Here is a 57,134-nt window from a genome sequence, read left to right as displayed (position 1 = left end):
CGTCCAGTCGGCCGAGTCCGGCGAGCGGGACGAGAATCCCGTCGAGATCGCGAAGTCGAACATCCTGCTGATCGGGCCCACCGGCACAGGGAAGACCTACCTCGCCCAGACGCTGGCGAAGATGCTCAACGTGCCGTTCGCGATCGCGGATGCGACGGCGTTGACCGAGGCCGGCTACGTGGGTGAGGACGTGGAGAACATTCTCCTCAAGCTCATCCAGGCCGCCGACTTCGACGTCAAGAAGGCCGAGAAGGGCATCATCTACATCGACGAGATCGACAAGATCGCCCGCAAGAGCGAGAACCCGTCGATCACCCGCGACGTCTCCGGCGAAGGTGTCCAGCAGGCACTGCTGAAGATCATCGAAGGTACGCAGGCCTCGGTGCCGCCACAGGGCGGCCGCAAGCATCCGCACCAGGAGTTCCTGCAGATCGACACGACGAACGTGCTGTTCATCGTGGCCGGTGCCTTCGCGGGGCTGGACGAGATCATCTCCGCTCGCGTCGGCCGGCGCGGCATCGGCTTCGGAGCGCCGCTGCGTTCCGCCGACGACGACGTCGACCTCTTCTCCGAGGTCCGCCCCGAGGACCTGCACAAGTTCGGCCTCATCCCTGAGTTCGTCGGACGCCTGCCCGTGGTGGGCACCGTGCCGCAGCTCGACCGCGAAGCCCTGGTGCGAATCCTCACCGAGCCGAAGAACGCGTTCGTCAAGCAGTACAAGCGCATGTTCGAGATCGACGGCGTCGAGCTCGAGTTCACCGACGACGCGCTGGAGGCCATCGCCGACCAGGCGCTGCTGCGGGGGACCGGCGCGCGTGGTCTCCGCGCCATCATGGAGGAGGTGCTCCGCGACGTGATGTTCGAGGTGCCCTCTCGTGACGACGTCGCCCGCGTGGTCGTCAACCGTGAGGTCGTGCTGGAGAACGTGAATCCGACGCTCGTGCCGCGCGAGAAGACCAAACGCCGCACCCCGCGCGAGAAGTCGGCCTGACCTCCTCACTCGACCGGCGGCGGCGCGGCCGTCGGCGCTCACGCCGGCGTCAGGATCGGCATCGCTGGCGAGCCGGCTTCAGGTACGTCACCCTGGACGGACCCGGAAGTCGACACACGCTCAGCGAGGTGACCGATGCACCTGGACCGCATCACGTCGGACCTGCCCACCGATGTCCCGCTCGTGACGGTGGTCATGGACGCCACCCGGGAGTCGGAGACGGGCGTGCAAGCTGTGCTCACCCGGTGGAAGGACCTGCGTCGCGGCGTCGAGGACCAGCTCGACGGCGAGACCTTGGCCGCGCTGGACGACCGGGTCCGTGACATCAGCAATGCCGCCGGGCGGCACGGTCGCGTCCTGGTGGCCGCCGGCGGACAGGTTCATCTCGACTGCGTGCTCGCCGAGCCCCCGGCCCAGGATGACGCCGTCGTCGGCCTGAACGCCTTCGCCCTGGCCCGCGCCGCCGACGAGCACGTGCGCTATCTGCTCGCGGCGGTCGACCGCTCCGGAACCGACGTCACGTACCACATCTCGGCCACCTCCCAGGCCGGCACCCCCGCCGGGTACGACGGCGGCGAGAGTTACGAAGGCGGGCACGACGAACTGTCGAAGGCGAACACCGGGGGCTGGTCGCACCGCCGCTATGAATCACGGGCCGAGGACTCCTGGGAGCGCAACGCCGAGGCCGTCGCCGGGGAGCTGGACCGGCTGGTGGCCGAGCTGCGGCCCGAGCTGCTCCTGCTGACCGGCGATGTGCGAGCCCGCGCTCTGGTGGAGGACGAGCTCGGGCACGCCGCCAAGGAACTGGTCCTAACCGTGGACGGCGGGTCGCGCTCCGCCGGAGCGAAGTCGGAGACGTTCCAGCAGCATGTCACCGACGTCCTCGAGCAGTACCGACTGCGGCGCCGGGAGCAGGTTCTCGACACCTTCCGGCAGGTGCACGGCCAAGACGGTGCCGCTGTCACCGGGCGGGATGCCGTCCTCGACGTGCTGCGCCGGGGGCAGGTGGGCGATCTGCTGCTGACCGAGTCGGCGGCGGGCCCGCCGTCCACGTTGGCCCGGTCCACCGTGTGGGTCGGGAACGACCCACTCCAGCTCGGTGACCGTTCCGACGTCGTCGAGATGGGCGCGACGGCACCCCACGAGGTGCGTGCGGACCTGGCTGTCGGGCAGGCCGCTCTCGGCCAGGGGGCAGGCATCACCGTGGTCGACGACGCTGCCATGGACGTGCCCGACGGCGTGGCGGCGCTGCTGCGCTGGGACGACCGCGCGACCCCGGCGGCGCACGCCTTCACCCTCAGCGGTGACGCGGGCCGGGACCCGCGGTAGCCCGGGCGTACCCGCGAAAGGCCAGGCCGGCGGCTCAGCCGGTGGTGGCGCCGGCGGACGCCGCCCAGGCGGCCAGGCGTTCGCGGATCGTCTCGTGACAGCTCCCGCAACCCGTGCCCGCCCGGGTCTTCCGGCCCACCTCGGTGACAGTGGAGCAACCCGCCTCGATCGACTCCTCGATCGCGCCCAGGGTGGCGCCGGTGCACCGGCACACCGTGGACTCCGGCCCGGGCGGAGTGCCTGAGTCGGACGCGTCGGCGCCGTCCAGCCGGAACAGCGTGGTCCGGTCGGCGGGCAGTTCCCCGCCCTGCTCGAAGAGCAGCGTCAGCTCGGCCGCCGTCCGTGGCATTCCCACGCAGACGGCGCCGACGAGCACCCCGCCGCGGGTCACCATCTTGGCGTACCGGCCGTGCTGCGGATCGGCCCACACGGCGACGTCGGCCGAGTCGGGTCCGTCGTCGTCCCACGGCTCCGGGGTGACCCGGCCGGCTGCGACCAGGTCGATCGAGCGTGCTTTGAGGAGGATGAGATCCGGCGGTTCGGCCGCCATCGCCTCGGCGCCGCCGGTCAGCCGGCGGGCGAGCCAGGAGGCCTGGCGCCACCCAGGCCCCACCAGTCCGGCCGGTCCGCGGCCTTCCCGGCCGGCGCAGTGCTCGCAGTCCGGGCGCGAGCACCACACCTCGGCACAGTCGCCGATGGCGAAGATCGTCCCGTCCGCGTCGGCGCGCAGCTCGTGGTCGACGAGGACCCCCTTGCCGACGCCGAGCGCGCAGGTCCGCGCCAGCTCGGTGCGCGCGCGGACGCCCACGGAGAGCAGCAGCATCTCTCCTGGGATCTCGCGCCCGTCGTCCAGGACCAGCGCGCGGAACGCCCCGTCCTCGTCGACGTCGACCCCCGTGGCCGTCGCCGAGCGGACCACCTCGATGCCCAGGCGCCGCAGTTCTCGCAGCAGCACTCGCCCGCCACCGAGATCGATGTTGCGCTCGAGCGGCACGTCACCGGTGAAGGCGAGGCTCACCTGCGCGCCTTCCTCGGCCGCGGCGAGGGCCGTCTCGAGCCCCAGCGCCCCGGCCCCCAGGACGACGATCCGCCGCCGGGCCCGCACCGCGGCACCGACCCGGGCAGCGTCGGCAAGGTCCCGCAACGCGGTCACGCCGTGTGGCAGCAGCCGCTTGCCGGGGTCGAAGCCGGCGAGCGGCGGGATGGCTGCCTGGGCGCCGGTGGCGAGCACGAGCCGGTCGTAGCGCGCCGTGCGGCCGTCGGCGAGGACCACCTGCCGCGTCCTGCGGTCGATCGCCGCCGCCGGCGTCTCCAGCAGGACCTGGACGCCGTCGGCCGCGAGGTCGTCGAGGTCGGCCATCGTCAGGCTCTCCTCGTCGGTGCGACCGACCGCCAGATCGCCGACGAGGACGCGGTTGTACGCCGGGACGGCCTCCTCACCGAGGACGAGGAGTTCGACATCGCCGGCGCGGACCGCCGGCCGCAGCTCCTCCACGAGCCGGGCCGCGACCGGACCGAAGCCGACGACGACGACGCGTTCCGCCCTGGACGATGACGCACTCATGCGTTGGTCACCTCCTCCTCCGCGTGCCGATCCGTGGCCCTGCCCGTGGGCGCCGAGGCGGCGTGGACCTCACCACCGCCGGTCCGGCGATCCGGCTCGAGGACAGGGCGGATCCGCACGCGGGTGGTCTTGAACTCCGGCATCCCGGAGACAGGGTCGGTGAGCTGCCGGGTGGCGAGGTTCGCGCGCTCGCTCCCGCCGAAGTGGAACGGCAGGAACACCGTGTCCGGCCGGACGTCGGCGCTGACCTGCACGCGGGCGCGTGCGGTGCCCGCGGCGGCCTCGACCTCGGCCCACTGCCCGTCGGCCAGCCCGAGCCGGTCCGCCGTCGCCGGATGGATCTCGAGGCGAGATTCCGGGCGGGTGCGCGCCAGTTCCGTCACCCGCCGTGTCTGCGCGCCGGACTGGTAATGCTCGAGCAGCCGACCGGTGACCAGTGTGAGGTCGGCATCGGGCGCGGTGTCGGGAAGCGGCGCCGCGGGACGCACCGGGACGAACCGAGCGCGTCCGTCCGGGTGGCCGAAAGACTCGAGGAAGAGCCGGGGTGTGCCGCTCGAGCCGGGCGGGCACGGCCAGTGCACACCGCCGGTCTCCTCGAGCAGGCGGTAATCGATCCCCGCGTACTCCGCCGGTCCGCCGGCCGAGGCGCGGGCGAGCTCATCGAAGACCGTTTCGGCATCGTCGTCGAAGGAGGCGGGGGAGTCCAGTCGGGCCGCCAGCTCGGCGAGGATCCACAGCTCGTCCCGCACGCCCTCGGGCGGCGGGCCGGCCCGCCGGCGGCGCACCACCCGCCCTTCCAGGGTGGTCATGGTGCCCTCCTCCTCGGCCCACTGCGGGACCGGGAGGACGAGGTCGGCCTCCGCGGCCGTCTCGGACATCACGAAGTCGGCAACCACGAGGAAATCGAGCCGTCGCAGTCCCTCGACGACCGCGGTGACGTCGGGAGCCGAGACGGCCGGGTTGGAGCCGTGCACCAGCAGGCACCGGACTCCGCCGGGCCGGCCGAGCGAGGCCAGCAGCTCGACGGCCGGCAGCCCCGGTCCCGGCAGGCTCGTCTCCGCCACACCCCAGACGCCGGCGACGTGTGCCCGGGCCGCCGGATCGGTGATGGCCCGGTAACCGGGAAGCTGGTCAGACTTCTGTCCGTGCTCGCGTCCGCCCTGCCCGTTGCCCTGGCCAGTGAGGGTCCCGTACCCGCCGTGCCGGCTGCCGGGCAGTCCCAGCAGCAGCGCCAGGTTGATGGCGGCTGCCGCGGTGTCCGTGCCGTCCGTGTGCTGTTCCACGCCACGGCCGGTGAGGATGTAGGCGCGGCCCTGTGCCAACCGATGCGCGGTCGTGCGCAGCAGGGCCGCCGGCACACCTGTCAGCGCCTGGACGCGGTGCGGCCACCAGGCGGCGAGGCTGCGGACGAGGGCCCGGTAGCCCTCGGTGCGGGTCCCGACGAACTCCTCGTCCACGAGCCCTTCGTGGACCACCACGTGGGCGAGACCGAGCAGGAGGACCATGTCCGTCCCCGGCGCGGGCTGCAGGTGGAGCCCCTGGCCGTCCCTGGTGAGATTCGCCGTGGCGGAACGCCGGGGATCGACCACGATCAGCCCGCCCCGTGCCCGGGCGCCGGAGAGGTGCTGGACGAACGGCGGCATCGTGTCCGCGACGTTGCTGCCCAGCAGCAGTACGGTGTCCGCCTCGTCCAGGTCGCTCACCGGGAAGGGCAGGCCGCGGTCGATCCCGAGACTGCGACGTCCGGCCGCGGCCGCGGAGGACATGCAGAACCGTCCGTTGTAGTCGATCCGGGAGGTCCCGATGCCGACGCGGGCGAACTTGCCGAGCTGGTACGCCTTCTCGTTCGTCAGTCCGCCGGAGCCGAAGACCCCGACGGCGTCGGCGCCGTGGTCCCGGCGTGTGCCGGCGATCGCCGCGGCGGTGCGGTCGAGCGCCTCGTCCCAGGTGATCTCGGTGAACGATCCGTCGCTGCGGCGCCGCAACGGGGTGTGCAGCCGCTCGGCGGAGTTCAGCAGCTCGGCCGCGGTCCATCCCTTCCGGCAGAGGCCGCCCCGGTTGGTCGGGAAGTCACGGCCGGTGACCTCGAGCCGGTCCTGTGCGTCAGGCGTCAGCGTCATCGCGCACTGCAGGGCGCAGTACGGGCAGTGCGTGGCTGTGGCCACGGGACGTGCCGCCGTCGTCATGCGCCTCACACCCCGGCCTTCGCGAACCGCGAGCCGGGCCGCAGATAGACCGTGACGACGACGGCGGTCATCACGACGTACGTGGCGACGAAGCCGAAGAATGCGCCGTCGTAGCTGCCGGTGGTGCTGGCCGACAGGTTCAGCACCTGCGGCACGAGGAAGCCGCCGTAGGCCCCGACGGCGGAGATCAGGCCGAGGGCGGCCGAGGCCTCCCGGGTCCTGCCCCGGACGGCGAAGATCGTCGGGATCATCTTGTAGGTCGCGCCGTTGCCGAAGCCGCTGGCCACGAAGAGGACGAGGAAGAGAGCAAGGAAGAGCCAGAAGTTCGCCACCGGCAGGGTGAGGACCACGGCCAGCGCGAGGGCCGCCATGACGAGGAACGCGGTCGTCGTCATGGCGGCGCCGCCGAACCGGTCGGCCATCTTGCCGCCCCACGGGCGGGACAGGGATCCGACCAGCGGTCCGAGGAAGGACAGCGACAGGGCCGCGCCGGCGACGGCGAAGGTGGAGAAGGCGGGGAAGACATCGGCGATGAGCTTGGGGAACACGGCGGAGAAGCCGATGAACGAGCCGAACGTGCCGACGTAGAGGAAGGACATCACCCACAGGTGCGGCTCGCGCAGCGCCGCCAGGGAGCCCGCGACGTCGCCATGGGCGTCGGCGATGTTGTGCATGAACCGCCGCGCGCCCCACGCGGCGAGGAGGATGAGCGGGACCCACACCAGCCCGGCGAGCGGCAGGTTGAGCGTGGCGACGGCGCCGATGGAGATCGCGATCGGCACCACGAGCTGGGCGACGGCGGCACCGACGTTCCCGCCGGCGGCGTTGAGGCCGAGCGCCCAGCCCTTCTCCCGCGCCGGGTAGAACAAGGTGATGTTCGCCATCGACGAGGCGAAGTTTCCGCCGCCGAAGCCGGCGACCGCGGCGAGCAGGAGCAGCGCGCCGAACGGGGTACCGGGGTCGGAGACCGCCACGGCCAGCCCGACCGCGGGGATGAGCAGCAGCAGCGCGGAGATCGTGGTCCAGTTCCGGCCACCGAACAGCGGAACCATGAACGTGTAGGGGATCCGCAGTGTCGCGCCCACCAGCGAGGGCACAGAGATGAGCCAGAACACCTGAGAGGAGGTCAGGTCGAACCCCGCGGCGGGCAGTTGGACGGCCACGATGGACCACAGCTGCCAGACCACGAACCCGAGGAACTCGCAGAAGATCGACCAGCGCAGGTTCACCCGCGCGATCGCACGTCCCTCGGACTCCCACTGTGCCGTGTCCTCCGGGTCCCAGCCCTCCAGCCAGCGGCCGGGGCGTCGGCGCAGGCCGAGCCCGGAGCCGCTAGGGGCGGCGGACCGTGCGGTCTGTTGTGCCGTCATGACCGCGACGTTACGGAAAGGCTGTTACACGGCTGGCTCCGAGCCGTTAAGTCTTCGTCACCGCTGTCTCACGGGTGTTGCAGCGGCCGGTGAGATCGTGACGCCGCCGGCTCACGCCTCACGCCTGGAGGCGGTAGCCCCGCTTGACCACTGTCGCCACCAGGCGCGAGTCGGGCAGGGACTGCCGGAGCCGGCTCATCGCCATGTCGAGGGCGTGCTCGCCGCCGGACTCCGGTAGGCAGGTGATCAGCTCGCTGCGCGTGAGGATGCCGCCCCTGGCCTCGGCGAGGGCGCGGAAGAGCGCCAGTGGTGCCGGGGCGAGCGTGCCGGCGCGGTCACCGAGGACCACCGAGCGCCCGCGCAGGTGGACGGTGCCGAGTGCGGTGGGGATTTCGCTGGTGCGGTGCTCCGCGAGGTGCTCGCACACCAGTCGGATCAGCGCTCCCATCCGATACCGGTCGGGCTGGATCGGCTCGATCCCCGCAGCAAGCACCGGAGCGGCCGTGACCGGTCCGACCGCGGCGGCGACCACGTCCTCCTGGAACGCCTCGACGAGCTCGTCGAACCGGCCCAGCTCCTGTGCCCGGCTGAGCAGTGCGTCCACCGCCGGTGCCGACGTGAACGTCACGACGTCGATCTGCCGCGACCGCACCGCATCGATGAGGCGCGGCAACCGATCGGTGCCCTCCGGACGTACCCACCGGTACGGCTCGACGGTCAGCACCGTGGCCCCGGCGGACCGCAGCCGCTCGAGCTGCTCGGTGTCGGTGTAACCGTGCAGCTGGACGGCGATCGTCAGCCCGTCCACGCCGTCGGCCAGGAGCATGTCGACCAGCGAGGAGGTCCGCTCGTCGGCGGCGATGCCGGTGTCGTTCAGTCCCGCCGCACGGACCGCACCGCGCGCCTTGGGGCCGCGTACCAGGATCCGCGAGTGCTCCAGGGCGGAGAGGAGGTCCTCGCCCACACCGGCGGCGTCGGCGGCCTCGGCCCATCGCCGCATGCCGTACGCCGTCGTGACCAACGTGACGTCCGGATGCGCGGCGAGCACCGCGCGGGTGTCCGCGATGAGCTGGAGGTCTTCGGAGACGGGCGCGATCTGCAGCGCCGGAGCGTGCAGCACCTCCGCGCCACGACGCTCGAACGCCGCGATCAGGTCCTCGGCACGGCGGTCCGAGGTCACCCCGATCCGGAATCCGGTGAGCTGGTCCGGGCCGAACTCGACCGCCTGCGTCACGGCACCGCCCCGGTCACCGCATCGACGGCGAGCGCGATCTCATCCGGGCAGTCCCGACCGAGGCGGACCACCTCACCGACGACGAGCACAGCAGGGGACGTGGCCCCGGCGAGGGCGCCCCGCGCGGCCGTCTCCAGGGTCGCGTAGGTCGTCGCCTGGTCGATGCGGTAGCCGCGCTCGACGACGGCAAGCGGCGTCCGGGCCGCCATGCCGGCCCGCCGCAGGCCTGCCACCAGCTGGTTGAGCGTTCCGACCCCCATGAGGACCACCAGTGTCCCGCCCCCGGTGACCAGCCCGGCCAGGTGGTGGTGCTCCGCGTCGGAAAGTGGGGCGTGGCCGGAGACGAACGTGACCATGTGGCTGCGCTCCCGGTGCGTGACCGGGATGTCGGCGGCGGCCGGCACGGCGACGGCGCTGGTGACCCCCGGGATCACGGAGACCGGGACACCTGCCTCGAGCGCGGCACCGAGCTCCTCGCGACCTCGGCCGAAGACGAACGGGTCACCTCCCTTGAGCCGGACCACCGTCTTGCCCGCACGGGCGTGGTCCACCAGCAGCTCCTGGATGCGTGACTGTGGGACGGCGTGGTGGCCGGGCCGTTTACCGACGTCGACGAGCTCGGCGCCGCCGGTCAGCTCGGCGAGGTCCTCCCACGGGGAGAGCCGGTCGTAGAGCACGACGTCGGCCTCCCGCAACGCGGCGCGGCCACCGACGGTCAGCAGCTCGGTGGTGCCCGGCCCGCCGCCGACGAGGATGATCTGGCCGCCAGGTGCCGCGGCCGACTCACGGACCACCAGCGGGACGGTCCAACCGGCGCGGCGGCCACGTGCGTGCAGCGCCTCGAGCGCGGTCTGCCACGCCGGGTCGTCGCCGACCACGGCGAGGAGATCGACTCCGGCGATCGCGCCGTCGGGCAGCTTGGCCAGGGCGGACGGTGTGGTGACAGAACGGACCGCGGCGCCCGCGGCGGCGGTCCGGCGCAGCACGCGGCGGGCCGCGTGGGCCTCGCCGAGGACGAGGACCGTGCGGCCGGTCAGGTCGGCGTCGAGCAGCACGCTCAGGCCTCCTGGTCGCGGACGGGGATCTGCAGGCCGGCCACCAGGACCGGTTCGGTGGGCGCCGCCTCGTCGAGGATGACGCCGTCCTCGAGCCTACCCGCGCGCTCCGCCGCGGTGGCGGGCCGGCGCTGGCCCCTCTCACGGACGTAGACGGTCGACTCGTCCGGCTCGGCCGGGGCGTTGACGAAGGAGCGGAACCGGCGTAGCCGCTCCGGGTCCTTCAACGTCGCCGCCCACTCGTCCTCGTAGTGCTCGACGTGACGGGCCATCGCCTGCTCGAGGTCCGCGCCGATGCCCAGTGAGTCCGCCACCACCACGTCGTGGACGTGTTCGATGCCGCCGTCGAGCTCGGCCATCCAGTGCGCGGTCCGTTGCAGCCGGTCGGCGGTGCGGATGTAGTACATGAGGTACCGGTCGATATATCGGATGAGGTGCTCGTCGTCGAGGTTCTGCGCCAGCAGCCGGCCGTGCGCCGGGTTGGCGCCGCCGTTGCCGCCGACATAGAGGTTCCACCCCTCGGCGGTGGCGATGACGCCGACGTCCTTCGCGCGGGCCTCGGCGCACTCGCGGGCGCACCCGGAGACGCCCATCTTGAGCTTGTGCGGTGAGCGCAGGCCGCGGTAGCGCAGCTCGAGTTGGATCGCCATGGAGACGGAGTCGAGCACGCCGTAGCGGCACCACGTCGACCCGACGCACGACTTCACGTTCCGCAACGCCTTGCCGTAGGCGTGACCAGACTCGAAGCCGGCCTCGACCAACTCCATCCAGATGTCCGGGAGCTGTTCGAGGCGGGCGCCGAACATGTCGATCCGCAGCGCGCCGGTGATCTTGGTGTACAGGCCGTACTTCTCGGCGACGCGGGCGATGACCGCGAGCTTCTGCGGGGTGATCTCACCGCCCGGCACCCGCGGGACGACGGAGTACGTGCCGTCCTTCTGCATGTTGGCCAGCGCGCGGTCGTTCGTGTCCTGCAACGTCCCTCGGCCGGCGTCGAGGACGTACTCGGTGCGTAGTGAGGCGAGGATGGAGGCGACGGCCGGTTTGCACACGTCGCATCCGCGGCCGGTGCCGAACCGGGCGAGGATCTCCTCGAAGGAGGCCAGGGAGGTTGCTTGCACGGCCTCGAACAGTTCGGCACGCGAGTACTCGAAGTGCTCGCACATCGCGGTGGAGACGGTGACGCCGGCCTTGGTGAGTTCCGCGTCGAGCGTCTTCTTCAGCATCGGCACGCACGAGCCGCACTGCGTGCCGGCCCGCGTGCACGCCTTGAGACCGGCGAGGTCGTGGCACGGCGGCGCGCTCTCGGTGCCGGCGACGGCGGCCCGGACCTCGCCCACGGGCACGTTGTTGCATGAACACAGCACCGCGTCATCCGGCAGTTCGGTGTCCGGGGCCTCGCCGCCGCCGGCCGAGAGGTAGGCGGCCGGCTCGGCCCCCAGCTCGCGGCCCAGCAGCGGACGCAGCGCAGAGTACGGCGTGGCGTCACCGACGAAGATGCCCCCCAGCAACGTCGTGGCGTCGTCCGTGGTGACGATCTTCTGGTACAGGCCGCGCGCTGGATCGGCATAGACGATCTCGAGGGCCTGCTCGGTCCGAGCGAACGCGTCCCCGAAGCTCGCGACGTCGACTCCGGCGAGCTTGAGCTTCGTGGCCATGTCCGGGCCCGGGTAGGTGGCCGAGCCCTGCGCGAGGCGGTCGGCGCAGACCTCGGCCATCGTGTTGGCCGGAGCCACCAGGCCGGCGCACATGCCCTCGAAACACGCCACCTCACCGATCGCCCACACGTGCTCCGCCGAGGTCCGCGTGGTCTCGTCGATGACCGCGCCGCCGCGCGGGCCGATGTCCAGTCCGGCCTCACGAGCGAGCTCATCGCGCGGGCGTACACCGATGGCGACGACGACGAGGTCCGCGTCGATCGGGTCCTCGTCCTGCAGCGCCACACCGGTCACCGCGCCGCTCTCGTCACGCAGGACCTGGGTGGGCATGACGCCGCACCGCACGCCCAGGCCGGTTCCGGCGATGAGGCGACCGAGCGCCTGCCCACCTCCCTCGTCCACCTGGGCGTTCATCAGCCATCCGGCCACGTTGACGACGGTGGCCTCGGCACCGAGCTCGGCGAGCCCACCGGCGGCTTCGAGGCCGAGGAGACCGCCGCCGACGACGACGGCGCGCGGCGGCCTGCCGAGCTTCTCGCCCAGCCGGGTGACCTCGGCGGTGAGAGCGGCGATGTCGTCCAGCGTTCGATAGACGTGGGTGGCCTCGGCGCCCGGCACGGACAGGCGCGCGGCGTTCGACCCGGTCGCGAGGACCAGATCGTCGTAGGACAGCTCCTCGGTCCCGGTCGGTGAGCTCACGGTGACCGACCGTGCGGCGACATCGAGATTCGTGGCCCGTGTCGAGGTCCGCAGGTCGACGCCGGGCCGGTCCCACAGCTCCCGCCCCAGGGTGAGATCGACCGCCTCGCCGGCCGTCGTCAACGCCTTCGAGAGCGCGACCCGGTCGTACGGCAGCCACGACTCCTCGGTGACCACGGTCAGCCGGATCGATTCCCCCTCGCGGGCCGTCATGGCCTCGACGAAGCGGTGGGCGGCCGGCCCACCGCCGATGACGACGATGTGACGTTCGCTGATCATGCGCCCTCCCGGTCTCGGCTTGCCCGTCGAGACTAGGGAGGGGCCATTTCACCGCCGTCTCCCCGGCGTAACGCCGCCGTGACATCTGTTTCACCGCCGGGCGCAAGGGCTGTGAGGACAATTTCACGACCGTGCAACACGGTCCGCGCGGGCCCGAAACACTCCGCTCCTACCGTCGTCAGCATGACTGGTGCACTGCTCGAGACGGCATCTACCTCCGCTCGGCGCGGACGCTGGCACCGCGTCTGTCGGATCATGGACCTCGAACCGGGGTGGGGCGAGGCGGCCATCGTCGGCGACCGGCAGGTTGCCCTGATCCGGTTGCCGGGTGCCGATACAGCCGCAGATCCGGACGGTCTGGTCACGGCCGTCTCCCACCGCGATCCCGCCACGGGCGCCCACGTGATGGCCCGCGGGATCGTCGGCTCGCGTGAGGTCGACGGCGAGGAGCGCCCAACGTTGGCGTCGCCCCTGCACAAGGAGGTCTACGACCTGCTCACCGGCCGGTGCTACACCAACGAGGGCCTCGCGTTGGAGACGTACCCTGTCCGCGTGCGGGACGGGGTCATCGAGGTACAGGTGTGAGCATGGCCGAGAAGCGGACCGACGGGCAGGCCGCGCCCGGCGGTGCGCCCGCGCTGCTGGCCTGCTCGCACGGCACGTCCTCGGCGGCCGGCCGAGCGGCCGTGGCGGCGCTCGTCGACGCCGTTCGTTCGCGGGTGCCGCACGTCCACGTCGAGGACTCGTTCGTCGACGTGCAGCAACCCGACGTGCCGGCCTCTCTCGCAGGGCTGGGGGAGCGGCCGGTAAGGATCGTGCCGCTGCTCCTCTCGGCCGGATACCACGTCCACGTCGATCTCGCCGAGGCGGCCGAGCGGCGCCGTGGTGCGGAGCTGGCCGGCGCGCTCGGGCCGGACCGGCGACTCGTGGAGGTGCTGGCGCGGCGCCTGGACGAGGCGGGCCTGGCGGGCACGGACCGCGTGGTGCTGGCTGCAGCCGGCTCGTCGGACGCCCGGGCGGTCGAGGACTGCGAGCGGACCGCCGCCATGCTCGCCGAGATGCTGAGGCGGCCGGTGAGCACCGGCTACATCTCGGCCGCGAGGCCGCCGCTGGCCGAGGCGGTCGCCGCCGCCCGGGAGGGCGCCGGCGAGGGGGGACGCGTCGTCGTCGCCACCTATCTCCTGGCCCCCGGCTACTTCGCCGACCTCGCCGCCGGGTCCGGGGCCGACGTCGTCACCGCGCCGTTGCTCACTGCGGCAGGGGAGCCGCCGGCCGAGCTCGTCGAGATCGTCCTGGACCGCTACGGCGCCTGACCCGCGCTCCGCACGCCTCGCGCGCCGCACGCCACGTGCCACGCGAGCCCTGCGCGGGCCCGGCCCGGCGGACGGTCGTCTCGGACGCCACCCGGTGCTGCCTGCCATCATGGTGCGCATGACGAGCCTCAGTGCCCACCGCAGCGACGAGCCCGCGGGGGTCCCGGACCAGCTGCGTGCCGCGCGGCGCACGATCGACAACATCGACGCCGCGCTCGTCCACATGCTCGCCGAGCGGTTCCGGTGCACCCAGCAGGTAGGGCACATCAAGGCCGATCTCGGCCTCCCGGCCTCCGATCCGGAGCGTGAGCGTCGTCAGGTCGCACGGCTTCGGGCGCTCGCGGAGGAGGCAGGTCTGGACCCGGTCTTCGCGGAGAAGTTCCTGGGCTTCATCGTCCAGGAGGTCATCCGCCACCACGAGGACATCGCCGCCACGCGTCGCGACTGACCGGCCGGTCCCGGGCACCGGCGGTCGGCACGCGGCGGGCCGACCGCACGAGGCGGCGGAGGTCATCGCCACCGCCAGGGCCGCACGGTCACGTCGAGCAGTCCGGACGTCACGCTGCCGTCCTCGTGCTGCGCGTCGGAGACGACCTGCTCGGCTGCGAGGGGGTCGGCCACCCGCACCACCGTCATCCCGGTTCCCGGCCGGTCGGGGAGCGGCCCACCGGCGACGAGCATTCCCCGTTCCCGCAGGCACCGGAGGGAATTCGAGGTGCTTGGGAAAGTGGGTGAGGTGAAGACCCCGCCCGCCGGCGCCGCCGGACCGGCCGTGTGCTCGAGGACGAACCGGAGCTCACCGTCGGGGCCGGCCTCGCCGCCGTCGCCGGCAGAGAGCAACGGCCACTCGCGAGCAACGAGAGCCTGGCGGAAATCTGCCCTCCTCGGCATGCATCAAAACGCCTTCCCCCGCCTCTAGATCGGCGAGACCGCTCCGCGCGCACCGGACGGTCTCGCCGCCCGGTCAGCCGCCGAGCGGTCGTCGAGAGCTCGGGGGTTGCGATGACGGACGTCGCCCACGCGTCGCCGGCGCCGGCACAGAAGCCGCTGCTGCGGCCGCCGCGGCGCCTGCGTTCGCCGCAACAGCGGCCCGAGCCCAGTGTGGTCGCCGGCGCGGCCTCCCCCCGCGAGACGGCGAGCCTGCTGCGGCGGCGACGGTGGGAACGCCGGTACGCCCGTCGCTTGGAGTTGACGGACTCAGCCGTCATCACCGGCGCGGTCACCGCGACGCTCGCTCTCGCCGCGCAGATCGGCGAGCTCGAGGCCGGATTGCTGATCGCCGGCGTCCTGGTGGTGCTGTGCTGGCTCGGCCTGCTGAAGTTCACCGGTACGCGTTCCCCCCAGCTCACGGGGTCCGGGGCACTGGAGTACACGCGGCTGGTTCGTGCCACGTTGCTGACCTTCGGGCTGCTCGGGTGCGGATTCGTCGTCGCAGGGCAGGCGGGACTGCGGCCCTACGTGCTCCTCGCGCTCCCGCTCGGCCTGATCGGTCTGGTGGCCGGACGGTGGTGCTGGCGGCAGTGGCTGCTGCGTCAGCGCCGCACCTCGCGGGCGGTGGCGCACGCCGTCGTCGTCGGGTCCCGGTCCGACATCGACACCATCGCCGAGTTTCTCGGCAACGACGGGTCGAGCGGTTACCTGCTCGTCGGCTCAGTGGTGCTCGACAGCGCCACGCCGGCGGACCCCGCGGCGGTGGCCGCCGAGGCCGCCCGGCTCGGGGCGGACACCATCGTCGTCGGCAGCCGCCCGTACTCCGACCCCCGCTTCGTCAAGCGCCTGGCCTGGCAGCTCGAAGGAACGGCCGCCGAGCTGGTCCTCTCGCACGGCCTCACCGACGTCGCGGAGCCGCGGATCTCACTGCAGGATGTCGAGGGCCTGCCGCTCGTCCGGGTGCGCATCCCCACCTACGACGGCGGCCAGCACATCATCAAGCGGGCGTTCGACATCGCCGTGGCGACGCTCGCCCTCGTCCCGATCGCCGCTGTCACACCGCTGCTCGCCCTCGCGATCCGCCTCGACTCACCGGGACCCGTGCTGTTCTGGCAGGACCGTGTGGGCCGGGACGGGCGCACGTTCCGCATGGTCAAGTTCCGCACCATGACGGCGCGCGCCGAGCAGGACCGCGCCATGCTGCTCGACCGCAACGACGGTGCCGGGCCGCTGTTCAAGCTCAAGGACGATCCGCGGATCACCCGAGTCGGGCGGATCCTGCGGCGCTACTCGCTCGACGAGCTTCCCCAGTTCTGGAACGTGCTGCGCGGTGACATGAGCGTCGTCGGCCCACGGCCGCCGTTGCCCAGCGAAGTCACCGCCTACGACGGCTCGGTGGTGCGCCGGCTGTACGTGCGCCCTGGCATCACGGGCCCCTGGCAGGTCAGTGGCCGCAGTGACCTCGCCTGGGAACAGAGCGTCCGGCTCGATCTCCACTACGTCGAGAACTGGTCCCTCCTCAACGACCTCATCCTCATGTGGCGCACCGTCAACGTCGTGGTGCGCCCCGAAGGGGCTTACTGATGACTGACACCGTCCACCCTGAGATCCTCTCCGTGCCCGCCCCGCCCGCTCCGGCAGCGGTCTCGGCGACGAGACTTTCGGATCCTGTCCCCCTCACAACAGTGACGCCGGCGACGGCGCCACCCGCGGCACCGGTCAAGCCGGCACCCGCGGCGTTGCCACCGACCCCGGAGTTTCCACCGCACGACCTGACCGATGGCGTGCTGTGGGTCCTCACCGGCGGGGTACGGACCCACCTCGTCGACCAGGAGCGGGCCCTGGCGCTCATCGCCGACGCCGCGGCCCACCGTGGCGCCCGACCGCTCGGCGTCGTCTCGATCAACCTCGACCACATCCACCATTTCGGCACGCGCTCCGGGGACGTCGGTCGGCAGATCACCGCGACTGATCCGGTCGAGTGGCTCAATCTCATCGATGGGGCGCCGATCGCCCACCACGCCCGGCGCCTGACCGGCACCGAGTTCCCGAAGCTCTCCGGCTCCGACCTCATCGCCCCCGTTCTCGACATGGCCACAGCCACCGGCGTCTCGGTCGGAGTGCTCGGCGGGATGCCCGAGGTCGGCGCCGCGTTGCGCAGCCGGGTCGCCGCCGACTGGCCGAGCCTGCGGCTGAGCGGTCATTGGACGCCCGAACGGCGCGTGCTCGACTCCGCGTCCGGCAGCGCCGAGCTTGCCGCCGAGATCCGGGCTGCCGGTACCGACATTCTCGTGGTCTGCCTGGGCAAACCGCGCCAGGAACGGTGGATCGCCGAGTTCGGCGCCGGAACCGGGGCGGGCGCGTTGCTGGCATTCGGCGCCGTCGTCGACTTCCTCGCCGGTCGCGTCTCCCGGGCCCCGCAGTGGATCTCCGACGCCGGGCTGGAGTGGGCCTGGCGGCTCATGCTCGAACCGCGGCGCCTGGCCCGCCGGTACCTGATCCAGGGCCCTCCGGCCTACCTGGCCCTGCGCCGTCCTGTCATGGCTCGCGGACATGGCTGAGCGGAGCCGCGGGTCCGACGTCGGCCGGTTCGTCCGTGACGGACCGGCCGACGTCGCGGCCGTCGTCGTGACCTACAACAGCGCGGCGGACATCGGCCCGCTGCTGGAGACGTTGCGGCACGAGGCCCGCGAGGTGCGGCTGCGCGTGATCGTCGCCGACAACTCGCCCGGATCGGCGACCCTCGACGTGGTCCGTACCCACGAGGACGTTCTCGCGGTACCGTCCGACGGCAATCTCGGCTACGCCGCCGGGGTCAACACCGGCCTCGAACACGCCGGTCAGGCGGAGGCCTACCTGGTGCTGAACCCGGACCTGCGGGTCCTGCCCGGGGCCGTGCGCGCCATGCTCGACGAGCTCCGCCGAGTACCGGACGCCGGCATCGTCGTGCCCCGCATCCTCGACGGCGAGGGCCGGCCGGCCGAGTCGCTGTACCACGAGCCCACCGTGCTGCGTGCGTTCGGCGACGCTGTCCTCGGCCCGCTGCCGCGGCCGGCGTGGCTGACCGAATGGGTGCGCGCGGCGAGTGCGTACGAATGCGCCCACGCGGTGGCCTGGGCGACCGGCGCCGCCCTCCTCGTCTCCGCCGACGCCGCCGCCGAGGTCGGGGAGTGGGACGAGCGCTTCTTCCTCTACTCGGAGGAGACCGACTACTGCCGCCGTATGCGCGAGGCCGGCTACCGGGTGCAGTTCACCCCCGATGCCGTCGTGCGGCACCGGCTCGGCGGCTCGGGCTCCTCTGCGCAGCTCGACGCCCTGCTCGCCGTCAACCGGGTGCGCTACATGCGCAAGCACGCCCCGCGCCGGGCCGGGCTGTACCGCGCCGCGATGACACTGGGGGCCGCGCTGCGCGCGCCGCGGTCGGCCTCACACCGCACGTGCCTGACGTACCTGCGCGACGAACGCCGCTGGGACGAACTGCCTGGCGCGACCTGGTACGGCACGGGTGCCCGTGGGCCGATCGCGTCGGTGGTCATCCCGGCCTACAACGAGGCCTCCGTCATCGAGCGGACGCTGGCCTCGCTCGCCCCGGCCACGGCCGCTGGGAGCCTCGACGTGCACGTGGTGTGCAACGGTTGCCGCGACGACACCGCGACGCGCGCCCGCGCCTTTCCCGGTGTCCGGGTCTCCGAGCTTGAGGAAGGCTCGAAGCCGGCGGCGCTGAATCTCGGGCTCCGCGAGGCGATCACCGATCCGGTGGTCTTCCTCGACGCCGACATCGAGCTCGCCCCGGCCACGATCCGTACGCTCGCCCGGGTGCTGGGACGCCCGGGAGTGCTTGCGGCCCGGCCGCCGTTCGTCTACGACACCGACGGCGCGGCTCCCCTGGTCCGCGCCTACTACCGGGCCCGGGCACGTGTCCCGGAACTGTCCACGGCCCTGTGGGGCGCCGGGGTCTATGCCGTCAATTCCGCAGGAGCCGCGAGGATCGGTTCGTTCCCCGAACTGACGGCCGACGATGTCTACGTCGACCTCAGCTTTGCCCACGCAGAGAAGTCGTTCGCCCCCGCTGCCCCGGTTCGGGTCCGTGTGCCGCGCACGACTTCCGCGCTCGTCACCATCCTTGCCCGGGTGCGCCGTGGCGCGACCGAGCAGGGGGTCGACACCGGGCGCCGCACCCTACGGAGCCTGGCCTGCACCGTCCGTGGGCCGATGAGCATGTGGGACGCCGCGGTCTACTGCGTGTGCACGCTGCGCGCCAGGCGTGCCGTGGCGGCGCGCCCGGCCCAGCGTTGGGAGAGGGACGACTCTAGCCGCGTCGCTTTACTGTCCGAGGGCTGAGGTCGCGCGCAGGATCGCCTCCCGCCGGACCTGGAGCGGGGTCCCGGACCGTGCCGAGACCATCACTGCGACATCTCGGGGCCTCAGGCCTGCGATGAACTGGTCCATCGCCGAGTGATCGAAGGCAACCTCGTCGGGTTGGGTCAGGCACCGCATCTCGTCGATGTGTGTGACGACCTCGGTGTCGGAGACGATCTCATCGACGAAGACCCCGTAGAGGACCATCTCGGAGACGTGCAGGCAGCGCCCGATCACGCGCGTCCAAGGACGGCCACCGGCCTGTGCGGAGACCCGCTGGAGCATCCCTCGTACCACCGCGGGGTTCCACAGGCAGGGCCAGCAGATGTAATCGTGACGCCGGGCGGTCGCGGTCGCCGGAAGGCCGAGGAGTTGCCTGGCGGTGTCATCCCACAGCATATGCCGTGACATCCGACGGTCCACCGCGTCGGGCAAGCGATAGAGCACCTGGGAAGCGCCGGCGGTGTAGTCACGCAGCGCGAACGGACGGACAAATACGACGTCGGAGTCGACGACGAGGACCGAGCGGGCGGGGCTCGCCGCGACGGCCGCGAGCTTGACGAGTTGCTGAGCGACCCACCCGCGCACCGGCGGCCAGGGGGCGTGGATGTCGATCCAGGTGTTCATGCGGGGTAGCCGGCGCAGCGCACCCGGCAGGACGTCCTGAACGGTCTCGACGCTCACCGTGGCGTTCGCCAGTGGGGCGAAGAGGTCCCGGTCGTGTTCCGGGACGATGATGCGATGTCGTGTGCCCGTGGGAGCGAAGCGCCGCACGCTTGCCACCAGGTCGCGGCAGAGTTCGAGGTCTGGTGCGTAACTCGGTGTGAGAATCTCGAGTTCGTCCCCGGAGGGGGCGGTCAGCGGCCCGTACGTCATGTCACGTTCCGGGAACGTACCCGCGTGGCGGGGTGGCCCGGGCGTGCGACTGCGCGCGCGGCGGCCGCAGCGCCGGCGAGCAGGAAGAACATGCCGCCGGACATCGTGAAGCTCAGACCGTCGAAGAAGAGGAACATCACGGAGACCGTGAGCATCGAGGCTGCAATGCCACGTGCGACAGCGTCGGGACCAGGTGCGGCCGCTCTCCGCGCGGCGTTCGCGCTGCTCCACACGGCGCTGAGCACCAGCAGCGTGAACGCTGCGGCTCCGACGAGGCCCAGTTCCAACGTGAGCAGGACCCACTGGTTGTCGAAGATGTAATAGCGCGGGAGGAACGTCCCGAAGGCCAGGCCGATCACCGGACTCGCGGCGACGAAGTCCGGCACGTGGGCGAGCGCATTGGTACGCGAGAGCGTCGACGGGTCTTCGGTCGCGCCGGTGAACAACTCCGTCATCGTGCCGTACATCCCAGGCACGAGTGCTATCACCGCCATCACGGCACCCATGCACGAGAGCGCGACGATCCAGCGGTACGTGCGTGGCAAGGCCGGCAGTGAGAGGAGCACGGCCACGACGAGCCCGACGACGGCGGACCGTGAGACCGACAGCAAAGCCGCGAGCACCAGGACACCGGCGGGAATCCACGTCCAGGGCAACCGGCCGCGGCCGGCACGGGCTCGAGCAAGGCCGACGGTGACCGCGAGCGGAAGGACAGCGCAGATCACGGCGGTGTACTCCAGTGGATGCGCGGCGGTGCCCGCCGCCCGGGTGAATGCGCCTCTTGAGTCGACGCCGCCGAGGTCCGCGCTCAGCCCAGGGAGGTTGCCGAACCAGTCGAGCATGCTCTGCTGGAGAACGAACTGCAGCAGTCCGAGGCCGGCCAGCAGAGTACCCGCCAGCGTCAGTCGCCCGAGGAGCTGCTCCAACTCCTCCCGGGTACGAATCCCGTCCGCCAGGACGAGCAACACCCCACCCCAGGACAGGATGCGCAGGACCGAGGAGATCGCGACGGTGACCTGGTCACCCGGTTGCCCGCGGAACATCGCGGCGGCGAAGCTGATGAGGACGACGACCAGCAGCGCCCCGTACGCCCACCTGACCGGTTGGGGCCGCCGCTGCGTGCCCCGGTCGTCGCCCTCCTGCAGCCGGGTGAGCACCCACCACACCAGAAGACCGAGACCCCAGAGCACGGCGGGCCTGCCCAGCGACCCGAAGGCCGAGATCGTGACGGACGACGGCCAGCCGATGAGGAGGGCGAGGTAGACCGTCACCATCGTCAGAGCGGACCCGCGCCGTGCCGGTGGTCGTGCGGACGGCGGTGTCTCAGCTGCCGGTCGCAGCAGGGTGGCGCTCACGGTCGGGGACTCTCCCGGTGCCGTGCCTCCGCGGTCGCGGCGTCGTCGAGGAGTTTGACGATCTCGACGCTGAATCCGTCCCCGGGGTGCTGGACGTCGGTGGCCTCGTTGGGGTCCGGGTCCGTGTCAGGTGCGCCCCGGTCGGAGCGGGTACGCCCGTCCCGTCGCGGGCGGCGGGCCAGGCCGTCCACCGCAGCGGCGAGCACCAGAGTCATCAGGGCAGTGCCGGCACCGGCCGCACCGGCATACACGAGCCGGCTCCGTTCCTTCGGTTCACCGACGCTGTCGACGGCGATCGGGGAGATGGTGACCTGCGCGGCGGCGTCGACCTCCTCGGTCTGCTGAAGGTTGGCGAGGACTTGCCCGCTGCGCACGAGCATCTCGTCCATGACCGCGCCGGCGTCGTCGTCGGACTGTGCGACGACGGTGATCATCACGACGGGGCCGGACGAGTGCGGGTCGCGGCCTACCTCGACCGTGGCGCCCGGGTAGGGCCCGGTGACGTCGCGGACCACGTCCTCCGACCCGACGGCGCTGACCAGCACGTCGGCCGCGGAGTCGAGGCCGGAGAGGTAGAGGAACGGATTCGCCTCGCCCTCCTCGACCACGGGCAGGCTCGCCTCGCCGGGGATGAGGAGCTGGCGGGACGTGCGTTCGTACTCGGGTGGCACCGACTGCCAACTCCACACGACGAGGCCTGCGGCGACGAGCAGCCCGGGGACGACGATGTACCAGCGGCGCAGCAGTCCGCGCAGCGTGTCTTGGACGGTCATGGTCATGACTCCTTCGGAACCGTCTGCGCGGGGGCGGACGAGAGGGATCGCTTCGAGCGTCGGTCGAGGGACGTCGCCGCCCAGCCGGCAACGAGGGACGCGGCGGCCGCGATGGCACCGAGAGCGGCCACCTGGGTGAAACGGGAAGGCACGATGTGTTCGATACGCGTGCTGAGCGGGTCGATGCGGGCGACGATCCGGCGTTCGTCCGCGCCCGCGGCGTTCCGCTCGTCGGTGCTGTCCTCGATGCGCGCGAGTGCGGCCTCTTGGCGCTGGGCCACCCAGTCCTGCGTGGGGCCGACGATCTGGATCATGATCACCGCGGTGCCGTAGCTGGGGCCCCACTGACTCCCGTGATCGAGGAGTCCGACGAGGACCCCCTGGCGGAGCCCGGCACCGTAGTACGGAGCGTCGGACTGGGAGTACCGCACCGGGGGCCGCTCGGGGACCACGTCCGCGGCCACAGCACCCGCGAAGGCGATGACGTCGTCGAGCTTCGAGGAATTGTTCGGGGTCAGCAGCGTGTCGTACGAGTACGTGAACGCCACCGTCGTGCGGGTCGAATAGACACCCGACCGGGAATTCAGCTCATAGGTCCCGACGGCCGCAACCGCGAGGACGAGGAGCGTGACGTACCAGCGCCGTGCCAGGGCGGTGAGCGTGCGGCGCAGCATCACTGCCTCACCGCCACGTCCGGACGCAGGGCGGCAACCTCGGCCACCCTGCCGTAAACCTCGTCCTCGATGATCCGGACGACGTCGGCCTGAGCACGTGACCAACCGTCCTGGCGGACCGTCCGCGCGGCGCGCTCGGCGACGTCCGGCTCCGTATGGTCCAGCGTGTCCGCCAGCGCTTGCGCGAACGCGTCCGGAGTAGGCCGGGTCCAGGCGACCGCCGGGTTCGGCAGGTCCGCTCGGGCGTAGACCGAATCGTTGACCACCGGGACGGTGCCCGCAGCGAGCATCTCCTCGGCGACGAGCGAGATGTTGGTAAAGGACGGCGCCACACCGGCCACGCACGTGTTGTACAGCTCGTTGAGCTCCGTCGGCGTCAGGCGGCCGTGTTGGACGGCCGGGAAGGGTAGGCCGGAGACGACGTCGCCGTACAGGTGGATCGGGACGTCCGGCCGCAGGGTGTGGAACCGGGCGAGACTCAGGCGTGTGAGCTCGAATCCGCGGCGGGCCACACCTGGCCGCGCATACGCCACGACGCCCGTGCGCTCGGCGCCGGTCAGCGGGCGGTAGACGGAGGTGTCGCAGCCGAAGCTCGTGACCTCGGGTTCGAGATCGAGCGCGTCGCGCAGTGCCGACGCGACCGCCTCACCGAGGGCGATCGTCCGGAAGCCGAACCGGTAGGTGTCTTCAGCCAGGGCATGGACCGCGCCGCGCGCGTAGAACCAAGGCTCGTAGTCCTGCACGAAGTAGAGCCGGTGCATCGGCTCGGTGCCACGGCTCGCCAGGACGTGCGCTGACTCCCACGACGACGCCACGGCGGCGTCGACGCCGGTGATGCCCTGCCGCGCGTCGCGCACGCTCGCTCGCACCTGGGGCCACCACTCCCGGATCACGCGGGTGTGATCGGCGAGATCACCGTCGAACCGGTCCGTGAGGAAGAGGACGCAGCGGTGCCCCGCGCGCTCGACCGCCTCGACCATGCGTAGCAGCGTGGTGTGCCCACCGGAGCCGGCGCCCGGGGGTGTGGTGACCCATCCGATGGTCAGCGGGTGAGAGCGTGCCGGCCGCGTACGCGGGGACGGTAGGCGCAGGGACGCGGAGTCCGCGATGTCGGCGGCCGGCAGCGGCTCGTCGAGCTCCCACGCGCCGGAACGGTGGTAGGCGAGCCGGGCGGCGCGCTGGGTCAACGCTCGTAGCCCTTCCCGCCGCGCGATGCGGACCGCGCCCGTGATCGCCTTCATGACGCCCGCCCGAGAGACAGCGGCGCGTCCGGCTGGTCGCTCCACCGAGCAGCCGTCACGCGTACGGGTTCGAACATGCCGGTGCGCTGCCACCGCACCCATCCGGCCGCGGTTCGCAGCCGTCGGGCCGCCCGGGGGGCCAGGCCCAGTGTGCGGACCGCCGGCGTGGGCCAGCTCCTCGCGCGGCGATACGCGGCGGCGAACCGGCGACCGGTCGCCGTGCGCAGAGCCGCCGGGTAGAGCGCCAGGGCGAAGTCACGCAGATCCTCGACCTCGGCGGGAACGTCCCCGCGGTCGACGTATCGCCGTGCCTGGCCGAGCGCGCTCAGACTGACGGCCCGGTGCGCGAGCCGGCGCAGCCGATCGGCCTCCGGGTCCGGCTCCAGGCCGTCACACAGGACCTCGAACGCGTCGCGAATCTCGCGGAGGAACACGCCCGGTGCTGCAGCCTGGTTGGACAGGCTGGCCGCGTGCTCCCGGTGCCACGCCTGGTCACAGCCGTCGAGATAGGCCACGTCCGCGTAGGCGGACACCCGCAGCCACAACTCCATGTCATGGGTGTGGGCAAGGTCGTGCTGCCCGCCCACCCGGTCCAGCACGCTGCGCCGGACGACGACCTCCGGGGACGTGATGACATTGGTTCCGGCGGCGCAGCGCACCTCCAGCCAGTCACGCCCCGACCAGATCGTCCAGGCCTCCGGGTGCCTGCGGGCCGCCGGACGGTCCTCGGTGAAGTGCAGCGGATGACCGTAGACGAGGCCGACGTCCGGGAACCGCTGCATCACTGCGACGGCGCGGGACAGTGCTCCCGGGGTGAGCAGGTCGTCCGCGTCCAGTCGGACGAGGTATTCGCCGCGGGCGGCAGCGAGCCCTCGGTTGAACGTCACCACGGGGCCTCGGTTGGTGGGGTTGGTGAGGACGCGGACGCGACCGTCCTCGCGTGCCAGGGCCGCGGCGACGTCACGGCTGTCGTCGGTGGAGGCGTCGTCGACGATGACGACGTCGACCTCGACGTCGGACTGGGTGAGCGCACTGCGGACGGCGTCGGTGAGGTAGCGGGCGTAGTTGAAGCATGGGACGACGACCGTCACGGTCGCTCCCGGCTGCACGAGTTGCGGCGGATAGCGCACGGCCTGAGCCGTTGGTGCTCTCATACGAGCATCTCCTCGAGTCGATCGTCGGTTGCGCGCAGTGCGCGGAGCCGGTTGCGCAACCAGGTCCCCATCACGAGGAGGTGGACGGCGACCGCGCTGATACCACCGGCGAGCATGGCGACGAGCGGATCACGAAGGAACGTCGCGGCCGCGACGGCGACGGTGACCGCGGGAACCGCACCCAGGGTGGGCAGCCACAGAGCCCCGAGGAGCTCCTGCGGGCGGACGCCGGCGCGTCGCAGCGAAAGGAGATAGCCGGGCAGGACGACGAGGCCCGCGATGCCGACCTGCAGCCAGGCCGCGGCCACGATGCCACCGGAAGGCACCACGAGCAGCAGGCCACCGGTCAGGGCCGCGATCGAGATCAGTTGCAACCACAGCACCGGACGGGTCCGATCCCGGGCGTAGAGATAGCCGGCGAAGGCGTCGAAGACGACCCGCAGCCCGCCGTACAGGCCGAGGCCGGCGAGCACGGGTGCGGCGGGTAACCATCGCGGACCGTACAGCGTCTCGATGAGTGGTCCGGCGAGGACGGCGAGGACGGCGCCGGCCGGCAACGCGGCTGCCCAGGCGAGCGCGGCGACGGAGGGCAGGCCGCCGGTGGAGCGGGCGAAGTACGGCAGCGAGACGGACCTGACCATCTGGGCCATGGCGTTCATCGGCCAGTTCGAGACGTTGAACGCGAGGACGTAGAAGCCCAGGCCCGTACTACCGACTACGCGCGCGAGGATGAGCTTGTCGACGTTGAGCATCGCCCAACCCACGAGGTTCGCGCCGGCGATCGGCAACGCGTAGGCCAGCACGCTGCCGACCACAGTGCGGTCCACCGCGAACCGCGGGCGCACACGTGCGATGAGGAACTGCAGTGAGCTGGTGAGGGCCTGTGCCGCGACGCGACCGATGGCCAGGCCAAGCACGCCGAGGCCGCCGGCGACAAGTGCCAAGGTGACCGCGGTCGAGACCACGAAGTCACACACCGCGATGAGGAACAGCTCGCGCTGCGCGAAGCGGCGTTGCAGCAAGCCGTAGGGCACGACCGAGAAGCCGGCGAGGAACAGTGTGGCCGACAGGATGGCCAGGGCGGGCGCGGCGTCCGGGCTGCCCAGGATTTCCGCGGTCCCCGAGCTCGTCGATGCCATGAGTACGGCCAGGCCCGTGCCGCTGACCAGGCCCAGCGTTCCCACGGTGGGCGCCACTCGCTCCGGCTGGTCGGAACGGATGATGTCCGCGGACAGCCCGAGGTCCGCGATGGTCATGAGGATCCCCTGCACGGCCAGGGCGACGGCGTAGACGCCGAACTGTTCCGGGGTGAGGATGCGTGCGAGGACGATGCCGACGACGACACCTCCGAGACGGAGCACGACGCTGCTCACGCCGCTCCACGCGACAGCGCGGACGGCTCGGGTGCTCAGGCCGGACTCAGGCATCTCGAGGCGTGATCCGGTGTACCGCACGGCGCAACCACGGAGCGGCCAGTGCGAGACGGAATCTGGCGTACCGGCCCACCGCTCGGGCGACCGCAGCCGGTCGGCGCACCGCTCGCCGGTCGGCTTCGGCGAGGTACAGGGCCTCGAGCCGGTTCGTGGCGGTAGTTGCGGAGTATCGCTCGAGGACGAGTTGTCGGCTGTAGGCCCCGAGTCGTGCGCGCCACTCGGGGTCCGCGGCAAGGTTGCGCACGAGCTCGGCGAGCGGCGGTCCCCCCGACGGTCCGTCACCGAAGAATCCGGTCTCCTCGAAGAGTCCGGCGGAGGATGCCTCGAGCAGCCGCCAGAACCCTCGACAGCCTTGCACGACGACGGGCTTGCCATAGGCCATGGCACGTGCGGCGGAGGACCCCATACCGAGAACGACGTCGGCCGCGGCGTAGATGTCCCCGGGGTCGGCCACGTTCCCCTCGAGGCGGACACGGAGGCGGCTTCGGGTCGCTCGGCGGGCGGCGGCCGCGACGCGGTGCTCGTCGTCGCCGGCGCCGGCCACGATGAACGTGGCGTCGACGCCGGCCGTGGCCAGGGCGTCGATCGCCGAGGCGACACCGAGCGCCTTGCCGTGCTCGGCGGAGAGCCGGCCGACGACGGAGACGACCAGGCCGTCTCCCAGGCCGAGCCGCTCTCGGGCGGCGGCAACGTCCCGTGGCGCGTCGAGCGCCGTGTCTACGGTGACGGGCATGAGATGCACCGGGCCGGGGCGGCGTCGCTCTTCGGCACGGACGAGTTGACCTGTCCCTGGGAGCAACGGGACGTCGTCGGCGATGAAGTCGGGAACGGTCATCGAGCCGACAGTCGCCACGTGGCGGACCGGGGCGAGGAGCGAAGCGACGGTGAGCGCCAAAGCCGGCCCGGATTCGTAAGTGTGCACGACGTCCGGGCGGAACTGCCGCAACACCCGTAGAAAGGACCGGACGACGGTAGGACGGACCGAGTCGCCACGGTAGGGCGGAGCAGGACGGTACGTCATACCCGAGGCGTGGATCCTGTCCACGAGCGTCCCGCCGGGGCCGTAGACGACGACCTCGTGACCGCGGTCCCGGAGGCGGCGCGCGAGGTCGATCGCGATGAGTTGGCTGCCACCGGTCACCAACTCGTGCGGGCACACCATGATCCGCAGCCGCCTCGGTTCACAGACCGGGTCCTCGACGGTACCGACTGTAGACGGACGGGTCGTCACGTCCGTGATCCCGCCGCGTGCACCGCAGTGCGGACAGCGTCGGCCACGGCGACCTGATGCCCCCGCTCCAGGTGGGGGTACATCGGCAGCGAGAGCACGCGCGCCGCAGCGGCTTCGACGACCGGCAGCTGACCGCGCCGGTATCCGAGGTGCGCGTAGGCGGCGGTGAGGTGGACCGGTGTCGGGTAGTGGATGCCGGTCCCGATACCGGCGCGCCCCAGGGCTCTGACCACCTGGTCCCGCTGCTCGACGCGCACGACGTACAGGTGCCAGACGTCGTCGTGGTCGGGGCGGGAGGCGGGCAGTCGCACGCCGTCGGTACCTGCGAGCAGCTCGCGGTAGGTCGCAGCGGCCGATCTCCGGGCGCCGTTCCACGCCTCGAGACGGCGCAGCTTGGCCCGCAGCACGGTGGCCTGGAGGGCGTCGAGCCGCGCGTTGACGCCGACTCGTTCGTGCTCGTACTTGACGACGCTGCCGTGTGCCTGAAGCATCCGCACGCTCGCCGCCAGGCCCGGATCGTCTGTGGTCACGGCACCGGCGTCGCCCGCCGCTCCGAGGTTCTTGCCGGGGTAGAAGCTCGTGGCGGCAATGTCTCCGAGCGCGCCGGCACGCCCGGCGGGTGCGGAAGCCCCCTGGGCCTGCGCCGCGTCCTCGACGATCGCGATACCGTGCTTGGCGGCGAGCGGGCGAAGCTGCTCGACCGGCGCGGTCTGTCCGTACAGGTGCACCGGCACAATTGCGCGGGTGCGGGTGGTGATCGCGGCCGCAACGGCGTCCACGTCGATGAGGAGTTGATCGTCGTCGACGTCGACGAAGACGGGGACGGCGCCGATCCGGCTGGCCGCCTCCGCCGTCGCGATGAAGGTGTTGCCCGGCATGATGACCTCGTCGCCGGGGCCCACACCGACGGCGCGGTAAGCGAGTTCGAGGGCGTCGGTGCCGTTGGAGACACCGACGCAGTGCGTAGCACCGATGTACGCGGCGTACTCATTCTCGAACCCGTCCACCTCGACGCCCCCGACGAACGCAGCGGTGAGCAACTGCTCGCGCCAGACGGGGAGCACCTCGTCGGCGATCTCGATGGACTGGGCGCTCAGATCGAGGAAGGGCACGGCCGGGAGCGACGGTGCGGTGGCGGCGGAGCTGTCGACGGCGGTCATGCGAGGGCCTCCAGGGTTCGGGACGATAGGGGGCGGGCGGGCACGCCCACCCAGGTCTGGTCGGCGGGAACGTCGTGGAGCACGGCAGCTCCCATCCCGACGGTCGCGCGAGCGCCCACCGTGATCCCGGGGTGCACGGCGGCGTTCATGCCGAGGTAGGCGGCTTCGCCGATGTGGACGCCGCCACCGAGGCTGACGCCCGCGGCGAGGGTGGTGAAATCGTCGAGCCTGTCGTCGTGCGTGATCGTGGCGCCGGGCATGACGACGACGTGCTGGCCGACGGACGCGTCCGCGGTGACGACCGCACCCGGGAGGAGGACAGCGCCCACCCCGACCGTGCTCGACCCGCCGATCAGGGCGCCGGGCGCGACGAAGGTGGCGTACCGTCCGGAACGGACACCCGAGGCGGTGAGGCGGCGCACGATCTCGCGGCGCCGGCGCCCGGACCCGACGCAGACCAGCAGCTGGTCTTGCCTTCGGCGTGCCTCGTCGAGGCCACCGAGCACCGGGACGCCCCCGCAGATGGTGCCGTGCCGGGCGGGGTCGTCGTCGAGGACGCCGGCCACGTCGGTCATCTCGCCCAGGCCCGCCGCAAGGACCTCGCGGGCGAGTCCGCTCGCACCGAGGAGGAGAATGCTCATCTCGAGCCCGGTTCCCGCACGGCGGCGATCACGCGGTCCTGCTCGTCCTCGGTCAGCTCGTGGAAGAGCGGGAGGATGAGCGTGCGGTCCGTGAGCCGGTCGGTGACCTCGAGCCGGGCGTCCCCGGTGTCCCGGCCGGCGTAAGCGGGTTGACGGTGTGCCGCCATGATCCCGCGACGTGCCGAGATGCCGTGGTCGGCCAACCCGGCCAGCAGACCCTCCCGGTCCAGCGCGTATGCCTCACCCACCTCGATCCACAGGGTCTGGAAGTTGCTGGCACCCCACGGGGGATCGGTCACGACGCGGAGTCCCGGCACGTCCGCCAGCGCCGCGCGGTACCGGGCCGCGAGCTCTCGCCGCCGCCGCACCATGGCGGGAAGCCGCTTGAGCTGGACGAGACCGACGGCCGCCTGCAGATCGGTCATGCGGAAGTTGAAACCGATCTCGTCGTACTGTTCCGGCGGTGCTGCCAGGTACCGATGGCGCTCGGCGGCGGATGCACTCATCGCATGTTCGCGGAGCCGTCGCGCGCGCGCCGCCCAGTCCGCACGGCTTGTCGTGAGCATCCCGCCCTCGCCGGTGGTGAGGATTTTGCGTGGATGGAACGACCACGCGGCGAGCTCCGCCCCCGCGCCGACCGGCCGGCCCCGGTAGGTCGAGCCCGCGCCGCACGCGGCGTCCTCGATCACCACGATCCCGCGTGGGTCACACACGGCGCGGACGGCCTCGAGGTCGACCGGTTGTCCGCCTTGGTCGACGGCGATCACTGCGCGCGTGGCGGGGGTGAGCGCCTGGCTGATCGTCGCGGCCGTGACGTTTCCGGTATCCGGATCCACGTCGGCGAAGACGGTGCGTGCTCCGACATAGGACGGCGCGTTCGCGGTCGCGATGAACGACAGGGAGGGGACCACGACGTCGTCGCCGCGCCCGATGCCGGCCACCACGAGCGCGAGGTGCAGCGCGGTGGTGCAGTTCGAGGTCGCGACGGCGTGCCGGGTACGCATCATGGTGCTGAACTCACGCTCGAACTCGGCGACACGCGGCCCCTGGGCGATCCAGCCGGACGCGATCGCCTCAGCGACGGCCTCCGCCTCCGCGGCACCGAGCCACGGACGCATGACGTCGATGCGGGACAGCTGGGTGACACTCATGCCGGCACCCCGTCCGCCTCGGCGGCGCCGTCCGCGACCCAATTGCGGTCCTCGATTCGGGCGAGCATCTCGTCCGGCGAGACCGGACGATCGCGGAACCAGCGTACGAGATCGGCGACACCGGCCTCGAACGCGACGGCGGGCGAGAATCCCGTGAGTCGTCGCATGAGACTGTCGTCGACCAGGAGTCGGCGCACATCGCCCGGCCGGGCCTGAAGATGACGGGCACGCAGACCGGGCTTGTCCGTCGCTCGCGCGACGATCTCGGCGAGGTCCGCGATCGAGATCTCCCGCCCTGATCCAAAGTTCACCGTACGGCCGACTGCGGCGTCGCACTCGGCGAGCGTCGCCAGCCCTCGTGCCGTGTCGCGCACGTGCATGAAATCACGGGTCTGCCGGCCGTCGCCGTAGATCAGAGCCGGCAGGCCGCACAGGTTGCGCACGATCGTGCGTGGGATGACCTCGCCGCTGTCACCTTCGAAGTGACTGCGGGGGCCGTAGGTGTTGAACGGTCGTACCACGATCACGTCGAACCCGTGGGTGCGGTACGCGGCGCGTGCGTAGGCCTCCCCGGCGAGTTTCGCGGCGCCGTAGACCGTCTCCGGCCAGGTCGGGTGCCGTTCGTCCATGGGGACGTGCTGGGCAGTCCCGAAGACCTCGCTGGAGCTGACGTGGACGAGGCGGCGTACGTCGCAGAGCCGTGCGCGTTCGAGCAGTGTCAGCGTGGCCGTCGCGTTGACCTCGTGATTGGTCACCGGATCGTGCAGGCTGTGCCGGACACCGAGGCACGCCAGGTGGAAGACGACGTCGGCATCCTCGAGTGTGCGCAGCGCGCTGTCCGAACGGACGTCGGCCTCGACGACGTGGACCCGCGGGTCTTCGGACCATTGTGCGAGGTTGGCGCGGCTGCCGTTGACCAGGGAATCGACGACCGTGACACGGGCCGCCCCGCGCCGCTCGACGAGTTCGTCGACGAGATGGCTGCCGATGAATCCAGCCCCGCCCGTGACGACAACGCGGGCTCCTGACAGCGCGCTCATGCGACACCGGTCCGTTCGGGGTCCGCCGCCTGGACGGGCGTCGGGGCGCCCGCGCCGGCGAGGCTGCGGGAGGCGGCGTCGAGCACGGACAGTACCCGTAGGCCGGCGTTGCCGTCTGTGCGGGCGGGCCGGCCGCCGCGGATGGCTGCCGCAAACTCGACCACCACATTGCCGAGCGCCTCCTGCTCGGGTAGTGCGGGCGACCACGTGTCGCCCACCCGGTAGGAGACCTGGGCCGCGCGGAGTTCGGCATCACTGCCCGACCCCTGGGCGAGATCCACGCCGCGGTCGTAGACGCTGAGCCGTTGCTGGGGGTTCAGGTCGTCCCATACGAGTGTTCGGCGGGTCCCGCCGATCACCATGCGGCGGACCTTGGTGGGGCTGAGCCAATTGACCTGCACATGCGCGATCGCGCCACCGGTCAGGGGGAGCGAGAGGTAGCCGATGCATGCCTTGCCCGTGCCGAGGGGGTCCGCGCCGTTGGCGGCGACGGTGGCGACCTCGAGGCCGCCGGGCAGGACGTAGTCGAGAATCGACAGGTCGTGCGGGGCGAGGTCCCACAGCACATCGACGTCCGGCTGGATCAGCCCGAGGTTGATCCGCGCGGAGTCCACGAACAGGACCTCGCCCAGCGCACCGTCCGCGATGAGGTCGCGGATACGCTGTACAGCCGGGGTGTAGCAGAAGGTGTGGTCGGTCATCAGCACGAGGCCGCGCTCGTCGGCCTTGCTCACCATGGCCGCACCGGCGGCACGTGTGTCCGCCAACGGCTTCTCGACCAGGACGTGCTTGCCGGCGTCGAGCGCCCGACAGACGAGATCGTGATGGGTGCGGGCCGGGGTCGCGATGGCGACGGCATCGATGAGCGGATCGTCCAGTACGTCGGCGACGTCCGTGGTCACCGGCGCCCCGCCGACGTTCTCGGCCACCCGGGTGGCCCGTCCACGGTCCAGGTCGCAGATCGCCGCGAGATTCCAGTCGACGGCGGAGCGAAGGTTTCGGGCCAGGTTCGGGCCCCAGTACCCCGCCCCGATCACTGCGGCGTTCAGTCTTTCCGTCACGAGTGTGCCTCCGCTCTTGCCTTGACGGCTCCCGGTCGACACGCTTGTGCCGGCCGCACCCGAAAAGAGCCCCGGCTGCGGCACCTGATACCTGGACGGAGCCCTCCCGTGACCGATGCCGCCGTCGTTGAACCGTCCTCCGACGTCTCGCCCGAGGCGAGCGTCGGCGCCCGTACCCGGGTGTGGCATCTGGCGCAGGTGCGTGAGGGGGCACGCGTCGGCGCGGACTGCATCATCGGCCGCGGCGCCTACATCGGCCCGGGTGTCGAACTGGGTGACGCCTGTAAGGTGCAGAACTACGCGCTGGTCTACGAGCCGGCCCGGCTGGCCGACGGGGTGTTCATCGGTCCGGCGGTCGTGCTGACCAACGACGAGTTCCCGCGGGCGGTGACACCAGACGGCGGACTCAAGACCGCCGAGGACTGGACGCCGGTCGGGGTGAGCATCGACCGGGGCGCCTCGATCGGGGCGCGCGCGGTGGCCGTCGCACCGGTGACGATCGGCGCCTGGGCGCTCGTGGCCGCCGGTGCGGTGGTCACCAAGGACGTTCCCGCTCACGCCATCGTCGTCGGCGTTCCGGCACGACAGGTCGGCTGGGTGGGGCGGGCCGGACAGCCGCTGGTCGCCGAGGGCGACGAGTGGCGGTGCCCGGTCACGGGGGAGCGGTACCGCGACTCCGGCGGGGAGCTCGTCCGGATCGAGGGCTCAGAAGCCTGACCCGTGGCACAGGAACGGAGCGATGTGCCCCGTCTCCGCGGTTGCGGCGGCGAGCGCGTCCGCCGGTGCGAGCCCACCGGCGAGCCAGCGGTGCAGCGCACCGAGAAGATCGCTCGCGACGTCGTCGGCCACCGCGACGGGGGCCGCGATGACGCACCGGGTGCCGGCATGCAGCCATGCCCGCGCCATGCCGACCGCCTCCTCGCCCCACCGGACCGAGGACCGTCCGAGCTCGCACGCCGAGAGCACGACCGTCTCCGGTGCGCGCGGGATGAGGTCGATGTCGTAGCCGAACAGCGGGCCGTCGGCGAGTTCGAACCCGGACAGCAGCGGCGAGTTCGGCGCGTGCCGACCGTGCGCGGCCACGTGCAGCACGTCGACCCGGCCGGCGAGCTCCGTCACTGCCGCGACGAGGGCCCCTTCACCGGCGAGGACACGCGGCTCCGCCGTCTCGGCCTCTGACCCTGCCGCCACCCACGCACGGGCACCCGCCCGCGCCTCGTCCGGACCGCGCGCCACACCCGGGCCGACGGCGAAGCCCGCCGTGCGTGGAACGGGCACCGTGCGCGGCGTGGACACCCACCGGGAGGCGGAGCGGGTCAGCGTGACGGAACGGCCACGCAGCGCCGGGAGCATGGCCCAGGGCACGTCCACCAGCGCCCCGGGCGCCGTGACCACCACCCGCCGCGGATCTCCGGCCGTCCGCATTGCGTGGCGGACCAGCAGGTCCGACAGATCCGTCAGCCGGACCTCGAGCGTCTGGCGCACCACCTGCGCGAGGGGCCCGGAACGCACACTGGCCGAGACGTCCAGCTCCGCCCGCAGGCCGGACAACCGGTCCTTGACGGCAGGCCACGAGATCTCGTGCAGGGTGGGTGGGCCTGCGTTCGCGCCGGGCACCGTGAGGCAGGTCAGGCCGCCACGGCTGAACACGAACGTGACGAGGGCCGTCTCGGCGTCGAGACCCGCGCGCAGCTCCTCGAGACTCACGCGAGGGATGTTGACGGCCGGCACCGTGTTCGACCACTGACGGTCCCGCACCTGGTCGCGGAGCCGGGCGATCCGCGCCGCTGCCGCAGCGTCGCTGCCGGCGTCCGCGCTGAGCCGTCGCAGCTCGGCGAGGTCGGCCGCCAGCTCGGGGTCGGGCGGTGGCCGGACGGGGGAGACCTGCTGACTGAAGTGCCGGGCGCGTTCGGACCACTCGAAGACGATCTCGGGCCGGCGCGAGCGTTTGGCGGCCTCCAGGCCTTCGTGCAGGAGACCGTTCGCGTGCATCGCGACCGAGGAGAGCATGTCGAGGGCACCGAACGAGGCCTGCCAGGACACCAGCTGGTGCAGGCCGTCCGCGGCGTGCCGGCGTGCCTCGCCGTCGCGCCCTCGGGCCGCCGCCCGCGCGGCGCGGGCCTCGTACCCGAGCAGGCGCAGGGGCAGGGGATCGCGCCGCCGCGGCCGGGGGAGATCCCCCACGACCCGCCCGGCGCGCGCCTCGGCCGCCTTCTGGGTGAGCCGTAGGGCGTCCCGCTCGCCGGGGAACCCGGCGGCCTCGAGGCGCCTCGCGACGTCGTCGAGCTGTTCGGGAGCCGGGGCGTGCCGTCCTCGCACGCGACCCGCGGCCAGCGCGGCGCGCAGCCGCACCGCCTCCGCGCGGACCGCCCACCCCTCGGCGCCCAGGCGCTCGAAGCGCCGTGCGGCTCCGGCGGCCACGGCTCGCGCCCGTGCAGGGTCGTGCGTGAGCAGCGAGCGGGCCAGCTGGAACTCGGCCTCGGCGCGGGCCTGCGGCATCCGGTTGGCTCCGAAGGCACGGGCCACCGCCGCCAGGGTGTCCTCGGCCTCCCGCACCAGGCCGGCCTCCCGGAGCACCTCGGCCCGGTCGAGGTCACATGTGGCCACATGCGCGGCCGAGACGGAAAGCGCGGCCCGGGCTGCGGTCATCTTCTGCAGTGCCGTGACGAGGTCACCCTCGAGCAGCGAGATGTACCCGGAGTTGTGGTCCGCGATGGCCCGGAACATCTCCTCGCCCTGCGTGGCGAACGTGGCGCTGGCCTTGTCGAGGTCCAACCTGGCCTCGGTCAGGCGGCCAAGTCTCGTTGCGGCGACACTCCGGTTGATCAGCATGTTGCCGCGGCGTTTGCCGTCGGCCTCCATACCGATGGCGATGTCCAGCCAATCCAGTCCGTGGTCGAAATCTCCGCGTTCGAGAGCCAGGGTGCCCAGCTGGCCGTAGAGAACGGCTTTCGTCTCCTCGCTGAGCCCGTTGCCATCCGGCGTTTCGAGTGCCTCCCGACACAAGGCCTCGGCCTCGTCGGGCCGCCCGGTCCGGGCCAGCAGGTACGCCGTCGTCCCGGCGACACGGGCTCGGACGTCGTTGGAATGCGCGCGGGCCGCAGCTTGCGCCAGCGTCTTCAGTGCCGAGGTGTACCGCCCCTTGTTCGTCTGCTCGAGCCCTCGCTCGTGCAGTGTCTCCGCGCTCAGCGCGGCCATGACGGCTCGTCCTCTCCTCGGGCACGGATCACAGCGCGGACCCGTCGACGACGTCGGCCGCGCGCAGGGCACGATCAGTTGCGGCCCGTGAGGCTGCCACGGCACGAGAGGCGTTCTCCTCGGCGGCCGGGAAGCCGAGCTCGTGGCCGATCAGCCCGGCGAGGTACGGCGCGGCGAAGGAGGTCCCGCTCCACAGGGAGAACGTGCCGCGGTAGTCCTCCGGCCCGATCGTCTCGCGGCGCCGCTGGTAGCGGTCGTCCCGTGCGTCGGCCTGCCGTCCGCCCTCGAACGCCGGTGTCGTGCTCACCACGGAGGCGCCGGGGGCATAGACCTGCACCCAGTCACCCACGTTGGAGAACAGCGCGACGGAGGAGCAGCTCGGGTTCAGCGCACCGACGCAGATGTGCCGGGCGTCGCCATCGGGCTTGATGCCGTTCCCGTCCGGGCGATCTGGCTCCCACGCCCACAGCGAGGCGGGGAACGAGGGGCGGTCGATGGTGTCGTTGCCCGCCGAACAGACGACGGCGCACCCGTTCTTCCGGGCCTCGGAGAGCAGGTCGTACAACCTCCTCGAGTAATAGCCGTCCTCCGGCGTCTCGTGGTAGTACCCGAGGGAGAGGTTGAGCACGTCGATCGGAGTGCCGCTCTCACCGCCGCTGGTCCGGTAGCGCTTGAGGAGGGTGACGACGTCGCCGACGGTGGTCAGCAACGTCCCCTCGTCGACCACGCCGAGCGCGTTCGCGGTCCGCACGGAGACGATGTCCGCCTCCGGCGCCACCTGCCGGACCACGCCGGCGATGAATGTGCCGTGGCCGGCGACGGGGTCGATGGCGCCGTCGAGCTGGCCGTACATGTCCGGGAATCTCTCCGGGTCCGCCGCGTCCGTGAGGCCGATCGGCTGCCCGTCGAGCTCGAGGCGCCGGGTGACGATGTGCTCGGGCAGCCACTCATGCTCGCCGCAGCCGGTGTCGAGCACGGCCACCACCGGGCGGCGCTCACCCTTGCCGGGCCCCTCGCCGCGCACCGGGCCGGCACCGAGCCGTGCGACAGGTTGGCGTCCGCCGCTGCCCGGGAGCGCGTACTGGCCGGAGGCGGCGTACGGGTCCGTGGCGTAGGGATTGCTGACGGTGAAGGGGTTCGAGACGGTGAAGGGATTGGAGACGGTGAACGGATTGACCCCCATGGGGTCGATCGTGAGCACGTGCTCGAGCCCCACCCCCGGCATCGAGGTCCCGGTCCTGCGCCGGGCCGCCTGGAGAACGTCCCAGGCGTCCGCGACCCCCGCCCCACCGGGGGCCTGTTCGCTCGGCGTCAGATGGACGCGAAGCACGCCTGCCACACCGAGGTCCTCCGGGTCCTGCGGGTCCGGCGGGACGAGGAGGGGTGGCGGCCCGTCGACCTGCTCGCCGTCCAGTGTCGCGACCCGGACGTCCGAGCCGAGATCCCGGGCCACCTCCCGCAGGATCTCGACCGACTCGTCTCCGGCCTCGTCCCGATCCGGGTCCACCGAGACGAGCAGCCGATCGGGCACGTAGACGGTCGGGAACGCCTGCACCCCGCTGTCCGGGTCGATCGACGGTTCGAGGGTGCGGCCGATCCGGTTCGACCCGCTGGCTCGGTCGCGCCAGGTCCAGCCCCTCGGCTCCGGCACGCCGTGTGCGTCCTCGGTCATCTCCCACGCCTCCCGGTCGTCCTTCGCTGCGGCATTGCGGCGTTGCGTGTGCGCCCTGCCCCCGGGGTGCGCGATGCGATGTGTCCGTGACGGCCGCGGCCGTCACGGATGTGGTGTGCTCACACCTGGAACTGCGGCGTCACGAAGCCCCTCGGCCCGTCCGGGTGCTGCACGCTGAGTCGGACCCTGGCCAGGCCGGGGGAGATGCCGTCGAACGCGAACCGGCCCTGCTCACCGAGCTCGGCCGTCCACTCCTTCTCGTCCTCGTCCTGGGCGAGCCGGGCCGCGAGCACCGCGGGGTCGGACCACCCGTCCACCCTCCGCAGGCCGGACTCGGTGACCGAGACGTGCAGCAGCACGCTCGTGGTCTCGTCGCTGAACTGCAGCGTGAGGCGCTCGCGATCACTGCGGACCGCGGCGCGCTCGGCGTCGGTCTGCAACTCGAGCAGGGCCAGGTCGCGGGAGACGTCGTCCACCGCGACGGCGGCGATCATGCGGTCGGTCAGGCCGGCGGGCGGTGGGTCGTACTGCTCCCACACACCACGCAGAGCTGCCAGGAGCCGTTCGTCGTCGACCCCGACGTCGCCGTCGACGTCCCTGGTGTCGTCGGAGTTCATGCGACCTCCTCGGGTGTGAACCCCATCTGGTGAAGCACCGCCCGCAGCTTGGCGAGGCAGCGTCCACGGGTCGGTCCGATGCTACCGACCGGCATGCCCGTGTCGCGGGCGATGCGGCCGTAATCGGGTCGATCGTCGAAGGCGATCACCCGGAGCAGTCGTCGGCAGCGTTCGCTGAGCTGGTGTACGGCGTCCCACAGGATCCGTGCGGTGTCGGCCTCGTCGGCCTCGTGCTCGGCGGAGCGCTGCGCCGGAAGGCGTGGTTCGAGATGCTCGTCCTCGGTCGGGTCCGCGCGCCGCGCGGCCTTGACGGTGCGCCAGGCCTCCCGCCTGGCCGTGACCGTCAACCATCCCGAGACCGCTGCCGGCTCCTTGATGGTCTCGTGTTTGCGCACCAGGGCGAGCCACGTCGTCTGGACGACGTCCTCGGCCAGCGCACGGGGCAGGTCGTAGGCGCGGACCACATGCCACAGCACCGGTGTCATCAGGCGGACCAGGTCGTCCATGGCGAGGGTGTCGCCGTCGCGCCACCGCACGAACAAGGAGGCGGCACGCCGGAAGCGGGCGGTTCCCTCGCTCGTCTCGGCGGGCGCCGCGCCGTCGGCGCCGTCGCCGGCGTCGCCGGGATCCGGACGCACCGCGATCCCGTCATCCATCCCCATAGTGGGCTCAAGCTACCAAGGTGCCCGGCGCTCCCGAGGCGCTTTCGCGCCCGTACCGCGGCGCCGTCCGCGCTGCGTCGTCCGGTCATCGCGGCACCTCACAGGCCTGCCCGGTCGTGACGACGTCGGCGGTGTCGATGAGCGGCGTGTGCAGCAGCGCCGGCTCGACCGGGCCGGGTTCGGCTGCCACGAACCGGAACGTCACGTGCGCGCTGTGCCCCGGCGGGAGGGTCACGCGGGCGGTGACGGCGCTGCGTCCGGCGTCGTGACTGACGTGGGAGCTCAGCGGGGCACCGTCGAGCCATGCACCCTCCGGCACGGTGCCCGGGGGAGCGAGGACGGTGACGAGGAGTGCGAGGTCTTCGCGGGCGTATCCGCCGAACCCCGGGGCGGCGTACCACGGCAGGTCCACATCCGTCGGGACCTCGCTGACCAGGCCCGTCGAGACCGCCACGGACCCACGCCCGTCCGGACGGCACCGGTCCACCACGGCCGAGAAGCCGGCGTCGAGGTACGCGTCGAGCTTGCTCCCGGAGAGGTTGTTGAACAGGACGGCGTAGGCGTCGTCCCCGGCGGTCTCGAGCCGGCCGAGTAGGCCCGCCAGCGGCGTGTCCGCGATGAGGGCCTGCTCCTGCGGGTGCCTGCTCCACACCGCCACGCGGCCTTCCTCGATGAGCGGAGCCGCGGCCCCCGCCACCTGGGGCAGCGTGTTCGCCGAGCTCACGAGCCGCTGGGCCAGGGCCTCACTGACCCCGAAGAAGTACTCGGTCTGCTCGTCGGCGTCCATCGTCAGGTACGGCCGGCGCAGCAGCGCCTCGACCACATTGCCGGCGGTGAGGTCCGCTTCGCCGGCCCGCAGCGGACCCGTGACCTCGAGCAGGGTCCGGACCACAGCGGGGTCGATCGCCACGACCATGTCGGGTGTCCGGCCGGTGCGTTCGGCCCACCACGCCGAGGCCAACCGTCCGGAGAGGGCGAAGTCAGGCGTCGTCGTGAGGTTCTGGACGTACCGGCCGACCTCGTCGCCGAACGTCTCGCGCGTGCCCGCCGGGATCGGCACCGGTGAGACGTCGGCGGGTGAGAACGCCGCGCTGTCGGTGTGGTCGACCTCGGTGAACCGGCCGTTATCGATCTCCACGGCGAAGAAGGTGCCGGTGATGCCGCCGCCGCTGCGCAGCTCGGCGTTGTTCTGCAGCATGATCAGGATCAGCCGCGGCCCCTCGGCCCCGAGCACGGCGGGCGCGGCCTCGGTGACGTCGGCGAGGGTGTCGAGGGCGGGCGTCGTGTGCGTGAGCAGGGCCTGCATCCGGTTGAGATCCTCGCCGACTCGGCTGTCCACGCCACCGCGCGGCACGCGCCCGAGGCGTTCGAGCGCCGTGCGGGCGGTCTCGTCAGCAGTGGCCAGCGCCGTGTGCAGATCCTCCAGCGCACCGACGTCGATGCGGCCGTCGCTCATGCGCAGGCCGTCGGCCAGCTCGTCGGTGGTGTCGAGCACCGGCACGACCGCGTCGCCGAGGAGCCGGGCGGCCTCGGCCGCGCCGATCCGGCTCGCCGACATGGTCGGACCCACCTCGGGGAGCCGTTCTGCGACGCGCCACACCGGGTCGGAGGTCAGGGACGCAAGCGTCTCGGAACGCTCAGCGAGCAGCCGGATGTCCTGCCGCACGGACGTCTCCGTGAGTGCCCCGGCCCCGCGCTCCGTCACAGCGGCCATGACCCGCTCGGCGGCCGGCCGAGCCTCGTCCAGCGCCGCCTTGGCGAGCATGGCCCGCACGCCGAGCCATCCGGAGACGGCGAGGACGAGGACGGTCATAGCCAGCACCACCCGGGGCGCCAGGCGGCGCCGCGGGCGGGCAGCTGCGGGGGCGGCCACGGCAGGTGGCGTCAGGAGCGCCGGCGGCGGGCCAGCAGCAGACCGCCGCCGAGTGCCGCGAGGAACGCCGCGGTCGCGGCAGCGGGTGCCGTGGGAATGCCGGCTCCGGTCTCGGGGAGGGTGAGCATCGCATCATCGGCCTCGTCGCCGTCCCCGTTCGAGGTCGGGGCCGGGGTCTGACCCGGCCCGGCCGGCGGACCGGCGTTGCAGGTCGGCGTGGCCGGAGGATAGGTCACGGCGACGGGGGAGGCGGGGTTGACCTCGATGCTGACGTCGGCGGTCCGGGTCCAGCCGAGGTCGGCGTCGCCGACGTCGGTCCACTCGCCGTCGACCTGCTCCCAGCCGGGCCAGTCGACACCGGTGCCGGAATCGTCGACCTCCGTGCCCGGCCACAGCACGCTGCCGGACAGGGTGCCGTCGGCTCCGAGGTCGCCGAGCGGGACCTCGAGGCGCTGCCCGCCCTGGGTGAAGACCAGGGTCACCGCGCTCGAGGGCTCTGCCGACTCGGGACCGGCCATCGCGACGTCGTAACTGATCCACGCAGCGTCGGCGAGGCACTCCGCGACCGCCGTGGCGTTCAGCGAGGGCTCGTCCTGCTCGACGGGCGGATACGGCGTGTAGACGCCGTCGTCGGTCGGGTCCTCGGTCGCGGCCCCGGCCGGCGCCGCCAGCGCCAGCAACGCCACGGGCGCAGCGACGAGTGCGCCGATCGATCTGCTTCGGTTCACGGTGCGCCTCCCGGTCGTGGCCGTCCCGGGCGGACGGCCTCACCGGAGAGGAGCAACTCGACCGGGCGCTGATACACCCGGCACCACGACCCGACTCAGCGGCGCGGTGGTGCCTCGTCCAGCTCGCTGTCGACAACCTCGGCAGCACCGCCCGACGGCGCGCCGACGATCTCGAGATCCCCGCGGACCCGACCGGCCGAGCGCAGATCGCCGAGCGCCTGCTGCACCGCGGCGACGGACTCCGCCGGTAGTTGCAGGCGCACGCGCGCGAAGGTGGTCCGCTGGGAGACCTTGGCCTCGGACTTGACCTTCCGCAGCGCGGCGAGCGCGGCGCCGGTGGCATGGACCAGCGCGACGTCGCCCGCCTCGCCGATGGCCTCCGCGGCTGTGCCCACGCCGGCCGCGGCCCGCAGCGGCTCGGCCTGGGGCCAGGGCGCCTGGTGGACCGAGCCGGTGCGGTACCAGCTCCACACCTCTTCGGTGGCGAACGGCAGCACGGGGGCGAACAGGCGCAGGAACGTGTCGACGGCGATCGCCAGAGCGGTCCGCGCCGAGGCGGCCTCGGACTCCGGGACGGCGCCGTCGCGGTTGTAGGCGCGGTCCTTGACGAGCTCGAGGTAGTCGTCGCAGAACGTCCAGAAGTAGGTCTCGGTGGTCTCCAGCGCCCGGGTGTGGTCGTAGGCCTCGAGCGCGGCGGTGGCGGTCTCGACGACGTCGGCCAGGCCGGCGAGCATCGCGCGGTCGATCGGCACGGTGACCAGCTCGGGGTCGAGGACGAGGTCGGCGTCGCCGCCCATGGTCAGCGAGAACTTCGAGGCGTTGAGGATCTTGATCGCCAGGCGCCGGCCGATCTTCATCTGCCCGACCTCGAACGCTGCGTCGGTGCCGAGCCGGGCCGAGGCCGCCCAGTACCGGACGGCGTCCGAGCCGTGTTGGGTCAGCAGGTCCATGGGCGTGACGACGTTGCCCTTGGACTTCGACATCTTCTTCCGGTCCGGGTCGAGGATCCATCCCGAGATCCCCGCGTGCCGCCACGGCAGGTCGCCGAACTCCAGGTGGGCGCGGACCACGGTGGAGAACAGCCAGGTGCGGATGATGTCCTGGCCCTGCGGGCGCAGGTCCATCGGGTAGACGCGCTCGAAGAGATCCTGGTCGCGCAGCCAGCCGGCGGCGATCTGCGGCGAGAGCGAGGACGTCGCCCAGGTGTCCATGATGTCGACCTCACCGACGAAGCCGCCCGGCTTCCCGCGCTGGTCCTCAGTGTAGCCGTCCGGGACGTCGGTGCTCGGGTCGATCGGCAGGGAGGCCTCGTCCGGGACGAGCACGGCGTCGTAGTCGGGTTCTCCGGCGTCGTCGACCCGGTACCACACCGGGATGGGGACCCCGAAGAAGCGTTGCCGGGAGATCAGCCAGTCCGTGTTGAGACCGTTCACCCAGTTCTCGTAGCGCACCCGCATGAACTCGGGGTGGAAATCCAGTTCTTGCCCGCGCTCGATGAGATTCTCGCGCAGCTGCTTGCCGTTCGCCTCGACGTGCGGGCGACCGCCGTTGCGGATGTACCACTGCCGGGAGGTGACGATCTCGAGGGGCTTGTCGCCCTTCTCGTAGAAGTTCGCCTTGCGCTGGGTCGGCTTGGGCTCGCCGACCAGGTCTCCGGAGGTCTGCAGGGCCTCGACGACGGCGGCGCGCGCGGAGAACGTGGTCTTGCCCGCCATCTCGGCGTAGACGGCGCGGCCCTGCGCGGAGGTGATCCACTCGGGTGTCTCGCGCTGCAGCCGGCCGTCCTTACCGACGACGGGCCGGGTCGGCAGGTTCAGCTCGCGCCACCACTGCACGTCGGTGAGGTCACCGAACGTGCAGCACATCGCGATGCCGGCGCCCTTGTCCATCTCCGCACCGGGGTGGGCCAGCACCGGCAGCTCGACGCCGAAGAGCGGGGACGTCACGGTGGTGCCGAACAGCGGTTGGTACCGCTCGTCGTCGGGGTGGGCGATCAACGCGACGCAGGCGGGCAGCAGCTCTGGCCGCGTGGTCTCGATGGTGACCGTGCCGCCCTCGGGCTTGTGGAAGGTGATCTCGTGAAAGTGGCCGGGGTAGTCGCGCGCCTCCAGCTCGGCCTGTGCGACCGCCGTCTGGAACGTGACGTCCCACAGGCCGGGGGCTGCGGCCTGGTAGGCCTCACCCCGGGCGAGGTTGCGCAGGAACGCCGCCTGGGCCACCTGCTGCGCGGCCGGCCCGATCGTCTGGTAGTGGTGCTCCCAGTCGACCGACAGGCCCAGGTGGCGCCACAGCGCCTCGAACTGCTGCTCGTCCTCGGCGGTGAGTCGCTGGCACAGCTCGATGAAGTTGCGACGGGAGACCGGGACCTGGTCCTTGGCCTTCGCGGACTTACCCTCGCCGCCGGTGTGCGGCGGGGTGAAGTCCGGGTCGTAGGGCAGGGAGGGGTCGCAGCGAACCCCGAAGTAGTTCTGCACCCGGCGTTCGGTGGGCAGGCCGTTGTCGTCCCAGCCCATGGGGTAGAAGACCGCCTTGCCGCGCATCCGCTGGAACCGCGCGACGACGTCGGTGTGGGTGTAGGAGAACACGTGCCCCACGTGCAGCGAGCCGGAGACCGTCGGCGGCGGGGTATCGATGGAGTAGACCTGCTCGCGCGGGGCGGAGCGGTCGAAGGCGTAGGTCCCGTCCTGCGTCCAGCGCTCGTTCCAGCGCTCCTCGAGACCGTCCGTGCTGACCTTGTCCGGTACCGACGGCGACGGAAGGGTCTCGGCGCTCATCGTTCTCCGGTCCTGGGTCAGCTGTGTCTCGCTCATGATCCTCGATTGTTCCATGGCGCCGCGGCTGGGCGCGCCCGCGATCCGGGCCGCGGACGGCGTCGTGGTCCGCCGCCGAGGTAGGCGCGCACGGTCCGGCGGAGCTGGCTCAGCCGCAGCGCGGGATCGCTGCCAGGTTGGAGCGCGAGATCGAGGAAGACCGCCCCGACGAGTGTCGACAGCCACGCGGCGGTCTCGGCCGGGTCGAGCTCGGTGTCGATCGCGCCGGCGTCGAGGGCCCGCTGCAGCAGAGCGGTCAGGCCCGCACGCTCGGCGGTGTCGGCCTGGCCGAGGACATCGGCGATCTCGGGATCGCGATGTGCCTGCAACATGGCCTCGAGGACGAGCTGGGGCACCGCGGGATGGGCCGCCGCGGGCGCGGCGAGATGAGTGACGAACTCGAGCACCGCTTCGACAGGTGCGTCGGCGGCGAGCTGCTGCTCGAGCATGGCTGAGGTGTCGTCCTCGTCGCCGGTCAGGACGGCCAGGAAGATCGCCTTCTTGCTGGCGAAGTAGTGGTACAGGTTCCCGGGGCTGATCCCGGCGGCGCGGCAGATCTGCGCCGTCGTGGTGCGCTCGTAGCCGTGGGTCGCGAAGAGGGCTGCCGCGCAGTCCTGGATGTGTCGGCGGCGTGCGGCATGTCGGGCCGGATCGACGGTGCGTGCCATGACTTCCTCGGTGCCAAAGGCGTTATTAATAGATCGAGCGCTCGGTCTTAGCGTACGCTGCTCAGGCACACGTCGAGCCGGCGTTGCGCGCCAGGAGACAGGTTCGGTCAGGAGGTCGGGGGCGGGTGTCGGAGAACAGCATCACCGTGACGCTGGACAAGCGGCTCGCGCCGGTGTTCGCCGCCGTCGGGGCCGTGCTGGGGTTCGCCCTGTCGTTCGCCGTCGGCCCCGTGGTCGGCTGGATGCTGGAGACGGTCGACGGCGCGCCGGCACCGCTGCGGCTGCTCGACCAGCTCCCGTTCGTCGTCCTGCTGCCCGGACTGACCGTCGCGGGCCTGATCGCGGGCTGGATCGTCTTCGGGATCTGGGGCGAGGAGGTCGGCGAGATCCGGGTCGATCCCGACGAGCTCGTGCTCCGCAGCGGCAAGCGGCGGTCGAGCTACCGCCGCGAGGAGATCGCCGAGATCTTCCTGGACAAGGACGAGCTGGTGCTGCTCGATCCACGCTCCCGGGAGCTGTCGCGGACCACGTCGGACAGCGGATTGGCGGCCAAGTTGTCGGAGGCGTTCGGTCGCTTCGACTATCCGTGGGCGGGCACCGCCGATCCCCGCGAGGAACTGTTCACCAGGTGGGTCGACCGCAGCCGGGACCTCCAGCCGCACGTACACGACCTGCTCCGCAGCCGCAGTCGTGCGCTCGCGGACGGACGCACCGGCGCCGCGGAAGAGGTCCGCGACGAGTTGCTCCGGCACGGCGTCGTCGTCCGGGACCGGGACGGGGAGCAGCAGTACCGGACGGTCGAGCCCGAGTCCTGAGTCCCGGGTCCTGAGTCCCGGTCCTGAGTCGAAGCTCAGGTTCGGACCGTCGGTGCCGGCCCGGTGCCGCCCGGCCCGGCGTCGGAGAAGCGCGCGATGGTGGCGTCGGCCCGCCGTACCCGGGCGAGCGGATGACCGGGGATGGCGTCGTCCAGGAACTCGTACCGGGCGGCGGTGTCCCGGGCCGCCCGGTCCCCGGTCCTGGCCGCCGCGACGGTCTCCTCCCACCAGTCGGCGATGTCGCCCCAGCCCGGGGCGGCGAGGGAACCGCCGAAGTGGCGCACCGCCAGGGCCGAGCAGAGCACGGCGAAGCGGAGCCGCCGCTCCAGGCTCCAGTCCTGCAACGTGCCCGTGACCAGAGCCGCCGCGAAGACGTCACCCGCCCCGGTGGCGTCGAGCGCCTGCACGCGCAACGGCTCGGTCTGTACCTCCTCGCCCGTCGCGGCGTCGACCGCGAGAGCGCCGTCCGCGCCCATGGTGACGACGGCGAGCGGCACGTGGGCCGCCAGCGCGCGGGCTGCGGCGCCCGGGGTTTCGGTGCGGGTGTAGGCCATCGCCTCGGCGGCGTTCGGCGTGAACGCGTGGCAGCCGGCCAGGAGGTCGAGCCGGGCGCGGTCCCACGCCTCGTGCGGGTCCCAGCCGGCGTCGGCAAAGACCAGGGTCCCGGACGAGGCGAGCTGCTGCCACCACGGGTCGGAGCCCGGCTCGCCGAGTTCGGCGACGGCGGCCCGGGCGGGCGGGGCGTCGCCCACAAGAGTGCCGACCGGCTCCGGGGCGTCGTGGCCGTGACTGACCATCGCCCGGTCGTCGTCGAGCGCCAACGAGACGGTGACCGAGGTGTGCCAGTGCCGGTAGCGCCGCGAGGCGGACAGGTCCACGCCCTCCTGCCGGCCGAGGACCGTCCAGAGCCAGTCGGCGTAGGCGTCGTCACCGAACGCGGCCGCGAGACCGGTGTCCAGACCCAGACGGGCGGCCCCGACCGCGAGGTTGGCGATACCGCCCGGTGCGGCGCCCATCCCGCCGGCCCAGATCTCCGTCCCGGGCACCGGGCCGTGCGGCAGTCCGGTGAAGACCAGGTCGAAGAAGACGGGGCCCGTGACGAGAAGGTCGAGACGTGCCCGGGCGGTCATGTCCGGGGCCGGTGCGGCGGGCTCCCGTGCGGCGGGGGCGTCAGTCATCGTGACCCGATCCTGCCATCCGGCGCTAGCGTGAGGACAGTGGATAACGTGCGGCTCACCATCCTCGGCGGGGGCGGCTTCCGCGTCCCGCTCGTCCACCAGGCAGTCCTCGATGCACGGGACCGTGTGCCGGTGACAGAAGTCGTGCTCCACGACGACGACCCGGCACGACTCGATGTCATGGCCACGGTGCTCTCCCGTCTGGGCAGCGACCGCGTCGACGGTCCCGCGGTGCGAGCCACGGCCGACCTGGACGACGCCGTCGCCGGTGCTGACGTGATCTTCTCCGCGATCCGGGTCGGCGGCACGGCGGGGCGGACCCGCGACGAGCGGGTGGCCCTGGCCGAAGGGGTGCTCGGCCAGGAGACCGTCGGCCCGGGAGGGCTGGCCTATGCGCTGCGGACGGTCCCGGTGGTGGACCGGATCGCCGACCGCATCTCGCAGCTCGCGCCGTCGGCCTGGACGATCAGCTTCACCAACCCGGCCTCGATCGTCACCGAGGCGATGCAGGCCCGGCTGGGCGACCGCGTGGTGGGGATCTGCGACACCCCGATTTCATTGGTGCGGCGCGCGTTGCGGGTGGTGGGCCGCGATGCCCGGGCCTTCGACGCCGGCGAGGTCGAGGTCGATTACGCGGGGCTCAATCACCTCGGGTGGCTGCAGGGGCTGCGCAGCGGCGGCGAGGACCTGTTGCCGGATCTGCTCGCCGACGACTCCACCCTCGCCGGCCTCGAGGAGGCCCGGCTCATGGGCACCGACTGGGTGCGCACGCTCGGGGCACTGCCGAACGAGTACGTGTACTACTACGACTTCACGCGCGAGGCCCTGGCCGCGCTCGCCGCGAGCGAGCAGACGCGAGGGGAGTACCTGCAGGCCCAGCAGGGCGGTTTCTACGCGCGGGCGGCGGCCGAGCCCGGACGCGTTCTGGAGCTGTGGCGCGAGGCGCTCGCCGAGCGTGAGGCGACCTACATGGCCACCGAACGCGAGTCCGCCCGGGCCGGGGAGCGCGCCGAGGAGGACCTGGGTGGCGGGTACCACGAGGTCGCCGTCGACCTCATGGCGGCGCTGCTCGGGGGTGAGGAGCACCGGATGATCCTCGACGTCGCCAACCATGGGTCCGACGGGCGGCCGTTGGTGGACGGTCTGCCGCCCGACGCCGTCGTCGAAGTGCCGGTGCTCGCCGACGGCCGGGGTATCCACCCCCTGACGCCGCGGCGCCCGCTCACCCCCGCCATGCTGGCGCGCGTCCAGGCGGTCAAGGCGAGCGAACGACTGGTCATCGAGGCGGCGCGCACCGCCGACGCCCAGACCGCGTGGCAGGCGTTCGCCTTCCATCCGCTGGTGGACAGTGCCGCCGTCGCCCGGCGGCTGGTCCACCGCTACCTCGCAGAGCGGCGGCCGTGACTGCCCGCGGGTGCGGCGCGCGCTGACCTGCGAGAAGGTTGGACCATCACGCCCACCACGACGCCGAGGAGCACTCTCATGCACCACTGGTCGCCCGATGACGCCAAGGCCTCGACCGACTACCGCCGTGTGCTCTGGACCGGGGAGCACAGCCAGGTCGTCGTCATGACTATCGAGCCGGACGACGACATCGGTGAGGAGACCCACCCGGACAACGACCAGATCCTCAGCTTCGTCTCCGGCTCGGGCAAAGCCGTGATCGACGGGGAGGAGCAGTTCGTCGCGCCGGGCGACATCGTGGCCGTCCCGGCCGGCGCGCGGCACAACTTCATCAACGTCGGCAACTCGCCGCTGGTGCTGTACACCGTCTACGGCCCAGCGCACCACGCGGACGGGGCGGTTCACCCGACCAAGGCCGACGCCGAGGCCGCGGAGGAGTCCGGGGAGGACGAGCCGCCCGCGTACGCGCAGTGAGGTGCCGCCGCCAGTGGCTGACGCCTGGTCGGTGACGCTGAGAGTGAACGCCGATGTCCGCACGGGGTGCGGGCCTGCAAGGATGGCGACATGAGCCTGACGATCGGTTACGCGGCCGCACTCGAGCAGTTCCATCCCACCGAGGTCGTCGACTACTCGGCCCAGGCCGAGCAGCACGGATTCTCCGGCGTCATGGCGGCGGACCACTTCCAACCGTGGACGCCCACGCAGGGACAGGCGGCGTTCGTGTGGAACGTCCTGACCGCCCTCGGCGAACGCACCACCGGCGATATCGGACCGGGCGTCACCGCGCCCACGTTCCGGTGGCATCCCGCGATGGTGGCGCAGGCCTCGGCGACCCTCGCTGCGATGTATCCGGGTCGGCACTGGCTGGGGTTGGGCTCCGGCGAGGCGCTGAACGAGCACATCATCGCGGGTTACTGGCCCGAGGCGCCGGAGCGGATCAACCGGATGTTCGAGGCCATCGAGATCATCCGCAAGCTGTTCAGCAACTCGCTGGCCGGCAAGGACACCAAGCACTCCGGGCAGTTCTACAAGCTCGAGTCCACCCGGCTGTGGACCATGCCGGACGAGGCCCCGCCCATCATGGTGGCCACCGGAGGACCGGTCACGGCGCGCCGGGCCGGCAAGCACGCCGACGGTCTCATCACCGTCGGCGCGCCACTGGAGAAGATCTCGGGCCTGTTCGAGAAGTTTGCCGACGGCGCGCGCGAGGCGGGCAAGGACCCGGAGGGCATGCCGAAGGTGCTGCAGCTGCACATGTCCTGGGCGCCGACCGATGAGGAGGCGTTGGCGAACGCCATGGACCAGTGGCCGAACGGCGGGATGAAGTTCCCGAAGGCGGACATCCGCTCTCCGTTCGATTTCGCGGCCATGGCCAAGCTCGTCCGCGAGGAGGACTTCGCGGGCCGGATGGTGATCTCCGCGGATCCGGACGAGCACCGCAAGGAGATCCAGCGGTACGTCGACCTCGGCTTCGACCGCATCTACCTCCACAACGTCGGCCGTAACCAGACCGAGTGGGCGGAGGTCTTCGGTCGCGACGTCCTGCCGAAGCTCGGCCGGTGAGCGGCGGCGCAGCGGTAACGGCCGTCGCGCCGGAGGGCGTGCCCGTCGTCACCACGGGCGACGACCTCGCGGCAGTGCTGACACCGGTCCTGGAGGGGGCCACCTGGCCGGACGGCAGCCGCGGTCTCGCGGAGGGCGACATCGTGGTGATCTCGTCGAAGATCGTCTCCAAGGCCGAGGGGCGCCTCGTGGCTGGTCGCGACGAGGCCGAGCGGGAGGCCGCGATCGAGGCCGAGACCGTCCGGGTGGTGGCCGAGCGTGCCAAACCCGAGGGCGGCATGCTGCGGATCGTCGAGAACCGTCTCGGCCTGGTCATGGCGGCCGCGGGGGTGGACGCCTCGGACGTCCCGACCGGCACGGTGCTGCTCCTGCCGGAGGATCCCGACGACTCAGCACGGCGCATCCGGCGCGGCCTGCACGCCCGGACGGGGGTCCGTCCCGGCGTCATTATCTCCGACACCGCGGGTCGGCCCTGGCGTCGCGGCGTGACGGACATGGCGATCGGGGCGGCCGGCGTCACGGTGCTGGACGACCGGCGCGGGCAGCGCGACCAGTACGGCCATGAGCTGCAGACGACCGTCATCGGCGTCGCGGACGAGATCGCGGCGGCCGCCGAGCTGGTCAAGGGCAAGCTGTCCGGTCGGCCGGTCGCCGTCGTGCGGGGGATGTCCCGGGCCGTCACCACCGACGACGGCGACGGCGCCGCCTCCTTGGTGCGCCCCCCGGAGGAGGACATGTTCCGGCGGGGCGTCAGCGAGGTGTGAGCGGGCCGCCGGTTGTCCGGCTGCGCGGCACCGGTGTCGGCCCCACCCACGGCACCGTCAGTCACGCCGGGTCCATCACCAGCAGGTCCCGTCCGCCCGCCGAGACCCGGGACGCACGAACTCGGTAGACCTCACTGACCAGTTCCCCGGTCAGCACCTCGGCCGGTGGGCCGGCTGCCACGGCACGACCGTCGGCCAGCACCACCACGTGGTCCGCGTAGCGCATCGCATGGTTGAGATCGTGCAGGGCGGCGAGCACCGTGACACCGTCGCCGCGCAGGTCCCGGGTGAGCCCGAGAACGTCCAACTGAGCGGCGACGTCGAGGTGGTTCGTCGGCTCGTCGAGCATGAGGACCTCTGGCTGCTGCGCCAGCGCGCGGGAGAGGTGGACGCGTTGCCGCTCGCCTCCGGACAGCGTCGCGAAGTCCCGTCCGCTGAGCTCCGTGGCCCCGGCACGCGCGAGCGCGGCTTGCGCCACCGCCAGGTCCGAGGCTGAGTCCGCGCCCCATCGGGGCCGGTGCGGTGTCCGGCCCAGCAGCACCACGTCCAGGACACTCCGGGAGACCTCACCGCCGGCGTCCTGCTCCACCAGCGCGAGGCGGCGCGCCCGGCTCCGCCGCGGCATCCGCCGAAGGTCCTCGCCGCCGAGCCACACCGAGCCACCGGCTGGCAGAGCCCCGACGAGCGCGCGTAGCAGGGTCGATTTGCCGGAGCCGTTCGGGCCCACCAGCGCCGTCACCGCGCCGGGCGGCACCTCGGCGTCGACCCCGTCGAGGATGACGGCGCCGTCCAGCTCGACCGACATCCCCGTGATCGTCAGTCCCGCAGCAGTCGGCCGTCCACGGGCGCCGCCCTCCGGCTCTCCGGCCAGCGGCGCCAGTGCAGGGCTGTCGATCTCCGTCTCGGTCATGCCGATGCCCTCCTTCGTAGCAACACCGCGAACACGGGCGCACCCACGGCCGCCGTCACGATCCCTACCGGCAGCTCTCGCGGTTCGAACAGGCTCCGGGCGCCGGTGTCCGCCAGCAGCATGAACGTCGCGCCCGCGAGCGCCGCGACCGGCAGCAAACGGAAATGGCGCTCACCCACCACCAGCCGCACGGCGTGCGGGATCACCAGCCCGACGAAGCCGATCGCCCCCGAGACCGACACCAGCAGGCCGGTGAGCAGGGCGGCGGCGGCGAGCAGCAGCCACCGTGCCCGTGTCACGGACACCCCGAGCGATGCGGCCGAGACGTCCCCGAAGGTGAACGCGTCGAGCGTGCGGGCACTGGCCAGCAATCCGGCGCCGACCACCGCACTGGCGCCCAGGGCGACGAACGCCTCGGTCCACGTCGAACCGCCGAAGGATCCCATGAGCCAGGTGAGGATCTCCCGGTAGTTGTCCCCCGTGGAGGACCAGAACAGCACAAAGCTGACGACGGCGGAGGCTCCCTGAGCGACGGCGACGCCGGCCAGCACCGTCCGGACCGGACTCAGGCTGCCGCTACGGCCGGTCGCCAGTGCCAGCGTCAATACCAGTGCCCCGAGTCCCCCGAGGAACGCCGCGACCGGCAGCGCCGTGCCGAGGCCGAGGACGAGCACGGCGACGGCGCCGACCGAGGCTCCCGAAGAGACACCCAGCAGATAGGGGTCGGCGAGAGGGTTGCGGGTCAGCGCCTGCATGACCGCGCCGCACAGGGCCAGGCCGGCGCCGACGGCAGCGGCCGCAAGGACGCGGGGTGCCCGCCCGCTCCAGATGATTGCATCGTCGATGCGACCCAGGGGGTTCGCCGAGCAGCCGCCGGAGACGGTCGAACACACGTGATGCCAGCCTGAGGCCCACACGTCACTGACGCCGATGTCGGCCTGCCCAAGGGTGAGCGCCCACCCGGCGGTGAGGACGAGGAGCGCCGCCAGCCCAGCCGTCGTCGCGCCCAGGGCGACGCGGCGCTGCGTGCCGGGCGCCGGATCCGCCCCGCCCGCGGGCAGGGGCGTGCCTGCGCGGCGGCGCGCGCGGTCCGGGAGCCGGGTGCGGGTCAGGACGCCACCTCCAGATCGGCGACCTGTTCGGCGAGCTCGGCCGCGGCGGGCACGTTGCGCACGCCCGCCTCGGTGGCCGGGAACGGCACGACGACGTAACGCTCTTCCTGCACGGCCGTGAGGGTCCGAGTCACCGGGTTGGCCGCCAGCCGCTCCATCTTCTGCTCGGCCGTGTTCCACGCCGAGTCCACGAGCACGATCACGTCCGGGTCGGCCGCGGCGATCGCCTCCCACCCCATCGAGGTCCAGGTCTCCTCGACGTCACCGGCGACGTTCTCCAGGCCGACGGCGTCCATGATCATCTGCGGGGCGCCGATTCCGGCGCCCACGTACGGCACGTCCGCACCCGAGGAGTACCACAGGGCGCTGAGGCCCTCGCGGGCGGGTTCGATGTGTTCGAGCTGGTCGCGCTGCTGGGCCACGAGCTCCTCGGCCGCAGCAGTGGCGTCGCCGCCGAGGATGTCCCCCATCTCGGTGATCTCGTCGAAGACCAGGTCGAAGGTGAGCCGGTCGGGTTGGTACTCCGGCTCGAGGCACGCGGCGGGGGAGACGTACGTCGCGATGCCGAGGTCCTCATACATCTGGCGTTCGCCGGCACCGTCCGCACTGAGGTTGGACTCCCATCCGGCGTAGACCAGATCGGGCTCGAGCTCGAGCACCGCCTCGGACGAGGGGTTCTGCTCGGCCAGCACCGGAATGTCGCCGATCCCGTCCGCGAGGTGATCGGGGATCGGGCCGTCGGAGAACGCGGTGCCCACGAGGCGATCGCCGGCCCCGAGCGCGAGGACCATCTCGGTGGCCGAGGACTTGATGGTCACGATCCGCTCCGGCGGCCGTTCGAGCGTGGTCTCGACGCCGCACGAGCTCACCGTCCGCTCCCCGGACTCCGGGTCGGCCGCGCCGGTGCTCTCCTCGGCGCCGCCGGCCTCCTCGGTACCGGAGGCGCCGGGACCGTCGTAACCGGCCTCGCCGCACGCCGCCAACAGGAGCAGCGCAGACAGGGCGGACAGTAATCTGACAGGACGAGCAGGACGAGCAGGGCGAGCAGAACGGGCAGGCACGGGCGCACTCCGGACGAGATGGGGGAGATGTCGCCGCAGTCACTGCGCTGCAGCCGTAGCCGGCAGGTCCAGGTCGGGGCCTGCACACCGGTGGACGTCCGGGGCCAGGTACCAGCCTAGCGAACCGGGCGGCCGGCTGCGGTCCGGGCGGTCAGCGTGCAGGCGGACGCTCAGCGGACCCGGGTGGCCCTGGCCGTCCCGGGGTCAGCGCAGCCCGGGTACCAGGAGATCGACCCATACCGGCCGGTGATCCGAGGTCGGGAACGGCGCGACCCCGGTCAGTTCGGAGCCCGGCTCGTTGGCCGCCGGCCAATACACGCCCGAGTGGCTCACCGGCAGGTTCTTCGATGGCAGCGCGTAGTCCGAGCGCAGGTTTCCGGGGGCAGAGTCGTCGAAGTCCGCGGTGTCCAGCGCGGGATCGCCCTCGTGGTAGATGTTCGCGCCGCCCTGGAGCTCCGACGCCTCGACCGCGCCGTCCGACGTCGGTTCCGGGTCGTTGATCCGCGGGCTGTCCAGCAGTTGCCTGATGGCCCCGTCCACGGAGTCACCGTCGTGCGGGTCGGCGTTGTAGTCCCCGACGACGACGAACCGGCTTCCCGGTTGCAGACCGCCGGAGACGCCGTCGTCGTCGTAGATGTACGAGCTACGGGCCGGGGAGGCGACGTAATCCGCCCAGAAACGGATCTCGTCGTGGTTGCGGCGACCGTTGCGGTCCTCCGGCCCGTCGAACGTCGGCGGTGTCGGGTGGGCAGCGAGCACGTGCACCGTCGTACGACCCACGCGGACCGGCACGTCCCAGTGCGACTTGCTCGACAGCGGCAGCGTCGCGAGCTCCTCGTCGGAGTACCAGTCGCCCGTGGCGTCCGTGCCGGGGTCGCCCGGCAGCAGCGCGCCCGGCATGTCCTGCCAGCGGAAGTCCTGGAACGTGCGGACGTCATCGGTCTCGATCGGGTAGCGCGAGAGCAGGACCATCCCGTACTGGCCCGGGAACTCGCCGAAACCGAGGGCGTCGTCGGGTGTGCCGGTCCTGCCGTCGTTGTCGAGGTCGAAACCGGAGTCCACGCCGGTGTTCACCGGGGCGGTGTAGGCGTACTCGTACTCGATCGGGTCCTCGCCGTGCTGCCCCTCCTCGAGGTAGTCGGACCGGAACAGGTCCAACGCCTCGCCGTCGGCGTCGTAGTCGAACTCGTTGAGCAGGACGACATCGGGGCGCACGGTCTGGAGCACCTGCGCGATGGCGGCGGCCTGGTCGTCGCCACGCTCCAGGTCGGAGATCAACTGCCCCTCGTCCGCCCGGTTCAGCGAGACGTTGTAGCTCGCGACACGCAGCGGTTCCCGGTCCTCCGGCTGGGACGACGACGCCACCGCCGCGGGCGACGCCACGGCGAGAAGGCCGAAGGCGGCCGCGGCGGCCACAGCGGTACCCAGCAGCCGGCGGTGAGGCATGGCGCCCACCGTAGCAATGCGCAGGGACACCAGGAAGGTGTTGAAGGTGAACACTTGTGTGGCCAGAGTGAAACGTGTGATCCGCGGTGGGTGACCCTGCTGGTCAGCGCCGTGGTCAGGCGAGTTCGCGGTCCCGGTCCACCGCCGCCTGGACCGCACGAGCAGCCGCGGCCGAGAAGCCGGCGTCCTCCAACGCGACCGTCCCGGCAATGGTCGTGCCGCCGGGGGAGGAGACCACGTCCATCAGGTCCGCCGGCGAGAGTTCGCGCTCCAGCAACGTGCGCGCGGTCCCGAGCATCATCTGCGCGGCGATCGTCACGGCCTGCTGCTTGGGCATGCCGTTCTTTACCGCCGCGCGCGCGAGTGCCTCGACGTAGGCCGCGGTCCACGCCGGTGCCGAGCCGGCGATCGCGGCGTAGGCCGGGAACAACCGCTCAGGGAGCACCGTCGCTGCACCGACCGACTTGAAGAGGGCGACCACGGCGTCGAGCTGATCCTGCCTGACGGCGTCGTTGCCGCATATCCCTGCCATGCCGGCTCCGACCATGGCGTTGACATTCGGCATCACACGGATCACGGCCTGCCCGTCCGACAGCATCGACTCCAGGCGCTCCAGGGTCAGGCCGGCCGCCAGTGAGACCACGAGGCTGCCCGCACCGGCCAGCTCGGCCCGCAACGGCTCGAGCACCTCGGCGAACAGGTACGGCTTGACCGCCACCACGACGGCACCGCCCGGCCCGACCCAGCGAACCAGCTCGGCATTGTCCGCGAGTGCCGTGACCCCGGTCTCCTCGGACAGCGCACGGGCCGAGCCGTGAGCCGAGGTTACGGCGAGGTCGTCGGCGGCGACCGCGCCGCCGACGACCGCCCCGCGCACGATCGCGCCCGCCATGTTGCCTGCGCCGAGAAATCCCACCCTCATACCCGTGATGGTGTCACGGTGTGCGGGTGCGGTGTCACATCCGGTGAGCGAGCAGACCCGTCCGGTGAGCGAGCACCCACGGGCGGCGAGCAGGCATGATCGGGGCATGACCGAGACGAGCGAAACCACGCCCCGCGCCCTGGTCACCGGAGCCTCGAGCGGGATCGGAGCCGCCACCGTGCGCCGTCTGCGCCGTGAGGGCTGGGACGTCCTCGCCACCGCACGGCGCGCGGACCGGCTGGACGCCCTCGCCGAGGAGACCGGGTGCGCGACCTTTGCGGCGGACCTGACCGACCCCGCCGACGTCACCCGCCTGGCCGAGCACGCCGCGGCCACCGGGCCGCTGCGGTCGCTGGTCAACAACGCCGGCGGCGCGATCGGCACCGATTCCGTCGCCGAGGGCGACGCCGAGGAGTGGCGCCGCATGTACGAGATCAACGTGGTCGCCACGCTGCGGCTCACCCAGTCGCTGCTGCCGCACCTGCGCGCGGACGGCGGCGGAGACGTGCTCGTCGTGACCTCCACGGCTGCACATGGCACGTACCCGGGCGGCGCCGGCTACACCGCGGCGAAGCATGCCGAACGGATGATCCGGGACACCTTGCGCCTCGAACTCGTCGGCGAGCCGGTCCGCGTGCTCGAGGTGGCTCCGGGAATGGTCCGGACCGAGGAGTTCTCCCTCAACCGCATGCACGGCGATCCCGACGCCGCGGCCAAGGTTTACGAAGGCGTCGCCGAACCACTCGTGGCCGACGACGTCGCCGACGTCATCGCCTTCGCCCTCACCCGGCCGGCACACGTCAACCTCGACCGCATCATCCTGCGGCCACGCGCCCAGGCCAGCAACACGCTCGTCCACCGGGAGAGCTGACCCGCCGGGGGGTGTCCCTATCTCTGCCGTCAAGCGGCGGCGGGGGTGGGTGGGTCGTAGAAGGCGCCGTTGCGGAGCATGGCGTGTAGGACGTCGATGCGAC

Annotated in this window: 49 protein-coding genes (1 of these 49 running past the window's edge); 15 read left to right on the top strand and 34 right to left on the bottom strand. The window is 72.0% G+C overall.

Translation table 11 applies throughout. The annotated features are described in order from the left end of the window. Together clpX and ACFSE6_RS18235 are read left to right on the top strand one after the other, a co-directional pair. Positions 1-991: the 3' portion of an ATP-dependent Clp protease ATP-binding subunit ClpX gene (gene clpX / locus ACFSE6_RS18240; RefSeq protein ID WP_388010781.1), read on the top strand. It extends 281 nt beyond the left edge of the window; only the last 991 of its 1,272 coding nucleotides appear in the window; its start codon lies off the left edge, out of view; the stop codon is at positions 989-991. A 135-nt stretch (positions 992-1,126) separates the two neighbouring features. Continuing rightward, a complete protein-coding gene (locus tag ACFSE6_RS18235) occupies positions 1,127-2,320 on the top strand; it encodes a baeRF2 domain-containing protein (RefSeq protein WP_388010778.1) in 1,194 nt (397 codons plus the stop codon). 34 nt (positions 2,321-2,354) lie between these two features. On the opposite strand, the gene ACFSE6_RS18230 is transcribed toward ACFSE6_RS18235, so the two are convergent. The 6 genes from ACFSE6_RS18230 to nirB form a co-directional block, all read right to left on the bottom strand. Continuing rightward, on the bottom strand, positions 2,355-3,884 hold the full coding sequence (locus ACFSE6_RS18230; RefSeq protein WP_388010775.1) for an FAD-dependent oxidoreductase: 1,530 nt from the start codon (positions 3,882-3,884) through the stop codon (positions 2,355-2,357). Next, positions 3,881-6,070, bottom strand: coding sequence for a molybdopterin oxidoreductase family protein (locus tag ACFSE6_RS18225; protein ID WP_388010773.1), 2,190 nt, complete (start codon positions 6,068-6,070; stop codon positions 3,881-3,883). The genes ACFSE6_RS18230 and ACFSE6_RS18225 overlap by 4 nt, the downstream gene beginning before the upstream one ends. Positions 6,071-6,075: 5 nt before the next feature. Further along, complete coding sequence (locus ACFSE6_RS18220; RefSeq protein ID WP_388010771.1) at positions 6,076-7,440, bottom strand: MFS transporter; 1,365 nt, start codon at positions 7,438-7,440, stop codon at positions 6,076-6,078. Between the two features lie 118 nt (positions 7,441-7,558). Continuing rightward, a complete protein-coding gene (locus ACFSE6_RS18215) occupies positions 7,559-8,674 on the bottom strand; it encodes a uroporphyrinogen-III synthase (protein ID WP_388010768.1) in 1,116 nt (371 codons plus the stop codon). Continuing rightward, positions 8,671-9,729: a uroporphyrinogen-III C-methyltransferase gene (gene cobA, locus ACFSE6_RS18210; RefSeq protein ID WP_388010765.1), complete on the bottom strand. Its 1,059-nt coding sequence runs from the start codon at positions 9,727-9,729 to the stop codon at positions 8,671-8,673. The genes ACFSE6_RS18215 and cobA overlap by 4 nt, the downstream gene beginning before the upstream one ends. Before the next feature lie 2 nt (positions 9,730-9,731). Continuing rightward, positions 9,732-12,365, bottom strand: coding sequence for a nitrite reductase large subunit NirB (gene nirB / locus ACFSE6_RS18205; protein WP_388010762.1), 2,634 nt, complete (start codon positions 12,363-12,365; stop codon positions 9,732-9,734). A 183-nt stretch (positions 12,366-12,548) separates the two neighbouring features. Between nirB and ACFSE6_RS18200 the strand changes: the two genes are divergently transcribed. The 3 genes from ACFSE6_RS18200 (at position 12,549) to ACFSE6_RS18190 (ending at position 14,126) form a co-directional block, all read left to right on the top strand. Beyond that, positions 12,549-12,950, top strand: a complete 402-nt coding sequence (locus ACFSE6_RS18200) for a nitrite reductase (NAD(P)H) small subunit (protein WP_388010759.1) — start codon at positions 12,549-12,551, stop codon at positions 12,948-12,950. Between the two features lie 2 nt (positions 12,951-12,952). Then, positions 12,953-13,678: a sirohydrochlorin chelatase gene (locus ACFSE6_RS18195; RefSeq protein ID WP_388010756.1), complete on the top strand. Its 726-nt coding sequence runs from the start codon at positions 12,953-12,955 to the stop codon at positions 13,676-13,678. A 118-nt stretch (positions 13,679-13,796) separates the two neighbouring features. After that, on the top strand, positions 13,797-14,126 hold the full coding sequence (locus tag ACFSE6_RS18190) for a chorismate mutase (RefSeq protein ID WP_388010753.1): 330 nt from the start codon (positions 13,797-13,799) through the stop codon (positions 14,124-14,126). 62 nt (positions 14,127-14,188) lie between these two features. On the opposite strand, the gene ACFSE6_RS18185 is transcribed toward ACFSE6_RS18190, so the two are convergent. Next, entirely contained in the window at positions 14,189-14,569 is a 381-nt protein-coding gene (locus ACFSE6_RS18185; RefSeq protein ID WP_388010750.1) for a YciI family protein, read from the bottom strand. A gap of 111 nt (positions 14,570-14,680) precedes the next feature. Between ACFSE6_RS18185 and ACFSE6_RS18180 the strand changes: the two genes are divergently transcribed. From ACFSE6_RS18180 to ACFSE6_RS18170, 3 genes are read left to right on the top strand one after another with little or no spacing between them, the layout of a single operon-like run. Next, positions 14,681-16,192, top strand: coding sequence for a sugar transferase (locus ACFSE6_RS18180; protein WP_388010747.1), 1,512 nt, complete (start codon positions 14,681-14,683; stop codon positions 16,190-16,192). Further along, positions 16,192-17,169, top strand: a complete 978-nt coding sequence (locus tag ACFSE6_RS18175; protein ID WP_388010744.1) for a WecB/TagA/CpsF family glycosyltransferase — start codon at positions 16,192-16,194, stop codon at positions 17,167-17,169. The genes ACFSE6_RS18180 and ACFSE6_RS18175 overlap by 1 nt, the downstream gene beginning before the upstream one ends. After that, positions 17,162-18,949: a glycosyltransferase gene (locus tag ACFSE6_RS18170; RefSeq protein WP_388010741.1), complete on the top strand. Its 1,788-nt coding sequence runs from the start codon at positions 17,162-17,164 to the stop codon at positions 18,947-18,949. Before ACFSE6_RS18175 ends, ACFSE6_RS18170 begins: the two co-directional genes overlap by 8 nt. Here ACFSE6_RS18170 and ACFSE6_RS18165 read toward each other — a convergent pair. The 13 genes from ACFSE6_RS18165 to ACFSE6_RS18105 are packed head-to-tail and all read right to left on the bottom strand — an operon-like array spanning position 18,932 to position 32,757. Further along, entirely contained in the window at positions 18,932-19,843 is a 912-nt protein-coding gene (locus ACFSE6_RS18165) for a DUF6492 family protein (RefSeq protein WP_388010738.1), read from the bottom strand. The two genes, ACFSE6_RS18170 and ACFSE6_RS18165, sit on opposite strands and share 18 nt — an antisense overlap. Continuing rightward, positions 19,840-21,198 carry an O-antigen ligase family protein gene (locus ACFSE6_RS18160; protein WP_388010735.1) on the bottom strand — a complete coding sequence of 453 codons (1,359 nt, stop codon included), beginning with the start codon at positions 21,196-21,198 and terminating at the stop codon, positions 19,840-19,842. The genes ACFSE6_RS18165 and ACFSE6_RS18160 overlap by 4 nt, the downstream gene beginning before the upstream one ends. Then, positions 21,195-21,971, bottom strand: a complete 777-nt coding sequence (locus ACFSE6_RS18155) for a hypothetical protein (RefSeq protein WP_388010732.1) — start codon at positions 21,969-21,971, stop codon at positions 21,195-21,197. The genes ACFSE6_RS18160 and ACFSE6_RS18155 overlap by 4 nt, the downstream gene beginning before the upstream one ends. 2 nt (positions 21,972-21,973) lie before the next feature. Continuing rightward, entirely contained in the window at positions 21,974-22,645 is a 672-nt protein-coding gene (locus tag ACFSE6_RS18150; RefSeq protein WP_388010729.1) for a hypothetical protein, read from the bottom strand. After that, complete coding sequence (locus tag ACFSE6_RS18145; protein ID WP_388010726.1) at positions 22,645-23,886, bottom strand: rhamnosyltransferase WsaF family glycosyltransferase; 1,242 nt, start codon at positions 23,884-23,886, stop codon at positions 22,645-22,647. The genes ACFSE6_RS18150 and ACFSE6_RS18145 overlap by 1 nt, the downstream gene beginning before the upstream one ends. Then, positions 23,883-25,040, bottom strand: a complete 1,158-nt coding sequence (locus ACFSE6_RS18140) for a glycosyltransferase family 2 protein (protein WP_388010723.1) — start codon at positions 25,038-25,040, stop codon at positions 23,883-23,885. The genes ACFSE6_RS18145 and ACFSE6_RS18140 overlap by 4 nt, the downstream gene beginning before the upstream one ends. Next, positions 25,037-26,467, bottom strand: coding sequence for an oligosaccharide flippase family protein (locus ACFSE6_RS18135; RefSeq protein ID WP_388010720.1), 1,431 nt, complete (start codon positions 26,465-26,467; stop codon positions 25,037-25,039). The genes ACFSE6_RS18140 and ACFSE6_RS18135 overlap by 4 nt, the downstream gene beginning before the upstream one ends. Then, on the bottom strand, positions 26,460-27,704 hold the full coding sequence (locus tag ACFSE6_RS18130; RefSeq protein ID WP_388010717.1) for a glycosyltransferase family 4 protein: 1,245 nt from the start codon (positions 27,702-27,704) through the stop codon (positions 26,460-26,462). Before ACFSE6_RS18130 ends, ACFSE6_RS18135 begins: the two co-directional genes overlap by 8 nt. After that, entirely contained in the window at positions 27,701-28,864 is a 1,164-nt protein-coding gene (locus tag ACFSE6_RS18125; RefSeq protein WP_388010714.1) for a DegT/DnrJ/EryC1/StrS family aminotransferase, read from the bottom strand. The genes ACFSE6_RS18130 and ACFSE6_RS18125 overlap by 4 nt, the downstream gene beginning before the upstream one ends. Then, entirely contained in the window at positions 28,861-29,505 is a 645-nt protein-coding gene (locus tag ACFSE6_RS18120; RefSeq protein WP_388010711.1) for a NeuD/PglB/VioB family sugar acetyltransferase, read from the bottom strand. The genes ACFSE6_RS18125 and ACFSE6_RS18120 overlap by 4 nt, the downstream gene beginning before the upstream one ends. Beyond that, positions 29,502-30,656 (bottom strand): DegT/DnrJ/EryC1/StrS family aminotransferase, encoded by a 1,155-nt coding sequence (locus ACFSE6_RS18115; protein ID WP_388010708.1) that lies wholly within the window; start codon positions 30,654-30,656, stop codon positions 29,502-29,504. The genes ACFSE6_RS18120 and ACFSE6_RS18115 overlap by 4 nt, the downstream gene beginning before the upstream one ends. After that, complete coding sequence (locus tag ACFSE6_RS18110; RefSeq protein WP_388010705.1) at positions 30,653-31,696, bottom strand: dTDP-glucose 4,6-dehydratase; 1,044 nt, start codon at positions 31,694-31,696, stop codon at positions 30,653-30,655. The genes ACFSE6_RS18115 and ACFSE6_RS18110 overlap by 4 nt, the downstream gene beginning before the upstream one ends. Further along, a complete protein-coding gene (locus ACFSE6_RS18105) occupies positions 31,693-32,757 on the bottom strand; it encodes a Gfo/Idh/MocA family protein (RefSeq protein ID WP_388010702.1) in 1,065 nt (354 codons plus the stop codon). Before ACFSE6_RS18105 ends, ACFSE6_RS18110 begins: the two co-directional genes overlap by 4 nt. A gap of 108 nt (positions 32,758-32,865) precedes the next feature. On the opposite strand from ACFSE6_RS18105, the gene ACFSE6_RS18100 reads away from it, so the two are divergent. Beyond that, on the top strand, positions 32,866-33,474 hold the full coding sequence (locus ACFSE6_RS18100) for an acyltransferase (protein WP_388010699.1): 609 nt from the start codon (positions 32,866-32,868) through the stop codon (positions 33,472-33,474). Here the strand turns inward: ACFSE6_RS18100 and ACFSE6_RS18095 are convergent. From ACFSE6_RS18095 to ACFSE6_RS18060, 8 genes are all read right to left on the bottom strand, one after another. Beyond that, positions 33,463-35,955, bottom strand: a complete 2,493-nt coding sequence (locus ACFSE6_RS18095; protein WP_388010696.1) for a CHAT domain-containing protein — start codon at positions 35,953-35,955, stop codon at positions 33,463-33,465. The genes ACFSE6_RS18100 and ACFSE6_RS18095 overlap by 12 nt on opposite strands. A gap of 28 nt (positions 35,956-35,983) precedes the next feature. Beyond that, positions 35,984-37,627 (bottom strand): S8 family peptidase, encoded by a 1,644-nt coding sequence (locus ACFSE6_RS18090; RefSeq protein ID WP_388010693.1) that lies wholly within the window; start codon positions 37,625-37,627, stop codon positions 35,984-35,986. Positions 37,628-37,746: 119 nt separating this feature from the next. Beyond that, positions 37,747-38,244, bottom strand: coding sequence for a hypothetical protein (locus tag ACFSE6_RS18085; RefSeq protein WP_388010690.1), 498 nt, complete (start codon positions 38,242-38,244; stop codon positions 37,747-37,749). Beyond that, on the bottom strand, positions 38,241-38,900 hold the full coding sequence (locus tag ACFSE6_RS18080; RefSeq protein ID WP_388010687.1) for an RNA polymerase sigma factor: 660 nt from the start codon (positions 38,898-38,900) through the stop codon (positions 38,241-38,243). The genes ACFSE6_RS18085 and ACFSE6_RS18080 overlap by 4 nt, the downstream gene beginning before the upstream one ends. 91 nt (positions 38,901-38,991) lie before the next feature. Next, positions 38,992-40,719: a DUF4012 domain-containing protein gene (locus ACFSE6_RS18075; protein WP_388010684.1), complete on the bottom strand. Its 1,728-nt coding sequence runs from the start codon at positions 40,717-40,719 to the stop codon at positions 38,992-38,994. Positions 40,720-40,790: 71 nt separating this feature from the next. After that, a complete protein-coding gene (locus tag ACFSE6_RS18070) occupies positions 40,791-41,507 on the bottom strand; it encodes an LPXTG cell wall anchor domain-containing protein (protein WP_388010681.1) in 717 nt (238 codons plus the stop codon). A 95-nt stretch (positions 41,508-41,602) separates the two neighbouring features. Next, on the bottom strand, positions 41,603-44,281 hold the full coding sequence (gene valS / locus ACFSE6_RS18065; RefSeq protein ID WP_388010808.1) for a valine--tRNA ligase: 2,679 nt from the start codon (positions 44,279-44,281) through the stop codon (positions 41,603-41,605). Positions 44,282-44,313: 32 nt separating this feature from the next. Continuing rightward, positions 44,314-44,985 (bottom strand): TetR/AcrR family transcriptional regulator, encoded by a 672-nt coding sequence (locus ACFSE6_RS18060; RefSeq protein WP_388010678.1) that lies wholly within the window; start codon positions 44,983-44,985, stop codon positions 44,314-44,316. A 125-nt stretch (positions 44,986-45,110) separates the two neighbouring features. On the opposite strand from ACFSE6_RS18060, the gene ACFSE6_RS18055 reads away from it, so the two are divergent. Beyond that, positions 45,111-45,800: a YqeB family protein gene (locus ACFSE6_RS18055; protein WP_388010675.1), complete on the top strand. Its 690-nt coding sequence runs from the start codon at positions 45,111-45,113 to the stop codon at positions 45,798-45,800. A 35-nt stretch (positions 45,801-45,835) separates the two neighbouring features. On the opposite strand, the gene ACFSE6_RS18050 is transcribed toward ACFSE6_RS18055, so the two are convergent. Then, the gene (locus ACFSE6_RS18050) at positions 45,836-46,978 is read right to left on the bottom strand and encodes a PfkB family carbohydrate kinase (protein WP_388010672.1); all 1,143 of its coding nucleotides are present in this window, start codon (positions 46,976-46,978) and stop codon (positions 45,836-45,838) included. A 48-nt stretch (positions 46,979-47,026) separates the two neighbouring features. Here ACFSE6_RS18050 and ACFSE6_RS18045 point away from each other — a divergent pair, with 48 nt between their 5' ends. The 4 genes from ACFSE6_RS18045 to cofE all read left to right on the top strand — a co-directional run bounded on the left by ACFSE6_RS18045 (position 47,027) and on the right by cofE (position 50,709). Continuing rightward, entirely contained in the window at positions 47,027-48,382 is a 1,356-nt protein-coding gene (locus tag ACFSE6_RS18045) for a family 4 glycosyl hydrolase (protein WP_465254186.1), read from the top strand. 78 nt (positions 48,383-48,460) lie between these two features. After that, on the top strand, positions 48,461-48,856 hold the full coding sequence (locus ACFSE6_RS18040) for a cupin domain-containing protein (protein ID WP_388010666.1): 396 nt from the start codon (positions 48,461-48,463) through the stop codon (positions 48,854-48,856). A gap of 90 nt (positions 48,857-48,946) precedes the next feature. Continuing rightward, entirely contained in the window at positions 48,947-49,945 is a 999-nt protein-coding gene (locus ACFSE6_RS18035) for a TIGR03557 family F420-dependent LLM class oxidoreductase (protein ID WP_388010663.1), read from the top strand. Beyond that, entirely contained in the window at positions 49,942-50,709 is a 768-nt protein-coding gene (gene cofE, locus ACFSE6_RS18030) for a coenzyme F420-0:L-glutamate ligase (RefSeq protein ID WP_388010660.1), read from the top strand. Before ACFSE6_RS18035 ends, cofE begins: the two co-directional genes overlap by 4 nt. Before the next feature lie 61 nt (positions 50,710-50,770). Here the strand turns inward: cofE and ACFSE6_RS18025 are convergent, their stop codons facing one another. The 5 genes from ACFSE6_RS18025 to proC form a co-directional block, all read right to left on the bottom strand. Then, entirely contained in the window at positions 50,771-51,619 is an 849-nt protein-coding gene (locus ACFSE6_RS18025) for an ABC transporter ATP-binding protein (RefSeq protein WP_388010657.1), read from the bottom strand. Then, complete coding sequence (locus tag ACFSE6_RS18020) at positions 51,616-52,629, bottom strand: putative F420-0 ABC transporter permease subunit (protein ID WP_465254185.1); 1,014 nt, start codon at positions 52,627-52,629, stop codon at positions 51,616-51,618. The genes ACFSE6_RS18025 and ACFSE6_RS18020 overlap by 4 nt, the downstream gene beginning before the upstream one ends. 98 nt (positions 52,630-52,727) lie before the next feature. After that, on the bottom strand, positions 52,728-53,714 hold the full coding sequence (locus tag ACFSE6_RS18015; RefSeq protein WP_388010654.1) for a putative F420-0 ABC transporter substrate-binding protein: 987 nt from the start codon (positions 53,712-53,714) through the stop codon (positions 52,728-52,730). A 282-nt stretch (positions 53,715-53,996) separates the two neighbouring features. After that, positions 53,997-55,238, bottom strand: a complete 1,242-nt coding sequence (locus tag ACFSE6_RS18010) for an endonuclease/exonuclease/phosphatase family protein (RefSeq protein ID WP_388010651.1) — start codon at positions 55,236-55,238, stop codon at positions 53,997-53,999. Positions 55,239-55,353: 115 nt separating this feature from the next. Then, positions 55,354-56,160 carry a pyrroline-5-carboxylate reductase gene (proC, locus tag ACFSE6_RS18005; RefSeq protein WP_388010648.1) on the bottom strand — a complete coding sequence of 269 codons (807 nt, stop codon included), beginning with the start codon at positions 56,158-56,160 and terminating at the stop codon, positions 55,354-55,356. Positions 56,161-56,266: 106 nt separating this feature from the next. On the opposite strand from proC, the gene ACFSE6_RS18000 reads away from it, so the two are divergent. Continuing rightward, a complete protein-coding gene (locus ACFSE6_RS18000) occupies positions 56,267-57,031 on the top strand; it encodes an SDR family oxidoreductase (protein WP_388010645.1) in 765 nt (254 codons plus the stop codon). Positions 57,032-57,134: the final 103 nt, after the last annotated feature.

It is taken from the genome of Georgenia deserti (genome assembly GCF_042680605.1).
In the GTDB taxonomy this organism is placed as follows: Bacteria; Actinomycetota; Actinomycetes; order Actinomycetales; family Actinomycetaceae; genus Allobogoriella; species Allobogoriella deserti.
The sequence above is the reverse complement of the archived record's forward strand: the minus strand, read 5'-3'. Positions and strand labels throughout refer to the sequence as shown.

Coding starts and splice junctions, on each gene's coding strand:
- ACFSE6_RS18235 (WP_388010778.1), top strand. CDS start 1,127: ATGCACCTGGACCGCATCACGTCGGACCTGCCCACCGATGTCCCGCTC.
- ACFSE6_RS18230 (WP_388010775.1), bottom strand. CDS start 3,884: ATGAGTGCGTCATCGTCCAGGGCGGAACGCGTCGTCGTCGTCGGCTTC.
- ACFSE6_RS18225 (WP_388010773.1), bottom strand. CDS start 6,070: ATGACGACGGCGGCACGTCCCGTGGCCACAGCCACGCACTGCCCGTAC.
- ACFSE6_RS18220 (WP_388010771.1), bottom strand. CDS start 7,440: ATGACGGCACAACAGACCGCACGGTCCGCCGCCCCTAGCGGCTCCGGG.
- nirB (WP_388010762.1), bottom strand. CDS start 12,365: ATGATCAGCGAACGTCACATCGTCGTCATCGGCGGTGGGCCGGCCGCC.
- ACFSE6_RS18200 (WP_388010759.1), top strand. CDS start 12,549: ATGACTGGTGCACTGCTCGAGACGGCATCTACCTCCGCTCGGCGCGGA.
- ACFSE6_RS18195 (WP_388010756.1), top strand. CDS start 12,953: ATGGCCGAGAAGCGGACCGACGGGCAGGCCGCGCCCGGCGGTGCGCCC.
- ACFSE6_RS18190 (WP_388010753.1), top strand. CDS start 13,797: ATGACGAGCCTCAGTGCCCACCGCAGCGACGAGCCCGCGGGGGTCCCG.
- ACFSE6_RS18185 (WP_388010750.1), bottom strand. CDS start 14,569: ATGCCGAGGAGGGCAGATTTCCGCCAGGCTCTCGTTGCTCGCGAGTGG.
- ACFSE6_RS18180 (WP_388010747.1), top strand. CDS start 14,681: ATGACGGACGTCGCCCACGCGTCGCCGGCGCCGGCACAGAAGCCGCTG.
- ACFSE6_RS18175 (WP_388010744.1), top strand. CDS start 16,192: ATGACTGACACCGTCCACCCTGAGATCCTCTCCGTGCCCGCCCCGCCC.
- ACFSE6_RS18170 (WP_388010741.1), top strand. CDS start 17,162: ATGGCTGAGCGGAGCCGCGGGTCCGACGTCGGCCGGTTCGTCCGTGAC.
- ACFSE6_RS18165 (WP_388010738.1), bottom strand. CDS start 19,843: ATGACGTACGGGCCGCTGACCGCCCCCTCCGGGGACGAACTCGAGATT.
- ACFSE6_RS18155 (WP_388010732.1), bottom strand. CDS start 21,971: ATGACCGTCCAAGACACGCTGCGCGGACTGCTGCGCCGCTGGTACATC.
- ACFSE6_RS18150 (WP_388010729.1), bottom strand. CDS start 22,645: ATGCTGCGCCGCACGCTCACCGCCCTGGCACGGCGCTGGTACGTCACG.
- ACFSE6_RS18145 (WP_388010726.1), bottom strand. CDS start 23,886: ATGAAGGCGATCACGGGCGCGGTCCGCATCGCGCGGCGGGAAGGGCTA.
- ACFSE6_RS18140 (WP_388010723.1), bottom strand. CDS start 25,040: ATGAGAGCACCAACGGCTCAGGCCGTGCGCTATCCGCCGCAACTCGTG.
- ACFSE6_RS18135 (WP_388010720.1), bottom strand. CDS start 26,467: ATGCCTGAGTCCGGCCTGAGCACCCGAGCCGTCCGCGCTGTCGCGTGG.
- ACFSE6_RS18125 (WP_388010714.1), bottom strand. CDS start 28,864: ATGACCGCCGTCGACAGCTCCGCCGCCACCGCACCGTCGCTCCCGGCC.
- ACFSE6_RS18120 (WP_388010711.1), bottom strand. CDS start 29,505: ATGAGCATTCTCCTCCTCGGTGCGAGCGGACTCGCCCGCGAGGTCCTT.
- ACFSE6_RS18115 (WP_388010708.1), bottom strand. CDS start 30,656: ATGAGTGTCACCCAGCTGTCCCGCATCGACGTCATGCGTCCGTGGCTC.
- ACFSE6_RS18110 (WP_388010705.1), bottom strand. CDS start 31,696: ATGAGCGCGCTGTCAGGAGCCCGCGTTGTCGTCACGGGCGGGGCTGGA.
- ACFSE6_RS18095 (WP_388010696.1), bottom strand. CDS start 35,955: ATGGCCGCGCTGAGCGCGGAGACACTGCACGAGCGAGGGCTCGAGCAG.
- ACFSE6_RS18090 (WP_388010693.1), bottom strand. CDS start 37,627: ATGACCGAGGACGCACACGGCGTGCCGGAGCCGAGGGGCTGGACCTGG.
- ACFSE6_RS18085 (WP_388010690.1), bottom strand. CDS start 38,244: ATGAACTCCGACGACACCAGGGACGTCGACGGCGACGTCGGGGTCGAC.
- ACFSE6_RS18080 (WP_388010687.1), bottom strand. CDS start 38,900: ATGGATGACGGGATCGCGGTGCGTCCGGATCCCGGCGACGCCGGCGAC.
- ACFSE6_RS18075 (WP_388010684.1), bottom strand. CDS start 40,719: ATGACCGTCCTCGTCCTCGCCGTCTCCGGATGGCTCGGCGTGCGGGCC.
- valS (WP_388010808.1), bottom strand. CDS start 44,281: ATGAGCGCCGAGACCCTTCCGTCGCCGTCGGTACCGGACAAGGTCAGC.
- ACFSE6_RS18060 (WP_388010678.1), bottom strand. CDS start 44,985: ATGGCACGCACCGTCGATCCGGCCCGACATGCCGCACGCCGCCGACAC.
- ACFSE6_RS18050 (WP_388010672.1), bottom strand. CDS start 46,978: ATGACTGACGCCCCCGCCGCACGGGAGCCCGCCGCACCGGCCCCGGAC.
- ACFSE6_RS18040 (WP_388010666.1), top strand. CDS start 48,461: ATGCACCACTGGTCGCCCGATGACGCCAAGGCCTCGACCGACTACCGC.
- ACFSE6_RS18035 (WP_388010663.1), top strand. CDS start 48,947: ATGAGCCTGACGATCGGTTACGCGGCCGCACTCGAGCAGTTCCATCCC.
- ACFSE6_RS18025 (WP_388010657.1), bottom strand. CDS start 51,619: ATGACCGAGACGGAGATCGACAGCCCTGCACTGGCGCCGCTGGCCGGA.
- ACFSE6_RS18010 (WP_388010651.1), bottom strand. CDS start 55,238: ATGCCTCACCGCCGGCTGCTGGGTACCGCTGTGGCCGCCGCGGCCGCC.
- proC (WP_388010648.1), bottom strand. CDS start 56,160: ATGAGGGTGGGATTTCTCGGCGCAGGCAACATGGCGGGCGCGATCGTG.
- ACFSE6_RS18000 (WP_388010645.1), top strand. CDS start 56,267: ATGACCGAGACGAGCGAAACCACGCCCCGCGCCCTGGTCACCGGAGCC.